Genomic DNA, 57,671 nt, shown 5'->3' with positions numbered 1-57,671 from the left:
AGGTGAGGGAAAAGGCCCCGTCTGAAACGGTGCAGGTGCGGCAGCCCATGTGGGAGGAGTTCTCCTGGGGCATGAGGTACGGCTCAAACATGCTGTCCACAGTCTGGGCATACACACCCAGCCGCGTGGCCTGGCGCTTGTCCACATAGCTTTCCGTAGGCCCATAGCCGAAATATTCCGCAAAGCCAAAGTCCTTTGGCAAAAACAGGCGCAGGCCGAACCGGGGCAGGTAAGGGAACCGGGCGTCCCGCTGGCAGTGCAGCTCGCAGTCAATGCGGCCCTGGGCGTCAATGTGCCACTGGGCGGTAATGTCCAGGAACTTGGCGATGGAAACCGCGGCAATCCCCAGCCGGCAGGTGAGCACTGCCCCGCCGCTTTCGCCCCGGCTGGCCTCCACGCTGTATACCTTTACAGTGGGCCTGTCATAGCCAACAGCCGTCCACTGCTTGTCTATATACTGATCGTTGTCCGTAGGCGCCCGGTATACGTTCCAGCCCATAGGCCGGGTAAGCAGGTTCCTGTTCTTGCAGGCCATGGAGGAGAAAAGCCCTGTCCGCTTGTCAAATTCATACCGGAAGCTGTCCCCGGCGATAACGAGGGAGCAAGGCCCCTCCTCTATGCGCACTTCCCCCTGGGCGGGAGCGTCCAGGAAGAAAGGCTCCTCGCTGAGGATAAGCTGGTCAAAGCCCAGCTCGTGGCCCGCCTCATAGAAGTCCCCGCCGTCCTTTGCCAGGTAGAAGAAGGTAAGGGCCACAATGCCCCCCTCCGGGATATCCAGCCCCGGGATTTCCACCTCCGCCTCCTCGTGGGGCGGGATGGAGGGCAGGCTAAGCGCCCCGGTCTGCAGCACTTCCCCGTCCTGGGCAAGCTCATACCGGAGGGAAACCGCCTCCCCCGCGTCGGTAAAGTCCAGGAAGTTGTGGAAAACAAAGGCGTTCCCGCCCTTCTCCGCCTGCCTGGCCCGCAGGGGGCGGATTACGTTTTTATATTCCAGCAGCCCTGTGTGGGGCGCCCGGTAGGGATATACCAGGCCGTCCATGCAGAAGTTCCCGTCGTGGGGGAACTCCCCGAAGTCCCCGCCATAGCGGTAAATGGGCTTGTTGTCCGGGGTCTGGCCCCCATACACGGCGTGGTCGCACCACTCCCACACAAAGCCCCCGCAGAAGCCGGGATACCGCATAATCTGCTGCTGGTAGTCCTCCCCGTCCCCAGGGCCGTTGCCCATGGCGTGGATATACTCGCACTGGACAAAGGGCATACGCCTGCCCTGGAGGTTTTCGTCCAGTCCGCCGCCGCCGAAATAGGCGTCCACCTCCTGCACGGAGGCATACATCCGGCTGTACAGATCCAGCATGGAGAAATCCGGGGTGCGGGCCTTATGGTAGGTGAGGAAGTTTTCATAGTGGAGCAGGCGGGAGGGGTCGTATGCCTTCACCCATTTCCCCGCGTCCTCAAAGTTCTCCCCCCAGCCGCTTTCGTTGCCCAAAGACCAGATGACAGCCGCCGCGTTGTTCTTGTCCCGGATGACACACCGCTGCACTCGGTCTAAAATCGCCAGGGAGAACTGGGGATCATCAGCCAAGTCCGCATAGGCCTCGTCCCCGTCCACAAAGCCCAGCCCGCCGTATTTCTCCGCAGAGCCATGGCTCTCAATGTCTGCCTCGGCAATTACATAGAACCCAAAGCGGGAGCAGAGCTGCAAAAACCAGGGTGCGTTGGGATAGTGGCTGGTGCGGATGGCGTTGATGTTATGCTGTTTCATCAGGGCCAGATCCCGGAGGGCCTGCTCCCGGCTGATGGTGTAGCCTGTCACCGGGTCGCTGTCGTGGCGGTTCACCCCTCGGAACTTAATGGGCACGCCGTTTAAGAGCACCACTCCGTCCTGCACCTCAATTTTCCGCAGGCCCACCTGCTGGGCAATATACTCTTCCCGGGTGTTCAGCACCAGGGTATACTGGACAGGGCTTTCCGCGTTCCACAGCGCCGGGTTTTCCACCAAAAAGGTGAACTTCTCCCGCTCCGGCCCGGCTGTGGCCAAAAGGCTCCCCTGGGGGCTGTAAAGGGAGGCGAACACCTCCGCGTCCCCCATGGTTTCCAGCTCTACGGAAAGGGCGGCCTCTTTAAAATCCTCTGAGAAGCTTTCTTTTACAAAGTAGTCCCACAAAAAGCTTTGGGGCCTTGCCAACAGGTACACGTCCCGGAAAATGCCGCTCATGCGCAGCTTGTCCTGATCCTCCAGATAGCTGCCGTCGCACCACTGCAGGACCAGCACCGCAATTTCATTGTCCCCGGGCTGCAAAAGCCCTGTCACCTCAAATTCCGAGGTGCAGTGGGAAACCTGGCTGTAGCCCGCGAACTCCCCGTTCACCCACAGGTAGAAGCAGGAGTCTACCCCCTCAAAGTTTAAAAACCACCGGGCGGAAAGGCTCTCCCCGGAGATTTCCACATGGCGCACATACAGCCCGCAGGGGTTTTCCTCCGGCACTGTAGGGGGATCCACCGGGAAGGGATAGCGGATGTTAGTGTACATATGCCGGCCCCATCCCTGGTTCTGCCAGCAGGAGGGCACCGGGATGGCGTCCATGTCCGCCTCGTCAAAGCCCAGCTCCCCCTGGGGAGAGACAGCCTCTGAAAAGCTTTCGTAATACTGGAAGGCCCATTCCCCGTTTAAGGAGAACATCCTGCCGGACTGCTCCCCCAGGGCCTCCTTTTCAGAGGCGCAGGGCAGGTAATAGCTGCGGTTTGGCATGGCGCCCACATGGAGAAGCTGTGGGTTTTCGTGAAATTGCATCCAGGGCTGGCTCATAAAAAATCACCATGTGATACAGGCTGCGCACAGCCGTATCGTTCCTTTCTGTTATGTATGGGATGTGCCCTTCCTGAAAGGGCGGGAGGCCGTCTGGAAATTTGACTTTCCCGCCTGAAAGGGATATACTGGTACAAATAAGCTTACACTGAAAATTCCATGCCGTCAAGCCCTAGAGTCTGTCTTAAAACTCCGAAAAACCGTCTTTTTGTCCAGTGACAAGCGGTTTCTGTGTTAAAAATCCTCGAAATACGAAAGTATCTCTTGCGGTTTTCGCCTTGAAACCGCCCGCCCTGAACAAAAATACTGGCATTTCTCCGGTTTTAAAACAGACTCTAAAAAGAACAAGAGCGCCCGGCCTTTTTACACAGCGGGTTTCCCGGCTGTTTTCAGCCAGGCGCTTCCCTGCAAAACGAAAGGAACGCAACGCCGCCTATGGGAATTGAAATCATTGTATCCATCACCTTTGCCGCCCTGCTGGTATACCAGGGCGGCAGGCGCCAAAAGGAAGCCGCGCTGGACAGGTTCGCCCTCTGGGGCGGGCTTCTGCTTTTTTCCGCCTTTTTGCTGCGCCTGCTGCTGGGATATTACACCCAGGGCTACCAGACAGATATCGACACCTTTAAAAGCTGGGGCCGCATTTTAAACGAGGTGGGCTTTAAGCGGCTGTACCAGCAGGATATTTACCTGGACTATCCCCCGGGCTACCTGTATGTGCTGGGGCTGCTGGACAGGATAAGGCTGCTTCTGGGCCTGCCGGAGGCAAGCGGGGGCTACACCCTTCTGATGAAAACCCCGGCCATTTTCGCGGATCTCCTCTGCGGCTGGGCCTTGCTGCGGCTGGGCCGCCCCCGGATAGGGGACAGGGCCGCCCTTTTTGTAAGCGGGGCCTATCTGTTCTGCCCTGCTGTGCTGGTAAACTCTGCCCAGTGGGGCCAGGTGGATTCCTTCTGCACCGCCCTGCTGCTAGGCTCTGTGCTGCTGCTTTATAAGGAGAAATATCCCCTCTCCGGCCTTATCTACGGCCTTGCCGTTATCTGCAAGCCCCAGATGCTGATTTTCGCCCCCCTGTACCTGTTCTTTGCCCTCAAGCGCAGGCGCTGGGCGGGATTAGGGCTGGGGATTGCCTGCGCCCTCTTTGCCATCCTTTTGTGCTCCCTGCCTTTTACCAAGGGCTTCAACTTCCTCTGGCTCATTGAAAAATACCGGGCCACCCTGGAGTATTATGACTACTACTCCTTAAACGCCTACAACTTCTGGGCGCTTATTGGCAAACACTGGCAGTATCTTCCCGGCCCCGGCCTGCATAAAACCCTTTTGACCCTTGCCGCCCCTGTCCTGGCCACCGCCTGCTGCGGGGCTGTTATATTCCTTTCCCGGCGGAAGGACTGCCTTTTCATCTGCCCTTCTGTGCTCATGGCCGTAATGTACCTGTTCGGCGTGAAAATGCACGAGCGGTATCTGTTCCCCATGTTCCTGTTTTTGCTGCTGGCCTTTATCGCCGTAGGGGACAAGCGCCTGCTGTGGGCCTATGGCCTTGCCTGCGGCATCAATTACCTGAACGTGGCCCATGTGCTGTGGATTTTCCACTATCTGGGAAACAATTACGATCCCAACCACTGGACAGTGCAGGTGCAGTCCTTTTTGCAGGCAGGCACCCTGGGATACTTTTTCTATGTGGCATATTCTGTCTATATCCGGGGGAAAATCTGCCCGCCCCAAAGGGAACGCGCCGCCGGCAAGCCTTGGGTTTTCCCCAAGGGCGCAAAAATGTGCCGGGCCGACTGGCTGTGCATGGCCCTTGTCACCCTGTGCTATGCGGGGACAGCCTTCTGGAACCTGGGAGGGCATACGGCTGCCATAAGCCCCTGGACGCCTCTTGAAGGGGAGCAGGCTGTGCTGGAAGCCCAGGGGGAGGCCGACGCCCTCCACTACTGCGCGGGCATAGCCCCGGACGTCCAGGGCTATGCCGCCCGGGTGGGAACCCAGGTGCAGGTGGAGGTGAGCGGGGACGGGCAGGCCTGGACAGACTGCGGCACTTTGCCGGAATGCTATGTGTTTGCCTGGCAGCAGTTCTCTTTGCCGGAAAAGGCCCGGTATGTGCGCCTTACAGCCCCGGACAGCTTTACCGCCATCAATGAAATCGGCCTTTCTGACGGAAGCGGCCTTTTGCCTCTCACAGCCCAAGGCCCCGGGGCTGAAAAGCTTGTGGACGAGCAGGGGGCTGTGCCCCTTTCCACCACCTATGAAAACTCTGCCTATTTCGATGAAATCTACCATGCCCGCACAGCCTATGAACACCTTCAGGGCCTGGAGCCATATGAAAACACCCATCCGCCTTTAGGCAAATACATCATTGCCCTGGGCATCTCCCTTTTTGGCATGAACCCCTTTGGCTGGCGCTTTATGGGGACGCTGTTCGGGGTTTTGATGCTGCCAGTGTTCTACTATCTGGCAAAGCAGCTTTTGGGCAAAACCTGGCTGTGCGCCATGGGAACCTTCCTCTTTGCCTTTGACTTCATGCACTTCACCCAAACCCGCATTGCCACCATCGACACCTATGCCGTATTTTTCCTGCTGCTGATGTATAGCTGCATGTGGGCTTTCCTCCGCCAGGACATCCTCCGGGACGGCTGGAGGCGGCTGCTTCCCCCCCTGGCCCTTTCCGGGCTTTTCACGGGACTGGGCATTGCCTCCAAGTGGACATGCGCTTACGGCGCTGTGGGCCTTGCGGTGCTGTACTTTTGGAAGCTGTGGATACAGCTAAGGGAGGAAAAGCAGGCAGGCCGGGACATGCGCCCCGCCCTTATAAAGGCTGGGAAGCTGTGCGGCTGGTGCTGCCTGTTCTTTGTCCTCATCCCCTTTGTCCTGTATTTCTGCGCCTTCCTGCCCATGACCACCCTGCCCCACAACGCAGGCAATATCTGGGGGAGTTTCTGGAACTACCAGACGAACATGTTTCACTATCATGCCCAATTGCAGGCAGAGCACTATTTCGCCTCCCCCTGGTACGAATGGCCTGTTGACCTGCGGCCCATCTGGTATTTTGCCGGCGGCGGGGAAGGGGCCTACAGCACCATTTCCGCCATGGGCAGCCCCCTGCTCTGGTGGGCGGGGCTGCTGGCCTTGCCGGGAGCGGCAGTCCTGCTTTTGCGGGACAGGCGGGCAAACTGCGCCCTGCTGCTAGCAGGCTACCTTTCCGTATACCTGCCCTGGGTGCTGGTGCCCCGGCTCACCTTCATCTACCATTATTTCACTGCTGTGCCCTTCCTGGTGCTGGCCCTGCTGGCAGCAGTGGGACGCTGGGAGGAAACGCCCCTTTTCTCCCGCAGCATCCGCCTGGGCGCAGGCCGGGAGGGCGCTCCCGCGGCGGAACTGCCTCTTGTCCCAGCTTTCCTGTTTGTGTTCTGCGCCGGCTGCCTGGGCCTGTTCCTTTTATATTATCCCATCATCTCCGGCGCTCCCACCACGCGGGCCTTTGCCGACGCCTTAGAGCTTCTGCCAGACTGGCATTTTGCCTAGGGCGGTTAAAAGGCAAGGCGCATTTCCGCTTCGTTCAGCGGTGATGCTGTTATCAGCAGATGGCAAAACTGTTTTGCTGTCTTTTTATTGCATGTTTATATAGCTGTATATAATTTCTTTAACAAATTTAGGTTTTAGGAGACAAAAAGCATGAGGAAAATTACTTTGTTTATTGCCATGAGCCTTGATGGATACATTGCTGACAGCAAGGGCGGCGTTGATTGGCTCAAAGGGCAGAGCAGCAACGATGAGGATATGGATGCCTACTCTGAATTTGCAAAGACTATTGATACAATTTTAATGGGGTGGAATACTTAATCATCAAATTGTTACAGAGCTTTCGCCTGAAGCGTGGGTGTATAAAAATTTTACAACTTATGTTATTACGCATAATAAGCAGGCTTCTTCTGCAAAAATACAGTTTGTAAACAGGGATCCTGTTGATTTGGCGAAAAGCCTAAAAGAAAAAACGGAAAAGATATATGGATATGTGGCGGAGCCAATCTTATCCAACAGTTAGTAAATGAGGATGTAATTGACCGTTATTATATTACCGTAATTCCCACGCTTTTAGGCGCCGGCATTCGGCTTTTGGGAAATACAAAACAGGAGATTCCTCTAAGATTAATTCATGCGCAGTCATATAATGGCATGACGGATTTAATCTATACACGGAGATAAATTTATATTTACAAAAAAGAAAGATTAATGCCCGTATGCAAGTGCGGTTCTGCACAAAAACAGTGGGATGCCAGATTACTCTGACATCCCACTGTTTTTTCAAAAGCCTTTGGCTTTACAGCATTTTTTCTTAGCCGAAGTACCGCTCCAGCAGGCCCTTGAATGCCTTGCCGTGGCGGGCCTCGTCCCGGGCCATCTCGTGAACGGTGTCGTGGATAGCGTCCAGGCCCAGCTCCTTGGCCTTCTTGGCGATGGCCATCTTGCCAGCGGTAGCGCCGTTCTCAGCGTCTACGCGCATCTGGAGGTTCTTCTTGGTAGAGTCGGTGACCACCTCGCCCAGCAGCTCGGCAAACTTGGCGGCATGCTCTGCCTCTTCATAGGCGGCCTTTTCCCAATACAGGCCGATTTCGGGATAGCCTTCGCGATGGGCTACACGGGCCATGGCCAGATACATGCCAACCTCTGTGCACTCGCCCTGGAAGTTTTCCCGCAGGCCCTGCAGGACTTCTTCATCTACGCCCTTGGCTACGCCCACCACATGCTCGGCAGCCCAGGTCATCTCGCCAGCCTGCTCGGTGAACTTCTCAGCGGCGGCGCCGCAGACAGGGCACTTCTCCGGGGCGGAATCCCCCTCGTGTACATAGCCGCAGATCTGGCAAACAAACTTCTTCATGTCAGTTTCCTCCTGTTTTTCACAATGATAAATTTTTATAAAAAGCGTTGCCGCCTTTTGCCTGATACAATATAGTTTAGGCTGTTTTCCCCTTTTTTACACACCCAGGGCATAATCCCCGCAAGGTGATGCTGGCGCTTTCCACCTGGCAGCCGGCCCGCTGGGAAACCACCTCAAACAGCTCTTTTTCAAAGGGCACCTCGAAAATATCCACCACGCTTCCGCACTGGCGGCATACCAGGTGGGCATGGGGGCTGGTGTCCCCGTCAAAACGCTCGTAACCGTCAATAACCCCCAGGCTGATAGCCTGCCCTGTCTCGCAAAAGCGGTTCAGGTTGCGGTACACTGTGCCCAGGCTCAAATCGGGATATTGGGGCTTCAGCCGCTGATACACCCAGTCTGCCGTAGGGTGGCACTTCGTGCCCTGCAGCGCTTCCAAAATAGCCGCCCGCTTGCGGCTGAAATGCTCTTTGCGTTCCATAAACACCTGCCTTCTTGCCAGTAAACACGCCTGATCTTCTTATATTCTACAGACAGTATAACACAGAATTTTCCATTTGTAAAGTAGGAACCATTCTTATTTTTTGTTTTTTCGCAGCCACTACAGGCAATAGCCAAACTCCCTGTCCAGCCAGGCAAGGCATAAATCCACCCACCGGGCGTTATGCCTGTCCAGGCTGCCCACCTCCTGGGTGCACACAGACATGCCATGGGGGCCGCTGGGGAACACGTGGGCCTCAAAAGGGATTTTTTCCCGGCTTAAAGCCGCCATCATGGCAATGGTGTTTTCCACCGGCACCACGTCGTCCTCCGCTGTGTGCCACAAAAAGGCCGGGCAGGCGTGGGGGCCAACATGCCTGTCTAAGGAGAAATAGTCATACCCCGGCTCCCCCTGCTTATGCCCGCTGACGTTCTCCGTAGATTCCACATGGGCAAAGCGGCCTGCCAGCACCACCGGATAGCACAAAATCATGGCGTCCGGGCGGTTGCTGCCGTCCTGGAAATCATAGCGCCGCAAAAGCTCCGGATCCTTCCACATGGTGCCCAAAGAGCCTGCCAGATGCCCGCCGGCGGAAAAGCCGCACACCGCAATGTGTCCGGGATCCACCCGCCACTGGGCGCTGTTAGCCCGCAGCAGGGAAACGGTCTTGGAGGCTTCCGCCAAAGGCAGGAAGTTCCGGGCCTTTTCCGGGCCTGTGGAATAATGGAGCACGAAAACCTGATAGCCGCGGCCGAAAAAAGCCATGGCCACAGGCTCGTCCTCCCGCTGGGAGCAGAAGCGGTATCCGCCCCCAGGGCACACCACCACAGCGGGGAAAATTTCCCGGCGCTTTCCCATCTCCATAATGGGCGTGTGCAGATAGGCTGTCACCTCCCCGTCCGTTTCCGGGAAGGGCTTAAAAGTAAGAATTTGCATAAAAACGCTCCTTTCCGCGCTTGCGCCCGGCCCCTCCATGGGGTATACTTGAAAGAAAACAAAGCGGAGGGATTTTGTTATGGGGCCTTATGAATACATTGTGGAAATCATTGCGGGGGATTATGCCACCCTGCTGCGCACCGATCTGCCCGCCCCCGGGGAGCCTATGCCCATTGCCGTGGCCCTGCTGCCAGAGGGCACAGACATCGGCACCCGGCTGCACTGGGAAAATTTCGCCTATACAATTGTAGATTAGGATAGCGCCAGGCTGTCATAGGCCTGGCCTTCTAACGTTTTCCAGGTGAAAACGCCCTTTTCCAGTGTCATATATCCCCGGGCGCTGCCCTCCTTGGGCAGGGAAACCGATCCCGGGTTTACATACCACCAGCCGTCCCGCCCTGTCTTGGCAGGCACGTGGGTGTGCCCGTGAAGCAGCACATCCCCGCTCCCCAGGGAGGGCGGGTTTTCCAGGTTGTGGTGATGGCCGTGGGCGGCGAACACCAGATGCCCCGCCGCTTCCAGCAGGCAGAAGTCCGCCAGCACCGGGAACTCCAGCACCATCTGATCCACCTCTGCCTCGCAGTTGCCCCGCACGCAGAAAAGCTTTTCCTTTGCCCCGTTAAGCAGGGCGATCACTTTTTGGGGGTCATATCCCTCCGGCAGGCTGTTCCGGGGTCCATGGTAGAGCAGATCCCCCAAAAGCAGCAGCCTGTCTGCCTTTTCCATCCGGAAGGCCTCCAGCATCTGCCCGCAGAACCCTGCCGCCCCGTGTATGTCTGAAGCTATCATCCATTTCATTTTGCCCGCACCCCTTTCCAGAGCATATTTTTCTTCCTCCATTGTAGCGATCTCCAGGGGAAATGTCAAATGAAATCGGCCCGGGCTGGCAGGATTTGCAAAATGGAAAGGAAACGTGTATAATACTCCTATCCATTCCCATGATAATTTTTGACGGGGCCTTTCCCCTGAAGGAGGCAGTATGCCTGCAATCAGTGTAATCGTACCAGTATATAATGTAGAAGCTTATGTGGAGAAGTGCCTGCGCTCTGTGCTGGGCCAGACCTTCCGGGATTTTGAAATAGTGGCGGTGGATGACGGATCCAGAGACAAGAGCGGGGAAATCTGCCAGCGCCTTGCCCGGGAGGACGGACGGATACGGGTTGTCCGCCAGGAAAACCAGGGCCTGGGCGGGGCCAGGAACACCGGCATCCGGGAGGCAAAGGGCCAGTGGCTCCTCTTTCCTGACAGTGATGACTGGCTGGAGCCGGAAGCCCTGGAGCGCGCCTATAACGCCGCCCAAAAGCATGACGCGGACATGGCAGTGTTTGCCTTCCAGACTGTGAACGAAGGGGGCCAGGTGCTGGGTACCTTCCGGGAAAGCCTGCCCTTTGATACGCCCCTTGTGCCGGAAGATCAGCGGGACATGCTCTTTGCCGCCCCCTGCGCCTGGAACAAGCTGTACAGGGCGGAGCTGTTCCAGAAAACCGGCGTGCTGTATCCCCCCCGGGTGTGGTATGAGGACGTGCGCACCACCCCCAAGCTGATGGCCGCCTGCCGCCAGGTGGTATTTATCGACTATGTGGGGTATAACTATCTGCAGCGGGCCGGCTCCATCATGTCCAGCATCAACCTGGAACGCAACGTGGAAATTGTGGAGGCCTTTGAGGACTTGCTGGGATATTTCCGGGCGCAAGGGCTTTTCCCCCGGTATCAGGAGGAGCTGTGCTACCTCACCCTGTTCCACGTATACCTGACCGCCTCTGTGCGGGTGGCAAGGCTTGATACAAAAAGCCCCCTTTTAGGGCGGTTCCGGGCTTATACGGAAAAGGCTTTCCCAGGCTTTCGCCAAAGCGCTTATCTCCGGCGGCTGACAAAAAAGCAGCGCCTGCTGCTGGCCCTGGTGGAAAAACGGCTGTACGGGCTTGTCCGCCTGCTGTTTCAAATCAAGGGATAGGGGGGGCGCCATATGAGCCTGCGAGAAAAATGGCGGGGCCGCGCCCGCCACGGCCTGCTGGAAAACACCATTATGCTGTATATCCTCCAGTTCTCCACCATGGCCCTGGGCTTTTTCACCCAGGGGTTCCAGACCCGGGTGCTGGGCATGGAGAAGGTGGGGGCCTTGGGCGCGGCGGCCTATGCCACGAATTTTTTCCAGATGTTTATCGACTTCGGCTTCATCCTCTCCGCCACAGCGAAAATTTCCCAGCACAGGGAGGACAGGGCCTATCTTTCCCGGGTGCTCACCTGCGTGGTGGCGGCAAAGTCCCTGTTCATGGTTTTGTCCTTTGGGGTGCTGCTGGCCTTTATCGCCCCCAGCCTCACCGGGGAGGGCGAGCTGATGGTATATGTGTTCTACCTGCTCTCCGTGTGCATGGGATCCTTCCTGCCAGACTTTATGTACCGGGGCCTGGAGCAGATGTCCGCCGTTACGGTGCGGGCGGTTTCCATCAAGATATTTGCCACCATCATGATTTTCCTGTTCATCCGGGAGCCGGCGGACTACTATAAAGTGCCCCTGTTTACAGCCCTTGGAAACGGAGGCGCCCTGGCCTTTGTATACTGGCACCTGTTCACCCGGGTGAAGGTGGGCTTTACAAAGGTAAGGCCCGGGGAAATCTGGGCGGAGGTAAAGGAATCCTCCCAGTTTTTCCTCTCCAAGGTGGCAGGCTCTGTCAACTCCAGCTTAAACGGCGTGCTTTTAAAGGCTGTTGCCGGGGACGCGGTAACAGGCCTTTACACCAACGCGGACAAGGTTATCACTGTGGCCCGCTCCGGCATGTCCCCCATTGCGGACAGCCTTTACCCCCACATGATGAAGAACCGGAATTTTAGCATTGTGAAAAAAGCCCTGCTCTTTGTATACCCGGTCATTTTAGCCGGGTGCGCCGTAGTGTTCATTTTTGCGGAGCCTCTGCTGGTGCTGTGGCTTGGCCCGGAGGGCAGGGGCGTGGCCCCGCCCCTGCGGATGCTGATGCCGGTGGCGGTGTTCTGTTTCCCCAATTACGTGCTGGGATATCCCACCTTAGGGGCTATGGGGCTTACAAAGTATGCCAACATCTCTGTGGTGTTCGGCACAGCGGTTTTCCTGCTGGGCATTGCCGCCGCGTGGCTTACCCACAGCATAGGCCTGCTGGCTTTGTGCATGCTTTCCAGCGTGACGGAGTTTTCCATCCTGGCCTTCCGGGTGGCGGTTATCCTGCGAAACAGGAAGAAATTCCGGGCCAGCCCCAGGCAGCCGGAAAAATAAAGCGGAAAAGGAGAGATGGGCGTGGGCCTTTTAGGAAAAGCAAAACGCAACAGCCTCTGGCAGCTATACTCCCTGCTGCCAAAGGATCAGAACAAAGCCGTGTGCCAAAGCTTTTACGGGCGCGGCCTTTCCGACAGCCCCGGGGCCATTGCCCTGGAGCTGCTGCGCCGGGGCTGGAAGGTGTACTGGGTGGTAAAGGACATGTCCCAGAAGGACGCCCTGCCCGCAGGCATCATCCCTGTGGCCTGTGAAAGCCCGGAAGCCATCTACCACCTGTGTACAGCCGGGGTGTGGGTGGACTGCTGCCGCAAGTGGGCTTACACCCAGAAGCGTGGGGCCACCTGCTATGTCCAAACCTGGCATGGCTTCCCCTTAAAGCGCATTGAAAAGGACGCTATAGACGCCCTGCCGGCAGATTATATCAGGGCGGCGAAAAAGGATTCCGCCATGGCGGACGTGTTCCTGTCAAACAGCCGCTTCCTGACGGAAATATACCGCCGGGCCTTCTGGTTTGCAGGGGAAATTTTAGAATACGGCTTCCCCCGCAACGACCTGCTGTTTGGAAAGCATCCGGAAGTGGCGGAAAAGGTGCGGGAGGCCTTGGGAATCCCTTCTGGGAAGCGGCTGGCCCTGTATGCCCCCACCTTCCGCAAGGATAACGGCCTTTCCGCCTACGACATGGACTATGCCCGGTGCGCAAAGGCCCTGGGGCAGCGCTTTGGCGGGGAATGGCTGCTTTTGGCAAAGCTTCACCCCAATATAGCGGCCCGGGCCGGGGAGCTGCGCCTGGATCCCCAGGTGGTGCGAAACGCCTCGGATTACCCGGACATCCAGGAGCTGTACGTGGCCTGCGAGGCCCTGTTCACAGATTACTCCTCTGTGATGTTCGATTATATGAACACCCAAAAGCCCTGTTTCCTCTATGTAAACGACATTGCCGCCTATAAGGACGACCGGAACTTCTATTTTGACCTGGACAGGCTCCCCTATCCCCGGGCAGAGGACAATGACGCCCTGGAGCAGGCTGTGCTGGGCTTTGACGAAGCCTTCCAGGCCCAGGCCCTGGAGCGTTTCCAGGCGGAGTTTGGCATAACGGAAACAGGCCGGGCAGCAGGCCATACGGCAGACTTCCTGGAAGCAAGGCGGGCAAAGCTGGGTATAGTAAACACACTTGAAAATCGGTAGATACCGGTTTTCAAGCTGGACGGTTATGCCGCTTGGTTCAAAAGAGGTATACCTCTTTTGAACTGTGTTAACTATAAAAAATAAACAGAAAGGAACGGTACCGGGCAAAGGGGCAGGGCTTCCACCTTTTTGCGGGATTTTTGGTATCGCATGGCGACTTTTTTATGAAACGCATTATCACTTATGGCACCTTCGATCTTTTACATTACGGGCACATCAACCTGCTGCGCAGGGCCAAGGAACTGGGGGACTATCTGATAGTGGCCCTGTCCACAGATGAGTTTAACTGGAACGAAAAGCAGAAGAAATGCTATTTCTCCTATGAAAAACGCAAGCAGCTCCTGGAGGCCATCCGCTATGTGGATCTGGTTATCCCGGAGGAAAACTGGGAGCAGAAAAAGACAGACGTAAAGGAATACCACATTGACACCTTTGTTATGGGGGACGACTGGGAAGGGAAGTTTGACTTTCTGAAAGAGCAGTGCCAGGTGGTTTACCTGTCCCGCACCCCGGAAATCTCCACCACCCAGATAAAGAAGGATTTAAACCGGTAACGGCTTTGGCAGGAATCCGCATATAGTGTAAAAAAATGGAAACTGCACAAGCGGTAGAGCTTTCGGGAAGAATAGGAAGGTAGGTTTTGCTTTTTTCGCCCTGTTCTGCTATAATGGGGGCAAAGCGCGGCGGTTTCCGCCAATTTTTCCCCGCTGCCGGATGGAGTTTTTGCCATGCATACAATTAAAAAATTAAAGCGTTCCATTGTGTTTATATTAAAGCTGGCCCTGTTTGCCGCCCTGTTCGGCATTTTCTTCGGGATTTTCGGCATCCATAACCCCTGGCTCTGGAACCTCTCCCGCACCACAGGCGTCACCATGGTCACGTTTATTGTGCTGGGCATTGCGCTGATGTCCGTGTACGGCGGCTATGCCGTAGGCGCCCAGAAATCAAAGCCCATTGTCCACTCCATGGCCCTGGCCACCATTATCACAGACCTGGTCACCCACCTGCAGTTGTCCATTATGAACACCAGCCAGTTTAACAACGATCATTTCGTCTATGAGACGCCCCATCTGCTGCTTTTGGTGATGGTGCTGCAGGTAATTGTCATTGTTTTCTTCTCTTATTTTGGCAATTTCATTTATTTTTCCCTGGAGCCGCCAGAGCGCTGCTGCGTGATATCCTCCTCCCGGGAGAGCCTGGGCAGCATTATCCCCAAGATAAAGCGCTTTAAGAAGCAGTATAACATTACGGAAACAGTGCGGTACGACTCCCCTAAGGTGCTGGACGTGATAGCCCGCAACGACACGGTGTTCCTTTACGATGTGCCCACCCGGGAGCGCACCAGCCTTATCGACTTCTGCTATCAGACCCAGAAGAACATCTATTACAACTTCGAGATGATCGACGTGGTAAGCCAGGGGGCCAAATACGTCACCCTGGACGACAAGTCCCTGGTGATGCACATGGCAAAGGACTTAACCATGGAGCAGCGCATTATAAAGCGCCTGATGGACATTTCCATCTCCCTGTTCGCCCTGGTGCTTACCAGCCCCATTATGCTGGTCTGCGCCGTTGCCATCAAGGCTGAGGACGGGGGCAAGGTGTTTTACAAGCAGAAGCGCCTGACAAAATACGGGCGGGTGTTCCAGGTGTACAAGTTCCGCACCATGAAAGAGGAAAACTCCATCCACAAATCTGTGACGGAAAACGACGACCGCATTACAAAGGTAGGCAACATCCTGCGGAAATTCCGCATAGACGAGCTGCCCCAGATGCTGAACATCTTAAAGGGGGACATGACTGTGGTAGGCCCCCGGCCGGAAATGCTGGAGAACGTGGAGAAATACACCAGCGACCTGCCGGAATTTTCCTACCGCCTGCGGATGAAGGCAGGGCTTACAGGCCTTGCCCAAATCTCCGGCAAGTATAACACCTCCCCCAAGGACAAGCTTGTTATGGACTTGATGTATATTGAAAACTACAGCATCTGGCAGGATTTGAAGCTGATTTTCCAGACTATCACGGTGTTCCTCAAGGCCTCTGAAAGCACGGAAGCCTTTGGCAGGGAAAACCTGTACGACTTTGACGAAGAGAAGGAATAGCGTTACAGTGTAAGGGAGGTTTGGCCCATGGAAGAATATTTCCGCCGGGTATTCCCCGGCTCCGCAGAGGAGTTCTGCCAAAAGGCGGAGTCCGCCATGGAAAGCGGCAGGCGCATGTTCGTTGTAACGGCAAACCCGGAAATCTTGATGGCAGCGGGCCGGGACGAAAAGGCCCGGGAGCTGCTGCTGTCTGCGGACGCGGAGATTGTGCCCGACGGCATCAGCGTGGTGAAGGCCATGGGAATGCTGGGCCTGCCCGTTACCGAGCGGATAACCGGGGTGGACTTGGCAGACAAGCTGCTGCACAGCGCGGGCCGTTCCGGCAAAAGCGTGTACCTTTTGGGCGCCAAGGAGGAAGTGGTGTCCACCCTGGCCAAAAACCTGAAAGCCCACTATCCTGCCATGACCCTCCATTACCATAACGGCTATGACGGGGACAAGGACTCCATCATGAAGGAAATTGCCATTCTCTCCCCGGACCTGGTGCTGGTGGGCCTGGGCGTGCCGGCCCAGGAGTTTCTCATCCACCGCCATCTGCAGGATTTTACAAAGGGCGTGCTTATGGGGGTAGGGGGATCTTTCGACGTGCTCAGCGGCATGAAGCGCCGGGCGCCCGCCCTTTTTGTCAAGACCAATACGGAATGGCTGTACCGTATTTTGCGGGAGCCTTCCCGCTTAAAGCGCTTCTGGCGATCCAACGTGAAATTCCTGGGCGAAGTGCGCAAGGCAGCTAGGAAGTAATGCAAGAAGGCCCCCTTTTTGGCGGGCCTTTTTACACTTGGGGCGGCGGGCGGTTTTGCAGGATTTCTCCGGACAGCTTGCATTTTGGTGATTATAATTCACTATATAAATGTGAACAAATTGTTAAATTACAAAATTATTCACACTAAACCTGTGGTTTTGTAAACGGTTTGTCATCTTTGTAACCAAGTTGTCATTTAGGCCCGCCATACCCGGAGAAGATGTGTTCCGAGAGCGTCTCGGGCACGCGAAGGAGTGTGCAGCCGCAAATTTTGCGGCGAAAAATTCCCGCATACGCTGCCCGCGTCTCGGATCCAACGTCACGTTGGTGCGTCTTGGATGCAGCGTCACGTTGCCCGCATCTCAGACGCAGCGTTACGCTTGCGGGAGCGCCCCGGACACACGATAATAAGCGTAAGCGCGGAATCGCATTCCGCAGCGAAAGATTTCTGCTTACGCTGCCCACGTCTTGGGCCAGGTGTCACACCTGTAAGGGATTTGTAAAAAAATTGTAGACATTAAATTGAGAAAGCTTGCGTATACTGTAGGAAGGATTGAATGCTATGAAAAAAATCCGTGTACTGTCTGTGTTCGGCACCCGGCCGGAAACCATAAAAATGGCGCCCCTGGTGAAAGAACTGCAAAAACGGGAGGGAATTGAAAGCCTTGTGTGCGTTACCGCCCAGCACAGGCAGATGCTGGATCAGGTGCTGCGGGCCTTTGCCATCCGCCCTGACTTTGACCTGGACATTATGCGCCAGGGCCAGACGCTCTCCGACATCACCGCCCGGGTGTTAAAAGGGCTGGAAAGCGTGCTCCAGGAGGCAAACCCCCACATAGTCTTGGTGCACGGGGATACCACCACCACCTTTGCCGGGGCCTTGGCAGCCTATTACGCCCAGATTGCAGTGGGCCATGTGGAAGCGGGCCTGCGCACAGGGGACAAGTATTCCCCCTTCCCGGAGGAGATGAACCGGCAGTTTGTGGGGTGCATGGCAGACCTGCATTTTGCCCCTACAGAATTAAGCCGCCAGAACCTTCTGCGGGAGGGAAAGAGGCCGGAAACCATTGTGGTGACAGGCAACACCGCTATAGACGCACTCTCCACCACTGTGCGGCAGGACTACACCGACGAGCTGCTGGAATGGGCCGCAGGCTCCCGGCTTATTGTGCTTACAGCCCACCGCAGGGAAAACCTGGGGGAACCTATGCACCGCATGTTCCGGGCTATCCGGCGGATTATCGAGGAGTTCCCGGATGTGAAGATGGTATATCCTGTGCATTTGAACCCCCTGGTGCAGAAGGCGGCGGAGGAAGAGCTGGGGGGCTGTAACCGGGTGCGGCTCATTGCGCCCCTGGAAGTGGTGGAATTTCACAACCTGCTGGCGCGCTCTGCCTTAATCCTGACGGACAGCGGCGGCATCCAGGAGGAAGCCCCCTCCCTGGGCAAGCCGGTTATCGTCCTGCGGGACACCACCGAGCGCCCGGAGGGCATTGCGGCTGGCACCTTGAAGCTGGCTGGCACAGGGGAAGAAACCATTTATGCCCTTATCCGGGAACTGCTTACAGACGAAAAAGAGTATGCCCGCATGGCCCATGCCAGCAACCCCTACGGGGACGGGCAGGCAAGCCGCCGCATTGCGGACGCCATTATAGATTATTTTAAGAAGGAGCGGCAGGACTGAAGGCCTCGCAGCAATTGCGGCTTTTTCAAAAGGCGCTGCGGGGCGCGGTCAGGCAACCGCGCGAAAAGGACAAGGAAGATATGGCACTGAAACTGAGGAATGACAAGAGCACAGCCCTGCCCCGGGAAGGGCGGCAGGGAGAGTTTATCGAAAAAAGCCAGTGGGGCATTGAGCTGGCCGTCAGCCGGTGGCACCTGCTGATGGCCGGCCTGCTGCTGACGGCAGCGGGGGCCTTTTTCCTGCTGGAAAAATTCCAGGCAGAGGGGGAGCAGCCGACAGAGCAGGTACATATGTATGGCTGGTATGCCGCTGTATACCTTCTGCTCACCCTGCTGGGAGCGGCCCTCTGCCTCCTGGAGTTCCGCATCCCCCACCTGGCCCGAAGGGCTTTTGGCTGGATACTGCTGGCGCTGGCTCCCCTGGGCACCTTCTACGCAGTGGATTTAATAAACGGCACCCGTATCCTCACCTTCCCCCTGCGCAAAGCCTTTGCAAACTATTTATGCTATCTGATGGTCTTTGCCGCCCTATACGCCCTGTGCCGCCGGGTGTGGATCACCATTTTCGCCGGGGGCGCGGCCTTCCTCACCTTTGGCATTGCCAATTATTTTGTGGTGCAGTTCCGGGGCCAGCCCATTCTGCCCTGGGATCTCCAGTCTGTGGGCACCGCTATGGCGGTTTCCGGGGGCTATGAATACACCCCCACCCAGCAGATGGCCCTGGCGGCTATGGCTTTTTTGTGCTTCACTGTGTTCAGCTCCAAAACCGGGCCGCAGGGACGGGGCACAGCCACCCGGCGGTTCCGCATGGGAGAGCGCCTTACGGCGGTGTGCATGTCCATCGGCCTGTTTTTCCTGCTGTTCCCCGCCAACATCCTTTCCAGCATGGGCATTTCTGTGTGGGCCTGGAACCAGAAGGTGAGTTCAGAGCTGACAGGCATTGTGGCAGGCTTTTTCGCAAACGTCCAGTTTGTGATGGTGGAAAAGCCGGAAGGCTATTCCACCCAGGCCGTGAAAGCCCTGGGAGAAGAGCTTTCAGAAAAGGAAAGCCCCCAAATACTGGGCAGCCCGGAAAAACTGCCTACCATCATTGCCATTATGAACGAGTCCATGACAGATTTCTCCCGGGTGGGCGGCATGTCCTTCACCCCGGACAACCTGCCCTTTATCCACTCCCTGGAAGCCTCGGGCCAGATTGTATGGGGCACAGCTTATTCCTCTGTATACGGGGGCAACACCTGCAACAGCGAGTATGAGTTCCTCACCGGCAACACCACAGCTTTCCTGCCTGTCAGCAGCAAGCCCTATCAGCAGTATATCGACCACGAGCAGGCGGGCCTGCCCAGCATCCTGAAAAGCTATGGCTACCGCTGCCTGGCGGTACACCCGGGCAGGCGTTCTGCCTGGCAGCGGGACGAGGCCTATCCCTATCTAGGCTTTGACGAGTTTATAGACGCCTCTGTTTTTGACGTGCCCCGGCGCTATGAGCATGGCCTGACCAGCGACCGTTCCTGTTATGATCAAGTGATATATGAATATGAAAACCGAGGAGACAGCCCTTTGTTCCTCTTTAATGTGACCATCCAGAACCACGGCGGCTATGAGGACGAGGAGTATGAAACCACTGTACAGCTTACAGACTATCCCGGGAAGTTCCCCCAGGCAGAGCAGTACCTGAGCCTGACGAAAAAATCGGACACAGCGCTGGAATTTCTGCTGGACTATTTTGCCAGGCAGCCAGATCCGGTTGTGGTGGTGTTCTTTGGGGATCACTGGCCCAACCTGGAGCCAGGATTTGTGCAGGAGCTGCTGGGGACAGACGATGATGCTGTCAACATCGAGACCATGATGCGCAAATACCAGGTGCCTTTCTTCATCTGGGCAAATTACCCCCTGGAAGGGGAAGAAATAGAGAGCATCAGCCTGAATTACCTTTCCGGTCTCTTGCTGCGGGCGGCGGGCTTAGAGGGCACAGCCTATACGAAATTTTTGGAAGAGCTTCGGCAAACCCTGCCGGTAATAACGGCAGTGGGGATGATAGACAAGGAGGGGGAAGTTTACAAAAACGAGGGGGGAACCCCTTACGACAGCCTTCTGAACGAGTATGCCATGCTCCAGTATAACCACGCCTTTGAGGATGAAGGCCGCCAGGACAGGCTCTTTGAGGTAGAGAGCCGCTGAATATAGTAAACGCAGTTCAAAAGAGGCATTCTGCCTCTTTTGGACCAGGCGGTAAAGCCGTCTGGCTTGAAAACCGGGTTGTACCGATTTTCAAGTGCGTTTACTATAAACCACGCCCAGCGGCTTGGCACGCAGCCTTGCGCACCGAATTTAATCAGCGCTTCCATAAAAAGAATCCCGCGCCTGCTGGCGCGGGATCTCTTTTTATGCTTTTACAGTTCAACTTCTACGCCGCCCACGTCCCGGACAGAGAGCACATGGCAGGCGCCTTCCCCGAACACCTTCTCCATGCCCTCCCGGTAGGCGTCCAGCAGATCTAAGGGCACATAGGCCTGCATGGTGCCCGCAAAGCCGCCCCCGTGTACACGGCAGGCCCCCCTGCCCTGCAGCAGGGATTCTGCCACAGCCAGCGCCAGGGTGATGCCCTGCTCCGCCGGGGCGGAGCTTGCGAACACGTTTTGCAGGCGCATGAGGGAAGAGCGCCCGGAATCCCGCACCATCCGGAGGAAGCCCTCAAAGTCCCCCTGCTCCAGGGCCTTGGCTTCCGCTGCCGCCAGGCGGTCGTCATCAAAGAAATGCATGGCCCGCAGCACGGCCCTGTCCCCGGCGGCGGCGCGCAGGGCCTTTATGTTCTGATAAAATTCTTTTTCGTCCACATCCCGCAAAAATTCCCTGCCGAAAAAGGCCGCGGCCTTCTTCATCTCCGCCGGGATGGCGGCATATTCATCGGTGAGGTCTGCATGGTTGCCGCCGGTGTCCACCACGCAAAGGGCATAGTCGTAAGCCGCCAAATCCAGCTCCCGCTTTTCGATAACAGGCTTTTGTGGATTGTGAAAGTCCATAGCCGTCACCCCGCCCACAGAGCTTGCCATCTGGTCTAAAAGCCCGCAGGGCTTGCCAAAATACACATTTTCCGCATACTGGGCTATCATGGCGGCTGTCACCGGATCGATTTCTCCCCCATTAAACAGGCAGCTCACCACCGTCACCACCAAAATTTCAAAGGCCGCGGAACTGGAAAGGCCAGAGCCTTTCAGCACCCGGGTCTTGGTAAAGCAGTCGAAGCCGCCAATTTCATAGCCCAGCTCCTTGCACCGGGCGCAGATGCCCCGGATAAGGGAGCGGGAACCATAGTCCGACTGGTTGGGGGCAAGGCTAGTAATGTCCACCTCGTCCACCCGGTCATATTCCACCGATTTCAGCCGGATAACCTCCAGGCCGTTAGGCTTTGCCATGCCCACCACGTCCAGGTTGATGGCAGCGGCCAGCACCCTGCCATGGTTGTGGTCAGTGTGGTTGCCGCCGATCTCCGTGCGGCCCGGGGCGCTGAAAAAGCGCGCCTCCTGGGAATCGCCGAAGAAGGTTTCAAACCCCGCCCGAATCTCCTCATACCGGGCCTTTTCCTGTTCCCAGTCCGCCCCATATAAATGCTTCACGCTTGCTTTCATAGATATGCCGCCTTTCTTTAACATTTCGCATTCCCGCTAAGGTCATAGACAAATTACGATTATTGGGCAGCCGTCCACCAGTGAATGGCTGCCCGCTTTGGATATTTTAACGGATGGTTTGATGAAGCCGCTTTCAGCAGCACCAATCTGAAAAGGGGAGGGAAAAACAGATGCGCCCCTGTTTTCCCTGCCTCAGGCGCCGAACAGCTTTTTTGCCCTCTCCATGTGCCCGATAATCTTCACCCCAAAGGGGCACCTTTCCTCGCAGGCGCCGCAGGCAATGCAGTCCCCCGCTTTGGCAGAAAGGGCGGCATAATGCTCCCGCACTGTCTCTGGCACCATGCCCTGGGCCGCGCACAAATCGGCAAATTTGTTTACGGCGGCAATGTCAATGCCTGCGGTGCAGGGGGCGCAGTGCCCGCAGTACATGCATTTGTCTGTAAAGGGGTGGGCCGGACAGCCGCTGAGCAGCCCGGCATAGTCCTTTTCCTTCTCCGGCGCTTCGCTGTAGGCCGCGGCCTGCAGAAGCTCCTCCACGCTTTGCGCGCCGCAGAGCACGGTGGCCACCCCGGGGCGGGTCAGGCAGTAGTGCAGGCACTGGATAACCGTCATGGCCGCGCCAAAGGGGGATTCCCCGGCCTTAAGCAGCGCGCCGCCGCCATAGGGCTTCATGACGGTAAGGGCCACGCCCTGGCTTTCGCACAGGCTGTAAAGCTCCAGGCGATCCGGATCTGTGGAGGACAGCGCGTCCGGGGCCTCATAGGTGGACTTTTCAAAAAGGACGTTTACATCCTCGCTGGGGGGCAGGATGTCGTAAGCCGGGTTGACGCTGAACATGATAACGTCTATAAAGCCGGTTTTGGCCGCCGGTATGGCTATCCGGGGATTGTGGGTGCTCATGCCCAGGTGCCGGATTTTCCCCAGGGCCTTCTGCTCCTTGGCAAACTGGATGACTTCCCCGGAAAACACCTCATCAAAATCCTTCTGCTCGTCCACATAGTGAACCATGCCCACGTCAATGTAGCCTGTGTCCAGCCGGTCCATTAAATCCGCGAAGGCAGCTTTTACCTCCCCCATGTCCCGGGTGCGTTTATACTGCCCGTCAATCCAGGCAGAGCACAGGTGGGCCTGGAGGATGAACTTGTCCCGGCGGCCCTGCATGGCCCTGCCAAAAGAGCTGCGGATGTATGGCTCGGGGTTATAAAGGTCAAAGTAATTGACGCCGGCCTTTAGGGCGGCGTTTATCAGCTCCTGGGCAAAAGCGTCGTCCTGGTTGACAAAGGCCTCGCTGCCCAGCCCGATTTCACTGACAGAAAGGCCTGTGCGGCCTAAAATCCTGTTTTTCATATGGCTTCCTCCTATTCGGTTCCTGCCTTTACTATAGTGGAAACTGGATGAAAACGCAAGGGGGGAATCCGGGATTTCTTTGTGAATTTTTCGCGGGCGGCTTTACCGCCCTGCCCTTCCCCCGCAGGCTTCCACCAGCGCTTCATGGGCCGCCGCCATCACCCCCAGCAGCACAAGCAGGTAGAAGGGGAACAGCGCCGGGGACAAATGATCTGCCAGCACGCCGAAGAAGGGCGGCATCAGGCAGGCGCCCCCATACATGGAGGGCCAGGCCGCCCCCAGAAGGGAATCGGGCAGGCCCAGGCTGATAAAAGCCACATAAATAATGCTGAGCAGAAGCGAAGCCATAAAACAGCCTCCTTTAAAAATGGGTTTGTTTTCCCATTATAGCAGTGTCTTTTCGGGAAATCCAGACAGAATCGAGGAAAAAATATAAGAATCCTGCAAAAATGCCGGAAAAGAAAGCCGGAAGCAAAGCTTCCGGCCTTCTGGGTTTCCTTATTTATGGTACAGCCTGTTGGTCTGGTAAGTCGGCTCGCAGGTCAGGTTCACCCCCAGCTTGCGGAAGACGGTTTCATCCACATGGGAGAGGATAACCGAAGCGTGGGCCTCGCACCCGCGAAGCTTTTTAAGCTGCCGCATGGCAAGCTCTGCTGTGGGGTTGGTGGCGGCGCAGATGGACAGGGCGATTAAAATCTCGTCTGTGTGCAGCCGGGGGTTGCGGCTGTCCAGGTGCTGGGTTTTCAGCTTCTGGATAGGCTCAATGATAATGGGGGAAATCAGGTGGATGTTCTTCTGAATGCCTCCCAGCTCCTTCAGGGCATTTAAGAGGGCGGCGGCAGCAGCCCCCAGCAGGGGCGTGGTTTTGCCTGTAACCACCCGGCCGTCCGGCAGGCTGATGGCGGCGGCAGGCATACCGGTTTCCCCGGCCCGGGCCATGCAGGCGGTAACCACAGGCCTGTCCTCCGGCTTAATACCGGCCCGGTTCATCAGCAGCTCGATTTTATACACCACTTCCCCGTCCCCGGTGCCTTGGCGCTTATCGCACCGGGCGCTGTAATAGCGGCGGATGATTTCCTGCAGGGAGGCCTCGCAGCAGGCCCCATCGTCTATAATGCAGTTTCCCGCCATATTCACCCCCATGTCCGTAGGGGACTTATAGGGGGACTCCCCGGCAATCTTCTCGAAGATGGCGTTCAGCACCGGGAACACCTCAATATCCCGGTTGTAGTTGACGGCGGTTTCGCCGTAAGCCTCCAGGTGGAAGGGGTCTATCATGTTCACGTCGTTGAGATCGGCGGTGGCGGCCTCATAAGCCAGGTTCACAGGATGGGTCAGGGGCAGGTTCCAGATGGGGAAGGTTTCAAACTTCGCATACCCAGCCTTAATGCCCCGGCGGTGCTCATGGTATAGCTGGCTTAAGCAGGTGGCCATTTTCCCGCTGCCAGGGCCGGGGGCGGTTACCACCACCAGGGAGCGGCTTGTCTCCACATATTCATTTTTCCCAAAGCCCTCCCCGCTTACAATCAGCGGGATATTGGAGGGATAGCCTGGGATGGTGTAGTGCCGGTACACCTTCACCCCCAGCCCCTCCAGCCGGCTTTGGAAGGCCTGGGCGCCGGGCTGGGCGGCATACTGGGCCAGCACCACGCTGCCCACATACAGGCCGATTTCCCGGAAGGCGTCGATAAGCCGGAGCACGTCCAAATCGTAGGTGATGCCCAAATCCCCCCGCACCTTGTTTTTCTCAATGTCAGAGGCGTTTATCACAATGACAATCTCCGCCTGATCCTTCAGCTCCAGGAGCATGTTGATTTTGCTGTCCGGCTTAAAGCCCGGCAGCACCCGGGAAGCGTGGTAGTCGTCAAAAAGCTTTCCCCCAAACTCCAGGTACAGCTTCCCTCCAAAGCGTTCGATGCGATCCCGGATATGCTGGGACTGCGTTTGCAGGTATCTGTCGTTGTCAAACCCCGTTTTCATCCTCATTACTGCCCCTTTCTCCACTGTTTGCCTGCCGCTTTACACCTTTTTTGCCGGCAACAAAAAAACCAACCCCCTGCCTGGCGGGCGGGGGCCTTTTACCGTTTGTTCTCAGTTGCCTTGCAATAGTATACCACATTCCGGGCCGCCGCGCAAGATGGGCAGGCCCTGGTTTGGGCAGCTTTTTGTGGGCATTTCACAACGCGCCCCGGGGGGAAATTTATCACTTTTCACACGTTGACTTTTTTCCCGCAATTCACTATAATTGTTAGGATACGAATTTTTTGAGAGTGGGAAAACCCAAAAACGTTTTGGAAAGGATGATGTGCATGGCAGGAAAATTGTCATCTATGTTCGGCGCGCAGGATATGACCCAGGGCAGCCCGGTGGGCAATCTTGTGAAATTTTCAGTGCCGCTGCTTATCGGCAACCTGGCCCAGCAGCTTTACAGCACAGTGGACTCCATTGTGGTGGGAAATTATGTAGGCGACGGGGCTTTGGCGGCAGTGGGGGCCAGCGGCCCTATTTTAAACCTGCTGCTGGTGCTTTTTATGGGCATTTCCGTAGGCGCCAGCATTATGGTGTCCCAGTATTACGGCGCCGGGGAGCGGGACAACCTTTCCGAAACCGTAGGCACCACCATCACAGCCACCCTGGTTTCCTCCATTTTTATCATGGTGCTGGGGCCGCTGATCACCCGGCCTGTAATGGCCCTGCTGGACACCCCGGCGGATATCTATGAGATGTCCTGCACCTATCTGGTGATTCTGTTCGCGGGCATCATCGGCTGCGCCTACTATAACATTATTTCCGGCATTCTCCGGGGCCTGGGGGATTCCATCATGCCCCTTATTTTCCTCATTGTGGCCTGCGTGCTCAACATCATACTGGACATCTGGTTTGTGGCAGGCTTCCAGATGGGGGTTGCCGGCGTTGCCTGGGCCACCATTATCGCCCAGGCGGTTTCCGGGGCACTGTGCCTGTGGCGGCTGATGCGCATGAAGGACGTGCTTACCGTAAACCTCCACACCCTGCGTCCCAAGGGGCTTTTTGTGAAAAAGCTGGTGCAGCTTGGCCTGCCCAGCGGCCTGACCCAGGCCATTTTCTCCTTTGCCATGATTATTATCCAGTCCCTGACCAACTCCTTCGGCACCGCCGTTATCGCCGCCAATACGGTGGTGATGCGCGTGGACGGCTTTGCCATGATGCCAAACTTCACCTTTGGCACCGCCATGACTACATACACAGGGCAGAACATCGGCGCAAACCGGGTAGACCGGGTGGAGGAGGGCACCAAGGGCGGCCTGAAGGTGGGCCTTGCGGTGTCTGTCATCCTGGTGGGGCTTATCCTGCTTTTTGGCAAGTACCTGATGGAGATGTTCACGTCCACGCCTGAGGTCATTGATCTGGGCCAGCAGATGCTGCGCACTCTGGCTGTGGGCTATGTGGCCATGGCTGTCACCCAGATTCTCTCCGGCGTTATGCGCGGGGCAGGCGACACCATGACCCCCATGTGGATTTCCATCATCACCACCGTTATCGTCCGGGTGCCCATCGCCTACGGCCTGGAGTTCCTCACCCGGCCCGAGGGCGGCGCTATGGGTTCCGGCGCGCCCACGCCCCTGTTCTTCTCCCTGCTGCTGTCCTGGGTTATCGGCGCGGTGCTGACAGCTATTGCCTATAAGATGGGCAAATGGAAGAAAAAGTCTATTATCAACACGGAAAAGGAATAAGAAACATAAAAAAGAAGACACAGGCCTAAAAAGCCTGCGCCTTCTTTTTTATTGTTGTTTTGTCAAGGGCTTTTTGCTATACTTTTTTAGGGTAAGGCTCCATGCCCCCCGAATCTTTACGAAATCTTTACCCTTTTCTTTACCGCTGTCTTTACCTTTTGGGTGTACAATAGGGGCACCATACTAAAGGAGGTACGCATGATGGAATATGTATTGACAGCCCAGGGGCTTTCCAAACAGTATAAGCATTTCAAGGCCCTGGATAATTTCTCCCTCCATGTGCCCAAAGGCTCCATATACGGCTTTGTAGGCAAAAACGGCGCGGGGAAAACCACCCTCATCCGCCTGGTCTGCGGCCTGCAGCGGCCCACTGGGGGCAGCTATACCCTGTACGGCCTGCAAAACGGTGCAAAGGACATCACCATGGCCCGCAGGCGCATGGGCGCGGTGGTGGAAACCCCCTCCATCTACCTGCACCTGACAGCGGAGGAAAACCTAAAAGAGCAGCACCTGGTGCTGGGCAGGCCGGACTTCGACCGCATACCAGAGCTTTTAGAGCTGGTGGGCTTAGGGGACACAGGCAGGAAAAAGGCCCGGAATTTCTCCTTAGGCATGCGCCAGCGGCTGGGCATAGCCGTGGCTTTAGCCGGGGATCCGGATTTCCTCGTCCTGGACGAACCCACCAACGGCCTTGACCCCCAGGGCATCATCGAAATGCGGGAGCTGATCCTGCGCCTGAACCGGGAGCGGCAGATTACCGTCCTCATCTCCAGCCACATTCTCGACGAGCTTTCCCGCCTTGCCACCCACTATGGGTTTATCGACCAGGGCCGGATGGTAAAGGAAATCAGCGCCGAAGACCTGGAGGCTGCCTGCCGCAAATGCACCCGCCTCACTGTCAGCGACACAAAGGCCCTATCGAGGGTGCTGGACAGCATGGTGCTGAAATACAGCATTGTAAACGACAGCGTGGCAGACGTGTACGACCCCTTGAACATCACCCAGCTTATCAAGGCCCTGGACCAGGAGGGCTGCCAGGTGCTCTCCATGCAGGAGCGGGACGAATCTTTGGAAAGCTATTTCATCAATCTGGTAGGAGGTGCCCACCATGAATAAACTGGTATTCGCGGGCTTTGCCCGGTTAAAAAAGGATTTGGCCTTTTGGGTGTGCTTTTGGGGCATGGCGGCGCTGGGCGTCTATCTTCCGGTGGCACAATATTTTGACAGCCTGCGCTATAACACGGTTTTCGCGCCGGATGACCTTGTCTTTAATTATACGCCGTTTATCTGCATCGCGGCGGCGGTGTTCATCAGCCTGTACCTGGGCATAGACTACAGCGACGGCACCATCCGCAACAAAATGATGGTGGGCCGCACCCGCAATGAGATCTATATGTCCAACTGGGTGGTGTGCGTCATAGGGACTTTGCTTTTGTGCCTGGCTTTTGCCGTACCCGCCACAGTAATCTCCCTCTTCCTGCTGGGCGCCGCGAAAGCGCCCGCCATGGCCTTTTTGACGACCGCGCTTCTCAGCATATTGGTGGCCGTCGCGGTCACGTCCATTTACGTGCTGGTGAGTATGCTGTGCCCCAATAAAGCTGTCGCGTCCACCATATGCCTCATCATCCCCATGGTGCTGTTTGTCGCCGCTACTGTGATAAACGGCGCTTTAATGGAGCCGCCCACGAATGAGGGCATGGTGACGTTTACAGAAAACGGTATGGAGATAGCCGATGACAGCGTCCCCAACCCCGCCTACCTGACCGGTATAAAGCGGGCCGTCTATGAGTTCCTCAACGACTTCCTGCCTGTAAACCAGGCGATACAGTGCGCGGGCATGGGAATCACAAACCCTTTGCGCTTTGCATTGTGTGATTTGGGGATAAGCCTTGCCAGTATTTTTGCGGGCCTGGGGCTGTTTGCCAGAAAAGACCTAAAGTGAGGGCAACGTAACGTTGCATCTTCGACGCGGGGAAACGGGTGGCGAGTTTGCGCTGCGGCACGTTGTGCCGCGCTTATGCAGGCAAACGCGAACACTGTTGGTGTTGTGCGTGTCAAACGCGCCCCACATAGGGGCAATTTTGCGGCAAGGGGATGACCTGCTATGGGAAATATTTTACGTGCCTGGGCACGAAGCATCTGCCGGGACTGGCTCTTCTGGGCGGAGACGGCCTTCGCGGCCTGGGGCGGGGGGTTTATGGTCCTGAACGGCGTGGAGGCCTGCCGCGAAAAGAACGCTGCTTTTCCCTGGGACTCCGGGGCCTTCAACTGCCTGATGATAGCCAGTATCGTGCTGCCGGTGTTCTGCTCCATCACCCTGGGCCGGGAGTACGGCTGCGGCGGCATGCGCAATAAAACGGCCGTGGGGCACGGGCGGGGCAGGGTCTATTTTTCCGCGCTGCTTGTCAGCTTTATGGCGGCGCTGTGGTTTGCGGGGGTATACCTGCTGTGCTATCTGGGGCTTTTCCTGGCCCTTGCACCGGAGGCGGAGATGAGCCGGGAGCCGGGGTACCTGCTGGCCCTGGCTGTGTGCTCCCTGATAGTGCTGCTGGCGCTGGCGGCGTTTTTTACGGCCCTTGCCATGCTGATACAGAGCCAGGCCTGGGGCGTGACCATAGGCCTGGCGGCAGGCTTCCTCTTTGTGATAGCGGGGTGGTTTGTAAGCCTCCTTCTCCACACGCCGGAATTTTTACCCCTGTACGCCTCAGGGACGGACAACCTGTCCCTGCCCACCGGGGAGATGACCATTAACCCGGCCTGCCCCCAGGGCGCGTATCGGTCGGCGCTGGAATTTTTCTACAATTACACCCTGGGCGGCATGGTGTTCCAGTGCTCCTCCCTGGACGCAGGAAAGCCCTGGCTCATCATCCTGAACGCTGGGGTGACAGGGGCGCTTGCCACCCTGGCAGGCGTCCGGGGCTTTTACCGGAAAGACCTGCGCTGACCCAGCGGGGGCAAAACAACAAAAAGCAAAACCACACCCACACCGGGCGCCGGGCGCAAAAGCCCCGGCCAGCATCGGTGTGGGTGCGGTAAGTTTTTAGGTCAAGCCTTTTTCCAAAAAGGCTTGTGAGGTTTGGAGCAAAGCTCCAAGGTCTTAGGAGGTAGGAAGAATGGCAGGATGGATATTGGCGGCTGTGCTGGGGTGCGTGGCGGCAGGGCTGGGAATCAAGGTGCGGCTGATGCGCAAGGCCGCCCGGGAGCTGGTGCAGGGCCTGAAAGAGCGCAAAGACATGGAAACAAACACCCTGGTGGACATTTCCAGCCGGGACAAGGCCATGCGGAAGCTGGCGGCGGCGCTGAACCGGGATCTTGCGCTGCTGCGGGAAAAACGGCGGCAGTACCAGCAGGGGGACTTGGAGCTGAAAGAAGCCGTCACCAATATCTCCCACGACCTGCGCACCCCCCTCACCGCCATCCGGGGCTACCTGGAACTGCTGGAGCGGGAGGAAAGCCCGGCCCTTGCCAGGAAATACCTGGGCCTTATCGCGGGCCGGGTGGAAGCCATGAGCCGCCTCACAGAAGAGCTGTTCCGTTATTCCATGGTGGCGGCAGAGCCTGTGCGCCTTCAGCCCGTCGATTTTTCCCGGGCGCTGGAGGAAAGCCTGGTGTCCTTTTACGGGGCCTTCCAGGGGCGGGGCATTGCGCCGGAAATCAGCCTGCCGGAAGGGCCGGTGCCCCGGCAGCTTGACGGGGAGGCCCTTAGCCGGGTGCTCTCCAATATCCTCTCCAATGCCCTGAAATACAGCGGCGGGGATCTAAAAGCGGCCCTCACCAAAGACGGCAGGGCCACTTTTGAAAATTCCGCGCCAGGGCTGAACCCGGTGTCCGCCGCCCGGCTTTTCGACCGCTTTTACACAGTGGAAACCGGGCGGGATTCCACTGGCCTGGGGCTTTCCATCGCCAAGCTTCTCACCGAGCGCATGGGCGGTGCCATCACCGCCTCCTGGGAAAAGGGCAGGCTGCGCATTGAGCTGTCCTTCCCGGAATAAGATTACATCACCCGTACAGTGAACCGCCGCTCTGTTTTCTCCCCGGGGGAAAGGGTAATCATGCCCTTTTTCCCTGTAAACTCGTCCCCCTCTGTGGTGAGGGTGGCGCAGCCCGTCCAAGGCTCCAAGCATACGTAAGGCCCGTCGTTCTGGGCAGACCACACCCCCAGCATGGGGAACCCGGCAAAGTCCATCTCAATGCCCTTCCCTGTTTTCTTGTTCACAATTGCCGCCTTATGGGAGTTAAGGCCGGAAAACACCAAAGCATCCCGGTAAAACAGGTTGTGCCGCAGGGGGATCTCCCTGCCCTCCAGGGCAAAGCCCGGGGTTTCATAGTCCAGCAGCCCGGTGTCCATCCGGACAGTGGGGCACTGCTGGCTTTCCTCCTGCTCAAACCGGAGGACGTAGTCCTCAAATTCCGCCCCGTCCTCCAAAGGAAGGTTAAAGCCCGGGTGCCCGCCAATGGCAAAGGGCAGCGGCTCCTTCCCGGTGTTCTCCACAGTAAAGGCAGTGGCATAGCCCTCCTCTGTCAAAGCATATTCCACCGTCAGCGCGAAGCTGAAGGGATATGCTTTTTTTGTGTCCCCGTCATCCTGAAGCCGGAGGAAGATGTCCCCCTCCCCCCGTCTCACCAAATCAAATTCCTTGTGCTTGGCAAAGCCGTGTCGGGTCATTTCAAACCAGGCGTCCTTGATTTTCACCCGGTTATCCCGCAAGGCCCCCACAATAGGGAACAGCACAGGGGCATGCTCCCGCCAGTAGGCCGGATCCCCTGTCCACAAAAGCTCCCGGCCCTGCGCGTCCTCCAGGGAGATAATCTGCGCCCCCAGGGTGTCCACCTTTGCTGTAAACTTGTCATTCTTAATGGTAAATATCATAAAAAGCCGCCATGCGGTACAGGATTCCCCGCACCGTTCCTTTCTCTATATTTTTCAAACAGGCTCTTAGAACCTGTATTCATAATCGAAATTGCCGGATGAGCGGGAATTTTTGAAGCCAATCAAGGCAAATGTTCGCAGCAAGGCTGTCGCCTTGCAAGAAAATTTAACATAGAGTGGCTTCAAAAAGGCCGCTTAGACGGTGGTTATAGGTTGTGAATACAGGCTCTTAAACCGCCTTTCCCTTCCTGGCCCCCTCCACAATCTCCCGGGAGCGCCTGCAAAGCTGGGTAATTTCCTCCCACCTGCCGTTTTCAATCAGCTCCGCCGTCACCATGTAAGAGCCGCCGCAGGCGCAGATGCAGGGGCAGGCGCTGTAGGCCTCCAGATTCCCCAGGGAAATGCCCCCGGTGGGCATCACCTTAAACTGGGGGAAGGGGGCGCTCATGGCCTTAATTTTCGCCAGGCCCCCAGACTGCTCCGCCGGGAAAAACTTAATCACCTCCAGGCCGAATTTCAAAGCGGCATGGTAGTCCGTGGGGGTGGTGCAGCCGGGATAGATGGGCACGCCCTTTTCCTTTGCATAGGCCACCAGCTCCGGGTCAAAGCCAGGGGTGACGATAAACTGCCCCCCAGCCGCCAGGGCCTTGTCAATATGCCCTGTTGTGGTCACTGTGCCAGCCCCCACCAGCATGTCCGGGCAGGCCTCCTTCATCAGGCGGATGGCTCTTTCAGCCCCGGCCGCCCGGAAGGTCACCTCCGCCACAGCCACGCCTCCCGCGCACAATGCCTTTGCCAGGGGGACCGCGTCTCGCTCCGGGTTTGTAAGCTTAATCACCGGCACAATGCCGATAGCGGCAATCTGTTCATTTATTCTATGCATAGCTTTCCCCTCCTTTTCGTTACTCCCCAAATGAAAGGTACGCGCCCTTCATGGGAGATTCTGCCAGCTCTGAGAACAGGCGCAGCACCCCGGACTGGTATTTCGCAGGCTTCGGCGCCCAGTGCTTTTTGCGCTCTGCCAATATTTCCTCCATCTCCTCCGGGGTTTTGCGCTCCCCCTTCACCCCCACAATGGCGAGGATGCGCTTCTCCACGTCCAGCTCAATCAAGTCCCCTTCCTCCACCAGGGCAATAGGCCCGCCGGCCTGGGCTTCAGGGCTGCAGTGGCCGATAACAGGCCCGGTAGAGGCCCCGGAGAACCGCCCGTCCGTAATCAGGGCAATGCTGCGGCCCAGTTCCTTGTCAGAGGAAATGGCCTCGGAGGTGTAGAACATCTCCGGCATACCGGAGCCTTTCGGCCCCTCATAGCGGATAAACACCGCGTCCCCGGGCTTCACCCGGCGGTGCAGCACCGCGTCAATGCATTCTTCCTCGCTGTCAAAGGGGCGGGCGTTTAAAACGGCGGAGAACATCTCCTTGGGGCAGGCGGTATGCTTGATAACCGCGCCCTCCGGGGCCAGGTTCCCCTTTAAAATGGCAATAGAGCCGTCACAGCCCAGGGCTTTGCCGTAGGGCCGGATAACATCTTCCTTCTGTATGCTGATGCCGTATTTCCGGTTGGCCTCCTCCAGCCATTTCTGGCAGCGCTCATAAAAGCCGTCCCGCTTCAGATCCTCCAGGTTCTCCCCCAGGGTTTTCCCTGTAACCGTCATGGCGTCCAGGTGCAGATGGCCCTTAATCTCCTCCATAATGGCGGGCACGCCGCCGGCATAGTAGAAGAACTCGGCGGGCCAGCGCCCGGCGGGCCGCACGTCCAGCAGGTATCTCGCCCCCCGGTGAAGCCTGTCAAAGGTATCCCCTGTAATGGTGAGGCCATATTCATGGGCTATAGCCGGCAGGTGCAGCAGGCAGTTGGTAGAGCCGGAAATGGCGGCATGGACCAAAATGGCGTTTTCAAAGCTGTCCATGGTCACAATGTCCCGGGGCCGCATGTTTTCCGAGCAGGCCAGCTTCACAGCCAAGGCCCCTGCCCGCCGGGCATATTCCAGCAGGTCGGGGCTTGTGGCAGGCAGCAGGGCGCTGCCCGGCAGGGACAGCCCCAGGGCCTCCGCCATAATCTGCATGGTAGAGGCTGTGCCGATAAAGGAGCAGGCCCCGCAGCTTGGGCAGGCGTTCTCCTTGGCCCAGTTAAACTTCGCCTCGTCAATTTCCCCCCGCTGGTACATAGCGCTGTACATGCCAAGCTGCTCCAGGGTCAGAAGCTCCGGACCTGCCGCCATGGCGCCTCCCGCCACCACCACAGAGGGGATGTTCACCCGGGCCATGCCCATCAGGTTCCCGGGCATTCCCTTGTCGCAGCTTGCCAGGTACACCCCGGCGTCAAAGGGGGTGGCGTTTGCCTGTATCTCAATCATGTTGGCAATCATCTCGCGGCTGCAAAGGGAGAAGTTTATGCCGTCAGTGCCCTGGCTTTCCCCGTCGCAGATGTCCGTGCAGAAGTACCGGGCACCATAGCCCCCCGCGGCGGCGACACCCTCCCGCACAGCCTCCACCAGCTTGTCCAGGTGGCCAGAGCCTGGGTGGCTGTCCCCAAAGGTGCTCTCCACAAAAATCTGGGGCTTGGGGAGATCCTCCGGCTTCCAGCCGGTGCCCAGCCGGAGGGGATCCAGCTCCGGGGCAAGGGTGCGCATTTTCTGGCTTATCAGCATGGCAATCGTCCTTTCCAGGTATGGTTTCTAAATAGAAAATTTCCTCTTATCAGGATACCATGGCATTTCCCACAATACAATTGTTTATTCTGCCAGTTTATTCCCGCTCCGCTTTGTGCAACCAGCCAAATGTTTGCTGGGAAATACAGGGAGGATTGTAAAAAATCTTGGAAGAATGCGTTCAGGTATTGAAATGTATACTAAAAAGGTGTATATTAAACCCAGGCGGGCACACTATCCTTGCTTCATCGGGTTCCCGCCCACTTTTCAGGAAAGGATGATTTTTCATGGGCAGAAAGGTATACGCGGACAACGCCGCTACCACTGCTGTTTCCCCGCAGGTTCTGGAGGCGATGCTTCCGTTTTATAAAGAAGTTTACGGCAACCCCTCCAGCCTGTACGGGCTGGGGCAGGAGGCCAAGGCAAAGCTGGAACAGGCCCGGGAGACAGTAGCCAAATGCCTGGGCGCAAAGCCCAACGAGATTTTCTTCACAAGCTGCGGCACAGAAAGCGACAACTGGGCCATCAAAGGCTGCGCAAAGGCCCAGCTTAAAAAACATGGCAAAAACCACATCATCACCTCCGCCTTTGAGCACCACGCGGTGCTGCACACCTGCCAGGCTTTGGAAAAGGAGGGCTTTGCCGTCACCTACCTGCCTGTGCACAAGGACGGCCTGGTGCGCCCGGAGGAGGTGGAGGCCGCCATAACGGACAAAACGGCCCTTGTTACCATTATGTACGCCAATAACGAAATCGGCACCATCCAGCCCATCCCGGAAATCGGGGAGATCTGCCAGAAGCATGGGGTGCCCTTCCACACAGACGCGGTGCAGGCTGTGGGCAACGTCCACATCGACGTAAAGGCCCAGCACATTGACATGCTGTCCTTAAGCGGGCACAAGCTCCATGGGCCTAAGGGCGTGGGGGCGCTGTATGTCCGGCTGGGCACGCAGCTTCAGAACCTGCTGGACGGCGGCGCCCAGGAGCGTGGCAAGCGGGGCGGCACAGAAAACGTGGCAGAAATCGCGGGCCTTGCCGCCGCTATGGAGGAGGCCTGCTCCACCATAGACCAGCGCATTGCCCGGCTTACCCCCATGCGGGACAAGCTCATCGACGGGCTTTTGAAAATAGAGCGCAGCCGCTTAAACGGCCACCGGGAGCACCGGCTCCCCGGCAACGTCCACTTCTGCTTCCAGGGGGTGGAGGGGGAATCCCTGCTGCTGATGCTGGACATGCAGGGGGTGTCCGCCTCCTCCGGCTCTGCCTGCACCAGCGGATCCTTAGACCCCAGCCATGTGCTTTTAGCCATCGGCCTGCCTCACGGGGTGGCCCACGGATCCCTGCGGCTAAGCTTTGGGGACTACAACACCATGGAGGATGTTGACTATCTCCTGGAGGTCATCCCCCCCATCATCCAGCGCCTGCGGGCCATGTCCCCCTTGTGGGACTCCATCCAGAAGGGGCAGGTCAGCTATGACGAATATATGTAGGTGATACGATGAAACGCATGAACCCAAGACGCGCACGTGCGCTTCTGCGGGGGCTGGCCTTCCTGGCCACACTGGCCTCCTCCGGCATCGGCATCATGTTCATAACTATGGCAGGGGGAATGCCCCCCTTGCTCCGGATCCTCTTCCTGATACCCATCCTCAGCGCCCCGGTGCTGGTGGGGCTGCTGGTGTGGCAGGCAGTGCGGCCTGGGAACAAAACCCAGGCAAACCGCGTGGCCCTGCGGGAAGCCGCCCCAGCTCCCCGGGACGGGCTGGTGGAAGAGGACAGAACCATCGTGATGATAAAGCAGAAGCGCTTCCGGAGATATTAAGAAGCCGTTTCTGGTGAACCTGTTCTTCCAGGGGCGCAGGGAATTTCAAAGAGAAATAAAGCTTTCCAGAAAAATACGGAAAATCGAAAAGAAAGGATGACCTCATATGGCATACAGTGCAAAGGTAATGGAGCATTTCTCCAATCCCCGCAACGTGGGGGAAATGAAGGAATACAGCGGGGTGGGCGAGGTTGGCAACCCCAAATGCGGGGACATTATGCGCATGTATATCAAGGTGGAGGGGAACACCATCACAGACGTTTCCTTTATGACCTTCGGGTGCGGCGCGGCCATTGCCACCAGCAGCATGGCAACAGAGATGATCAAGGGCAAAACCATTGACCAGGCCTTAAAGCTTACCAACAAGGCCGTTATGGAGGCTTTAGACGGCCTGCCCCCGGTAAAGGTACACTGCTCCGTATTGGCAGAGCAGGCCATCAAGGCAGCTGTGGCAGACTATTACACCCGCCAGGGCATTGATCCCCTGCCCATTGTGGGGGAACTGACCGAGTGTGACCACTGCGCCTGCGACGCGTAACGCTGCCGGAACGAATCATGGCCTGAACCACTTCCCGGTTCAGGCCATTTTTGCGGATGCGCTTCAACTCTCCCCGCCTCCTGCTTTGGGGGCGGGAGGCAAATCGCCGGAGCCGCCCATCATCCTGGTCAGCTCCTCAATGCGCTCTAAGGGGAAGGGGGGGCAGGCCAACGGCTTTAAGGCAATGGACATCAGCTTCATGGGGTTGTCGTCTGCCAGCACCCGGTTGGAGCTGAGGGCGCCGCACCGTTTGCAGCGGTGGACAATGGCCCACTCGCCGTTATGGCGCACCCATACGGCAACCGGCTCCATCACTCCCCCGCAGTCAGACGCCCTGTCCCCAGGCTCTATGTCCACATGGAGGCTGGAGAGGCAGTTGGGGCAGTGGTTGCGGTGATCGCTGCCCGCCCCGGCAGGCACCACCTCCCGCCCGCAGACCTTGCAGATGAAGGTTTCATCGCAGGCATGGGTTTTGTAAAAGCCTTTTTCATATTGGCGGCGTTTGTTTTCCCGGTTCATGTATACACGCTCCCGCTTTGTTTTGATTCAGTATAGCACAGCGCGGGAGGGATTGCAATGAAAAACAATTGCTTTTTCCTGCCGTTTGCGTTATGATGGATGAAGCAATTTATTTTAGGGTCAAACCCTTTTAAAAAAGGGGTTTGTGGGTTCTGGGGGCGAACCATGAGCCGGCCGAGCCGGCAGACGGGACAGCGTCCCCAGGATCTCAAAAGGAGGAGAAAAACCATGACAAACATCCCAGAAGTAAAAATCGGCGTGGTCGCCGTATCCCGGGACTGCTTCCCGGAATCCCTGTCCGTAAACCGCCGCAAGGCCCTGATAAGCGCCTTTGCCGCCAAATACGGCGCGGAAGCGCCCAGCGTCTATGAGTGCCCTGTCTGCATTGTGGAAAGCGAAATCCACATGGTGCAGGCCCTGGAGGACGTCAAAAAAGCCGGGTGCAACGCCTTGGTGGTATACTTGGGGAACTTCGGCCCGGAAATTTCCGAGACGCTTTTAGCCAAGCACTTCGACGGCCCCGCCATGTTCATTGCCGCCGCGGAAGAAAGCGGCGACGACCTGGTGGGCGGCCGGGGCGACGCCTACTGCGGCATGCTCAATGCCAGCTATAACTTAAAGCTCCGGGAAATCAAAGCCTACATCCCGGAAAACCCCGTAGGGGACGCGCAGGACTGTGCCGACCGCATCCACGAGTTCTTCCCCATTGCCCGGGCGCTGATAGGGCTTCAGAACCTGAAAATCATCAGCTTTGGCCCCCGGCCCTTAAACTTCCTGGCCTGCAACGCGCCTATCAAGCGGCTGTACGACCTGGGCGTGGAGATTGAGGAAAACTCAGAGCTAGATTTGTTCGAGGCCTTCCACAAGCACGCGGGGGACAAGCGCGTTCCGGCGATTGCCAAAGAGATGGCGGAGGAGCTGGGCGAGGGCAACAAGAAGCCGGAAATCCTCGAAAAGCTGGCCCAGTATGAAATCACCCTGCTGGACTGGGTGGAGGAACATAAGGGATACCGGAAATACGTGGCCCTCACCAGCAAATGCTGGCCCGCCTTCCAGACCCAGTTCGGCTTTGTGCCCTGCTATGTAAACTCCCGGCTGACAGGCCGGGGCATCCCTGTCTCCTGCGAGGTGGACATCTGGGGCACCCTCAGCGAGTTCATCGGCGCCTGCGTCTCCAGCGACATTGTCACCCTGCTGGACATCAACAACACAGTGCCCAAGGATATGTATAAGTCCGACATTGAGGGCAAGTTCCCCTATAGCCTCACAGATACCTTCATGGGCTTCCATTGCGGCAACACCTGCTCGAAAAAGCTGTGCAAGCCCACCATGAAGTACCAGATGATCATGGCCCGCAGCCTGCCTGAGGAGGTCACCCAGGGCACCCTGGAAGGGGACATCCAGCCTGGCGATATCACTTTCTTCCGGCTGCAAAGCACAGCAGACTGCATCCTCCGCGCTTACGTGGCCCAGGGCGAGGTGCTGCCTGTGCCCACACGCTCCTTTGGCGGCGTAGGCGTGTTTGCCATCCCGGAAATGGGCCGGTTCTACCGCCACGTGCTCATTGAGAAGAATTACCCCCACCACGGGGCCGTAGCCTTCGGCCACTATGGCAAGGCCCTTTTCGAGGTGTTCAAGTTCCTGGGCGTGGAGGACATTGGATTTAACCAGCCCAAGGGGATGCTCTATAAGAGCGAAAACCCCTTCTGTTAAGGCCCCTCAGGAGGAAAAATATGCGTGCAAAGCCTTTGCCAAAGGGCGGGACTATCGGCGTCTGCTCCCCCAGCCACATCCCCCTTTATGAAGCCGGGCCAGGGCAGGAAATCCCCTGGAGCCGGGAGTATAAGCACATTATCGGGGAGATGGAAAAAGAGGGCTTCCAGGTGGTGCAGGCAGATAACCTCTACAAAAACACCTGGGGATATCTGGCCTCCGACACAGAGCGGGCCGCGGATCTGAACCAGCTTGCCGGGAACCGGGATGTGGACTACATCCTTTTCGGCGGGGGCGAGGGCAGCCCGGAGCTTCTCCCCTACCTGCACTTTGATTTGTTCCGGGAAAACCCCAAGCGCCTGTGCAGCTACAGCGACGGCACCACCCTGCTAAACGCGGTTTGGGCCATGACGGGCCTGGAAACCTACTATGGCCAGGATCCCACCATGTTCACAGGCTGGACAGCGTATAACCGCCGCCACTTTGAGGGCCACATCCTCAGCGGCAGCATGACAGAGCACGAGAAAAATTCCCCCTGGCTTTCCTTAAGCCCCGGCGCGGGGGAAGGAGTGCTCTGCGGCGGATACACCATGAATTTTGCCCTTTTGCTGGGGACAGACTATTTCCCTGTAGACCTTGCGCAGCCCCACATCCTCTTTCTGGAGGATCACGAGATGTTCGGGGATGAAGCCCACGTCAGCTCCATGCTGGCCTGTATCGAGCAAAGCCCCTTTATGAAAACGGTGACAGGCCTTATCTTCGGGAACTTTGCAGACCACCCCTGCCCCCATCTCTATGCCCGTTTAAAGCTTTTGGGCCAGCGCCATCACATCCCCGTTGTCTATTGCGACGACTTCGGCCATGGGGAAAACCACGCCATCCTGCCCATCGGCAGGCCCGCCCGGCTGGACGGGGAAGCGCTGTCCCTCTGCTATTTTTAGAAGACCGCCCTTTTGACAGGTAGAACCATATTTAGGGCAGCACCGCCAGGTTTATGGCTGCGCATTTTTGCGCACGCTGGCAGAATGATATGCCGCTTTAGAATGCCTGGGCATTGCCCTCAGAAAAACAAAAGGAGAGAAGCAATATGAGCGAAAATCTTGAAAACTGCACACACGACTGTTCCACCTGCGGGGAAAACTGCCCCAGCAGGGAAGGCCCCCAAAGCTTTCTGGAAAAGACCAACGATTTAAGCCACGTAAAGAAGGTCATCGGCGTGGTCAGCGGCAAGGGCGGCGTGGGCAAGTCCCTGGTAACCTCCCTGCTTGCCACCACCCTGCGCCGCCGGGAGCTGTCCGTAGGCGTTCTGGACGCGGACATCACCGGGCCTTCCATCCCCAAGTGCTTTGGCTTAAAGGGCAAGTGCATGGCAGACGAAAACGGCATGTACCCCATGGACACCAAAACCGGCGTAAAGGTCATGAGCATCAACCTGCTGCTGGATGAGGAAACCACTCCCGTTGTCTGGCGCGGCCCGGTGATTGCCGGGGCCATCAAGCAGTTCTGGACAGACGTGGTGTGGGGCGACGTGGACTATATGTTTGTGGACATGCCCCCCGGCACCGGGGACGCCCCCCTCACTGTGTTCCAAAGCCTGCCCCTGGACGGCATCATCATCGTCACCTCCCCCCAGGAACTGGTGTCCATGATCGTCTCCAAGGCTGTGGAAATGGCAAAAATGATGAATGTGCCTGTGCTGGGCCTGGTGGAGAACATGAGCTATGTCCAGTGCCCGGACTGCGGCAAGCCCTTCTCTGTGTTCGGGGAGAGCCACATTGACGAGGTAGCCGCCAAGTATGATTTAAAGGTGCTGGGCAAGCTGCCCCTGGATCCCAAGCTGGCCTCAGCCTGCGACCAGGGCGCTATCGAGCTGTTTGAGGGCGCCTGGCTGGACAGCGCGGCAGATCTGGTGGAAAGCCTGTAAAAAACGAAAAGCGTCCCCTCCCACAGGACCGGGGCGCCAGAAAAAGGAACGCCAGCCCTTAAAAAAGCTGGCGTTCCTTTTCTTTTACAGGCGCGAAAACAGCAGTTCAAAAAAGCTGCTGCTTCTTTGAACTGCGTTCGCTATAAGCAGGCAGGGAGGGCAGTCAGGCCGTTAGCCCAGCCGGTAGATTTTCACCCCGTAAGGCGGCAGCTCAATGCAGCCGTTTAACTCCCGCTTCTCCCCGCTCAGCAGCTCCACAGCCGGGCCATGATGGCCGCAGTTCACATTGAATCCGCTGCCCTCGGCATTGACGGCCACCAGCACTGTCTCCTCCTGGCAGGCGCGCCGGATGACCCACTGCTTGTTGAGAAGCGTCTCGTTCTTAAAATCCCCATAGCACAAAGCAGGGCTTTCCGCCTTCACTTTGCCCAGCTTGGATAAAAATTCCGTCAGGTCATTTTCCACCGGGGCGTCAAAACAGGGCCGCAGGGCAGGATCCCCGTCCTTTTTGTCCCCTTCCGCGCCCCACTCGCTGCCATAATACAGGCAGGGAATGCCCGGCATCCCGTACAAAGCGGCGTACAGGGGCTTAATCTGGTTTTTGTCCGTTAAAATGCTGTGAATGCGGCTCACATCGTGGTTGTCCGCAAAGCACACCAGATGCTCCCCCTTGTAGAGCGTCCAGCCCTCAGGGCCAAACTGCCGGTTCAGGGAATGGGCAATCTCAAACATGTTCAGGGAGTTGAAGGCAGAGTAAAGGCCCTTATAGCACTCGTAATTTGTCACGCTGTCCAGCATCTCCGGGTTCATAATCCGCCGGTAGTCCCCGTGGATCATCTCCCCCAGCAGGAAGAAATCGGGCCGCCTTTCCCGGCAGTATCCATGGAGCCTGCGCATGAAATTCTGGTCCACCATATAGGCCACATCCAGCCGCAGGCCGTCAATGCCAAATTCCTCCATCCAGCCCCCCACGCAGGACAGCAGGTGCTCCACCACCTGGGGGTTCTGCAGGTTCAGCTTTACCAGCTCGAAGTGCCCTTCCCAGCCCTCATACCACAGGCCGTCGTTATAGCCGGAGTTCCCGCCGAAATTGATGTGGAACCAGTCCTTGTAAGGGGAGCGCTCCCGGTTTTTCAGCACGTCCTGGAAGGCCCAGAAGCCCCGGCCCACGTGGTTGAACACCCCGTCCAGCACCACCCGGATGCCCGCTTCATGGAGGGCCTGGCACACCTCTTTGAAATCCTCGTTTGTGCCCAGGCGGCAGTCGATTTTCCGGTAATCCCGGGTGTCATAGCCATGGGAGTCCGATTCAAACACCGGGGAGAAATACACCGCCCCCACGTTCAGCTTCTGCAAATGGGGCACCCAGTCCTTCACCTTACCAATGCGGCTCACCGGTTTGCCGTCGTTCTCATAGGGCGCGCCGCAGAAGCCCATGGGGTAAATCTGGTAAAACACGGTTTCGTTCTGCCATCCGGGCTTGTTCTCGATTTTCTTGTGTACCACCGGCTTACTGTCCATCTTCTTTTCCTCCTGTACGCGGGCGCTGGGCGCAGGAGAGCCTTGCTTTGCAGAAGGCGAACCCGCGCTTTCCTCCGCTTCCCCGGCATCCCGCCCAGGCTCGCCTGTTTTAAGGGCAGGCTCGCCTGGGCCTCTGCCCTCCTCCGGCGCGGGAGCCTTTTCAGGCTCTTTTACAGCCTCTTCCTCTGGCTCTGCCGGCGCTTCCTCCGCAGGCCGCAGGGTGTACAGGCCGTCCCCTCCGCAGATAATGGCACTGCTGAAAAAGACCTCCATGGCCTTCACCATGTGGGCCAGATCCTCCGCCCCTGCCGTCTCACAGGGGGAGTGCATGGCAAGCTGCGCCAGGCCGATGTCCACTGTGGGCACAGATATGTGGGAGCCGGAAATGTTCCCCAGGGTTCCTCCGGCAGGGATGGAGGAGTGGTTGTAATATTCCTGCACAGGCACCTGCGCGTCTGCGCACAGCTTTTTAAACACCCCGGCGGAAACAGGATCTGTGGCATAGCGCACCCCATGCTTTACCACCACGCCTCCGTTTAAATAGCACCGGTTGGTGGGGTCGGACTTCTCCGGGCTGCCAGGGTGCACGGCGTGGGCGTTGTCTGCGGAAACCATAAAGCTGGAGGACAGGGCCAGAAGCTTTTCCTCCTCCGTTTTTCCCGCCGCCAGGCAGATACGGCTGATAAGCCCGGAAAGCAGGTCAGAGTCTGCTCCCTGGCGGGTCTGGCTGCCTGTCTCCTCGTTGTCGAAAATGGCGCACACCAGGCAGTTTTCCCCGTTTTCCGCCTGCAAAAAGCCCTGCAGGGAGGAGAAGGCGCACTCTAAATCGTCCAGCCGGGGGGCGCAGATAAACTCTCCCCCTGCCCCAAAAACAGTCCCGCCGGCCCGGTTGTACAGATACAGATCATGGGACAGGATATCCTCTTTCTGCACCCCTGCCGCTTCCGCCGCCAGGGCCAGCACATCTGCCTCCCTGCCCCCTAAAAGGGGCAGGGTGTCCTTCTGGGCATCCAGCTTCTGGCCCTTATTCACCTCCCGGTTCAGGTGGATGGCCAGGCTGGGAATCAGCAGCAGCGCCCGGGGAATATCGGTCAGGACGGTTTTCACCCCGCCTTCTGTGCGCACTGTCAGCCGCCCCGCCACAGAGAGGGTCCTGTCGGCCCACAGGTGCAGGGTGGTGACGCCGTAAACCTCGGTGTTCAGCTTGGTATAGCGGCCTTCCACCTCCATTTCCGGGGCGGCTTTCACCCGGAAGCAGGGGGAATCGCTGTGGGAGGCGGCAATGGAAAAGCCCCGAAAGCCCCTGCCGGGATACCGGAAGGCCAGCAGGGAGGTAAGCCCCCTGGTGACGTAATACTTCCCGCCGGGGGACAAGGCCCAGGGCTGGGATTCCCGCAGCTCTGCGAACCCTGCCTCCTCCAGCATGGCCCGGGCGGCCTGCACGGCGTGGGCGGAGGTGGGGCTTTTGCCGATAAAGCTGAAAAGTTCAGGGATATAGGTTTTCATAGCGAATTACCATGCGATACAGGATATGTTAAAGATTCTAAATTCTTATCTTGTATCGTTCCTTTCTTTATCTATTTTCTACAAAAATAAACTGTGAACAAACTGTTAAAAATGGTAAAACAGAGGGGGTTTTGGGTAAAAAACGGCGTTCTGTAACCCATTTGTTACCAGGAAAGCGGCGGAAAATTTCCTGCCCGCGCACATTTGCCGGGGCGGGGCTGATGGGGCTGGTGAAAATTTTATGCGGTTCCCGCTTCCGGGCGCACAGGGTTTTACCGCTCCAGTTCCCGCCCCTCCCAAGCGCCCCGCAAGGCCGCCGCCATCTGCGCCGCCTGGAGGGAGGGGGCCACGTCGTGTACCCGGATGAAATCCGCGCCCCCTAAAAGGGCGGCGGTGTGGGCCGCCAGGGTTGCGGGCAGGCGCTTTTCAAAGGGCGGGCTGCCGCAGGGCTGGCCTGTCACCCGCTTGCGGGAGGCCGCCATCAGGCAGGCCGCCCCAGGGACGCGGGTTTTGCCCACCTGGGCGATGAGGCTGAGGTTTTCCTCATAGGTTTTCCCAAAGCCAACGCCGGGGTCAAAGCACAGGCGCTCTTTCGGGACGCCCAGGCGCTCTGCCGCCCTGAGGCGTTCCAGGAAAAAGCCCTTTACATGGGCGAGGATGTCCGGCACGCCGCCTGTGGGGCACATGACCACGCAGCCGCAGCCGGAATCTGCCACAGCCCGGAGCATTTCCTCCGGGAAGCCGGAAACATCGTTAATGATATGCGCCCCCAGGGCCAGGGCCTTTTTTGCCACCCAGGGGTAAAAGGTGTCGATGGACAGGGGCACATGGGTTTTTTCCAGAATGGCGGGCAGCACCGCTTCCAGCCGCTCCCACTCCTCCTCCTGGGAGATGGGGGTGTATCCCGGCCGGGTGGACTGGCCCCCAATATCCAGCACGTCCGCCCCCTCCGCCTCCATTTCCATGGCCCGGGTTAGGGCGGCGGCAGGGTCGAGATAGCGCCCGCCGTCGGAGAAGGAATCGGGGGTTATATTGAGGATGCCCATAATATAGGGCCGGGTGAGGGGGAAGCTGTGGCCCCGGGCTGTGAAAACGCCTGTCATAAGCCCCTCCCAATCTGCATTTCCTGCCGCCAAAGGGGCGGCGGGCCGTCATCCCCCCAGTATTCATCCAGTTGGAGGATTTTTCCATTTTGCATTTTAAAAAAAGACACCGCGTGGAAGGAAAGGGATTTGTCCCGGGCATACACGCGGGTGGCTGTTACCAGCGTGTCCCCCAGCTCCTCCGCGCGCTCTACCTGGCATACCCACTCCCCGGGATATTCGCAGTTGGCCTGCAAAAACTCCTGTACGGAAAAGCTTTCGTTTGTGCAGTGCCAGTTGATCCGGACGCTTTCCCAGAACCAGGCGGCAAGGGCCTTCCTGTCCTGGCTGGCAATGTCCTGCCAGTATCTTTCTATGTCAAAGCCGCGCGTTTCCATGCCAGCCCTCCTTTTATTTCCCGCCCAGCAGGGACATGACTTCGGCCCGGGTTTTGGCGTCTGACCGCATACAGCCCCTAAGGGCGGAGGTCTGGGTCATGGCCCCGGCGGCCCGGGCGCCCCGCATGGTCATGCACAGGTGCTCGGCCCGGATGAACACCGCCACCCCCAAAGGCTCCATGTGCGCATAGAGGAAATCGGCTATCTGCCCGGTGAGCCGCTCCTGCACCTGGGGCCTGCGGGCAAAGCAGTCCACTATCCGGGCGAATTTGGAAAGGCCGATAATCTTCCCGTCCTTGGGGATATAGGCGATGTCCGCCCGCCCGATAAAGGGCAGCAGGTGGTGCTCGCATACGGAATACAGGGGGATGTCCTGCACCAGCACCAGCTCCCCATGCCGCCCGCCTTCGTGGAACAGCTTCAAATGCGCCGCGGGATCCGCCCCCAGGCCGGAGAAAATCTCCTCGTACATCCGGGCCACCCTGGCGGGGGTTTCCCGCAGGCCTTCCCGCTGGGGGTCTTCCCCCACTGCCTCCAGGATTTCCCGCACAGCCCGTTCAATCCGTTCCCTGTCCATTGGCACGCCCCCTTTTCTATCTTCTTTTATTATAGAGCAAACCACTCTCCAGGTCAAGGCGGGGCGTGGGGAGTAATCCATTGCAAAGAGTTTATGCCGACAGTGTAAGGTCGTGGGGTTCCACCCCACACCCCGCAAACCCTTTTGAGAAAAGGGTTTGATCCTAAAACTAATTTCCTGTATTTTGATTTTCTTTATTAAACTTTACGTTTTAGACATTCTCGGGGTGTGGAGATGGGCAGATAAGGGGGAAACGGCACAGCCCCACGCCATGCCGTTTCCCAGAATTGCTGTAAAATTGTGTTTGGTTCTAAGAAGTTGTACCGATAGGAGTGGCCCTATTGGTACGGCTTCTAAATCCCCAGAAGGCCGGGCACTGCGTCCTTCATCTTCTGGATGACTGCCTCGCTGCCCTCGCGGGTTGCGCCCTTGCCGGAAAGGTAAATCTTGATTTTCGGCTCGGTGCCGGAGGGGCGCACAATCAGCTTGCAGCCGTCCTCCAGGCGGTATTCCAGAACGTTGGACTTGGGCAGGTCGATGGCGCCTTCCTTGTCCCCATAGGACTGGGAGGCCTGGTAATCGCTGCGGCCCGCAACCTTTGTGCCGGCGATTTCGGCGGGGGGCGCGCTGCGCAGGCGGTCCATAATGCCGTTCATGGTCTTCATGCCGTCCTCGCCCTCAAAGCCGAAGTTCATCAGGTCGTTCTTATAATAACCGTATTTTTCATACAGGGCGTTCATGGCGTCTACCAGGGTCATGCCCTTGCCCTTATAATAGGAGGCCATTTCGCAGATGAGCATGCTGCCGTCTACGGCATCCTTGTCCCGGACATAGCCGCCGGACAGGTAGCCATAGCTTTCCTCAAAGCCTAAGAGGTAGCTGTTGGCATTGCCTTCCTTCTCCTCCAGCTCGGCAATGATGTCGCCGATATACTTAAAGCCTGTGAGGCACCGGCGCAGCTCTATGCCGTACTCTTTGGCAATGGGGTCTACCATGTCGGTGCTGACGATGGTGGTGACAGCCACAGGATGGGCGGGAAGCTTCCCCTGCTCCTTCTTCACCCGGGCGATGAAGTCTAAGAGCATAATGCCCACTTCGTTCCCCGTCATCAGCACATACTCGCCTTTCTGGTTTACGGCAATGCCTACCCGGTCGCAGTCCGGGTCTGTGGCCAGGAGCAGGTCGGGCTGCACCTTTTCGCACAGCTCCAGGCCCTTTTGCAGGGCTTCCCGGATTTCAGGGTTGGGGTAGGGGCAGGTGGGGAAGTTGCCGTCAGGCTCGCTTTGCTCGGGCACAATGGTGATATCCTTTACGCCGATTTTGTCAAGGATCCGGGTGACGCACATTTTGCCCGAGCCGTTTAAGGGGGTGTAAACCAGCTTCAGGTTGCTGGCGTCCCCGATAAGGCTTTCCTTATACACGTCGTTGATAAAGGCTTCCACTGTCTCCTCACCGATATACTCGATGAGGCCCTTGTCTAAGCCCTCCTGGAAATCTATCTTCTTTACGCCTGCGAAGATGTCCAGGGAATTGATTTCATTCATAATGCCGTCTGCCATGTCCGCTGTGACCTGGCAGCCGTCAGAGCCATATGCCTTGTAGCCGTTGTACTTGGCGGGGTTATGGCTGGCGGTGACGCAGATGCCCGCGTCGCACTTTAAATGCCTCACTGCATAGGAAAGGGCGGGGGTGGGCATAAGCTGGGGATAGAGATAGGCCTTAATGCCGTTTGCCGCCAGCACTGCCGCGGACTGCTGGGCAAAAGCCACGCCTTTGTTGCGGCTGTCGTGGGCGATGGCCACGCTTTGGGGCTTGCCGTCAGCGTGCTTTAAAAGGTAATTTGCCATGCCTTGGGTGGCCTTGCGCACAGTGTACACGTTCATGCGGTTGGTGCCCGCGCCTAAAACGCCCCGCAGGCCCCCTGTGCCGAACTCCAGATCCCGGTAGAACCGGTCGTTGATTTCCTCGGGCTTATCCTTCACGGACAAAAGCTCCTCCGTCAAGTCCTTGTCGTCCAGCTCCTGCTGGAGCCATCTCTCATATTCAGACATGTTTTCTCGTCCCTTTCTTGCCTTTGCAGCCGCCCGGATGCGCAGGGCAATCTGCTAAAGTTTCTACTATTAAGATTACCATTTTTTGTATTGCTTGTCAACTCGAAATACAGGGCTTGTTGGAAAAAACCCAGGCGCGTGCTTTGGCCTGCCAGGCTTTTTCCCTGCAAAAGAGGCATGGTTCTGCCGGAAGCGCGCTTTTCCCCTCCTTTGCGGGAAACGGGGAAATGTTCAGGAAAGTGTCTGCCCGCCGTCACATGATTTTCACAAAGGCGGGGGATAATAGAACCACAGCAAGAGGAAAGCCAAAAACATGCATCTGCAAACAGCATCCATAATACAATTCTTTGAAAGGAGCATTGGTTTATGTATTCCCCTTATGACGATCAAAATAAAAACAATCTTTCGGAAGCCGCCTCTGAGGCAGGGCAGGAAAAGAGCCAGGGCGCTTCCCCGCCTGCTGCCGGCTATGGCACAGGCAGCTATCCCTATACAGCCCAGACAGGGGGCCAGGGGTATTACTCCCAGCCCCCCCAGCAGCCCCGGCCCGCCCAGTATACCTGGGGGACAGCCCAGCAGCCCGGCGGCTTTTATCAGGGAGGCGGACAGCCCCCCAAGCCCCCTAAAGAGAAAAAGCGGGGCGGGAAATTCGGCCTGAAGCTTTTAGCGGCAGTGCTGTGCTGCGCGGTGGTTTCCCTTGGCTCTGTAGGCGTTTTCGCGGCCCTGATCCAAAACGGGGTGGTGGCGGTGCAAAGCCCGGAGGGGGCGGAGTCTACAGCGGCTTTTACCTTATATAAGCTGGAGGGCGCGGGCAAAAACACCACCCCAACCGCCACAGCAGGGGAAATGACCTCCCAGGAGGTGGCCCAGAAGCTGATTCCCTCTGTGGTGTGCGTGCAGAACTACCAGATAAGCCAGCAGAGCATTATGTTCGGCGGCATTGAGTATGCCCCTGCCGAGGGCGGGGAGGTTTCCCCCGCCGGGGAAGGCTCTGGCATTATCTTCTCCAAGGACGGGTACATTGTCACAAACCAGCATGTGATAGACGGGGCTACCAAAATCAAGGTGGTGACCCATGACGGCATGTCTTACGAGGCAGAGCTTATCGGCGAGGACACCCAGACCGACCTGGCTGTGCTGAAGATTGAGGCGGATCAGGAGCTGACCCCGGCGGAGTTTGGCTCTTCCGAGGACCTGCAGGTGACGGACACGGTGATGGCTATCGGCAACCCCGGAGGCATCCAGTTTAATTCCAGCGTGACCATGGGCTATGTGTCCGCTTTGAACCGGCAGATTACAAACGGCGACACAGGCTTTACCCTGAACTGCATCCAGACCGACGCGGCTATCAACCCCGGCAACTCCGGCGGCGCGCTGGTGGACATGAAAGGCCATGTGGTGGGCATCAATTCCTCTAAGATTGTGGCGACAGGCTATGAAGGGCTTGGGTTTGCCATTCCTTCCGACACAGTGCAGCCTATTGTGTCCGACCTGATTGAATATGGTTATGTGAAGGACAGGGCGGCTTTGGGCATTTCTGTCCGCTATATAGACAAGATGAACGCCATGTGGTACGGCCTGACTCCCGGCTGCCATGTATACGAACTCCTTACGGAAAACGCCAGCAAGTCCGGCTTGCAGCAGGGGGACGTGATTACTGCCATTGACGACACCCAGATTACCTCCGGCACTACGGTTTCTGCTTTCCTGGCCACCAAGAAGCCCGGGGAAACGGTGACCCTGACAGTGGACAGGGCTATGACGGGGGAGTCCGGGCTGCAGATTGAGCTGGTTTTGTCAGAAAACTCCGGCGTGTCCGCCAAGCGCCAGGAAAACTAAGCGTACAAGTTTCTTTTTCATAAATCTCCTTTTTCAAGCGGGGCGCCCCATGCAGAGATGCATGGGGCGTTTTGCTATGGCTCTCCTGCCGGGAGGCGCGTCAAAATATGACAAATTTCGTGACGAAGTTTCACGAAAAGGCAGCGTTTTCCAAAACCGGAGGTGCCCCTCCTGGAATTTTGCCTCCGCAAGATATAATATTCTTCTACAATAATTATCTATTTAGGAGGTTCAAATGCACACAAACACATTATTTACGAGAAAATTTTTAAGTGGCCAGATACGCAGCCTGCGCCTTGCCCGCCGGGCCACCAAGCAGGCTATGTCGGAGATACTCCACATGGACGTCCGGTCTTACTCTGATTTGGAAAAGGGGAAATACTGCCCCTCCGGCCCGTCCCTGCTGCTGTTTTTGAAGTATGCGGGCGGCCCCGCGGCTTTAGATCTCATCCACACCTTTTACGAGGCTGTGCAGCCGGAAAAGCCGGCCCGCAGGCAGGCCCTCAGCCTGCCGGAGCTGCGGAACCGGATAAAGGACTGGCTGGACGGCGGGAATGTCCCGGAAAGCCTGTTTGAGCATCCCCTGGCAAATTTTGACATAGCGGAGACAAGGGGGAAGGTGATAAACCGGGTTTACTATGCTGTCCCCCGGTATTCCCCTGTCCGCCGCCATCTGGACTGCTTCGTTTTCTATGAGGAGAACACCTTCCAAAAGGACGACGCGGGGGACTTGGTGCTTTCCAGCTCCCGGTTCTATTCCCAGAAGGGGTGATGGGCGGGCCGGACAACCAGGAAGGCCCCGCCTCCTTTCCCAGAGGCGGGGCCTTCTGCGCGGGGGTATGCCTGTTTTACCGGGCGTTCATCCACACCAGCATTTCCCCGGCGCCCCGGTTGTTCCACAGGAAATAGGGCACCAGGGTGAGGGAGGCGGGACGGGTGGGGGCCGGCGCCGGGGCGTACAGGGCGTTTGCGGGCCACTTTTCCCAATCTATCTGGGAGCCTGCCGCTTTTACCACTGTGACGCCGCCGAAAAGGGGGCTTGTTTCTAAAACGGGGGGCTGGGAGAGATCGGCGGTGAAGCTGTTTAACAGGGGGCCGTTGTCCGCTTCCTCGGCGCAGTATACCAACGGCCCCCGCTGGACGCAGGCTTTGCCGCAGTCCTCCAGCACCTGGGGGTTTGCCTGGAGGTATTGGGCCTTCATGTCAAAGGACAGGGTGTACGCGTCCCCGTCCTGGGGGCACAGCCGGGCATACCCCTGGGAGAGGGTGAAGCTTACGGGAGCGCCTGCCTTTGTGATGCGGAAATTTTCCCCATAGCCGGGCACGCGGAGGTACACCTCTACCCCGGCGGGGCCGCTGTAGGTTATCTCCGCTTTGCCCTCCCAGGGCATGGAGGAAACGCACCGCAGCCGGGCCTTGCCCTGTTCTGTTTCAAACTCCCCGGTGTTGCCGATATACAGGTGCTGGTAAATGGCGTCCCCTTTCCGGGTGTAGATATAGCCCCCCAGGCCGCAGAGGGTGCGGGTGATGTTGGGCGGGCAGCAGGCGCAGCCAAACCATTTCACCCTGTCTGGTTCTACGTCCTGGTGATCCCGGCGGAACCGGGCCACCTCCGGCTTTACCAGCAGGGGGTTCACGTAAAAATAGTGCTCCCCGTCCTGGGAGATGCCGCTGAGCACGTTGTTGTAAAGGGCGCGCTCCATAATGGCGGCATACTCCTCCTTTGGCTCCAGCCGCAGCATCCGCAGCGCCCACATGGCAAGGCCGATGGCGGCGCAGGTTTCCGTATAGCAGGTGTCGTTGGGCAGGTCGTAGTCGATGGTGAAGCACTCCCCCTCCCCCTGGGAGCCTACGCCGCCGGTGACGTACATCCGCCGCCTTGTCACGTTTTCCCACAGCTTTTCCAGGGCGGCCTTCAGGGTGGGATCCCCTGTTTCCAGGGCCGCGTCCGCCGCCCCTGTGAAGAAATACATGGCCCGCACCGCGTGGCCCTCGGCGGTTTCCTGCTCCCGGATCCTGGCGTGGGCCTGGTGGTAGGACGCCTGGAACCACCTGTTTTTGCTGGCGTTTTGGAAGCCTGGCTCCTCTAAGAAGCCGGGCTTTGCGCCCCGGTTTTCAATAAAATACAGGGCCAATTCCTTATACGCCTCCTGGCCTGTGGCCCGGTATGCCTTCATCAGGGCCAGCTCGATTTCCTCGTGGCCGGGGTAGGAGGAAATCTGCCCCTCCCCTTCCCCGAACACCTGGCGGATAAGGTTCACCGTTTTTTCCATCACCGTTAAAAGCCTGCTGCCCGTCACCTGGAACAGGGCCACAGCGGCTTCCAGCATGTGGCCCGCGCAGTACAGCTCGTGGCCATGGGCAATGTCCCGCCAGCGCTCCTCCGGCTTTTCTAGGATGAAATAGGTGTCCAGATACCCGTCCGGCTGCTGGGCCTTTTCAATGACGCTTACAACCTCCTCCAAGGCGGCCCGGATTTCCGGGCTGTCTTTATACAGCAGGCTGTAGGCCGCCGCCTCTATCCACTTGGCAAGGTCGCTGTCCTGGAACCGGAAGCCCCCGAATTCCCCTTCCGCCAGCCCCGCGCAGATTTTGAAATTCATTACCGCGTGGCTGGGCACTGCCCCAGGCTCCTGGTCGTTGAGCACCCGCCACTGGTAGGGCACCGCCTTTTCCACGGCGTTGCCTATCCGCCCGTTCCAGAAGCTGTCGTCCACCTTTACGTCTTTTATGCTGATTTCCCGCTTTGGCGCCATGCTCTTGTCCTCCTTTGTTTTTTTGATGTTCTGCTCTTTTCGCCTGTTACACGGCCGAGGCCCCGGAAAATGCCCGGAGGGTCCGGCTATAGTTGCGGATCAGCACCTCTTCTACGGCGCCGCGCTTGCGGGCGTTGGCGTTGATGGCGCGCTTGGCCTTGACAACGGTGACGTCATATGCCTGGTACAGCTCCCGGATGAAATCTGTGGCGGAATTGGAAAGCATGAACTTGACGCCGCGCTTTGTCAGCCCGTCGCAGGCCTCCTTCAGCCGGATCTGCTCCGCCCTGCCAAAGCCGCCCTGGTTATACCCGGTGAAATTGGCTGTGCCGGAAAGGGGATCGTAAGGGGGATCCAGGTAAACAAAGGCGCCTTTCCCTACCCGCTCCAGGGTTTGGGAAAAGTCTTCGCTGCAAAAGGTGATGCTGCTGGCGGAAAAATACTGGCTTACGGCCCGCAGGACAGGCTCGTTTACAATATTGGGGTTTTTATAGTGCCCAAAGGGGGTGTTGAACTCCCCGGAGGAGTTTACCCGGAACAGGCCGTTGAAGCAGGTTTTGTTTAAATAAAGCAGGCGGGAGGCCTTCTCCACCCGGGACAGGGCGCTGTATGCCTTCTTGTCCCTGTCCATGTCCCGCATCATGTAATAGTAGTCCGCTGTATTTTCATGGGTTTGCAGGGACGAAATTAAAGCGTCCACATCGTCCCGGATGGTTTCATACACCAGCATTAAATCCTGGTTTAAATCATTTACAACCGCCTTTTTGGGCTGGATGGAAAAAAAGACCGCCCCGCCGCCTAAAAAAGGCTCGCAGTAAGAGGAAATCCGCTTGGGAAGCAGCGGCGTGATGGACTCCATTAGCTGGCGCTTGCCGCCTGCCCATTTTACAAAAGGAACTGCCCGTTTATCTTTAGCCATTGCGCGCACCACCTCTTTTATGCAGAATACTATACCATAATTTGCCCGGACATGCAAGCCGGGGGGGGATGGGGAGTGTCCAAAGTGAGGAGTTTATAGAAAGAAATTCATCAATTTGGATAAGTGGTTTTAGGCTCAAACATTCCCGCAGGGAATGTTTACCCTTCTTTTCAAAAGGGTTTGCAGGGTGTGGGGCGAAAATCGCCAGTGGCGATTGCCATGAGCTGACCGAGCCGGGGAAGGTTCCCAGTGGGGACCGTTCTGACCCGACCGAGTCGGCAGACGAGACCAGGAGAGAGGAGTCCCATGGTCATGCGCCGACAGCACAAAATGCGTGTTTGGACACTCTCTTTTTCCCTCCCCGTCTTGCTTTTTAGGCCCGGGAGGGATATAATACATAGTGACGGCGGGCTTCCGGGAAAAGGGGCCTGCTGGGAATGTATTGAAAAGGAGCGTATGCAGTATGGCAAAAATTATCGGCAGGCCCGCCCTGCCCAACATGCCCTGGCAGGACAAGCCCGCAGGGTACGAAAAGCCTGTGTGGCGGTATGACGCAAACCCCATCATCAAACGGGACGCCATCCCCACCTCCAACAGCATCTTCAATTCCGCCGTGGTGGTCTTTGGCGATGCTTACGCAGGCGTGTTCCGGTGCGACAACCGGGGCGTGGAGATGGACATCTTCGCCGGGTTCTCCAAGGACGGCGTACACTGGGACATCAACCATGAGCCCATTGTCTTTGAAGGGGAGAAGGACGTTATCCGCAAGGAGTACCGGTATGATCCCCGGGTGTGCTTCATTGAGGACAGGTATTATATCACCTGGTGCAACGGCTATCATGGCCCCACCATCGGCGTGGGCTACACCTACGACTTCAAAACCTTCTACCAGCTTGAGAACGCATTCCTGCCCTATAACCGCAACGGCGTACTGTTCCCCCGGAAAATCGGCGGGAATTTCGCCATGGTCAGCCGTCCCAGCGACACAGGCCACACGCCTTTCGGGGACATTTTCTACAGCGAATCCCCTGACCTGTGCTATTGGGGCAAGCACCGCTTCCTCTTTGGCACAGCAAACGGCTGGCAGTCCAAAAAGGTCGGCCCCGGGCCTACCCCCATTGAGACGGACGAGGGCTGGCTGATGATTTACCATGGCGTGCTCAATTCCTGCAATGGTTTTGTGTACCGCTTTGGCGTGGCCCTCCTGGACATTGACCGCCCCTGGATTGTGAAGGAACGGGGCAGCTTCTATGTGTTCGGGCCTGAGGTGGACTACGAGCTGACCGGGGACGTGCCCAACGTCACCTTCCCCTGCGCCACCCTGACGGATCCGGAAACCGGGCGCATCACCATCTATTATGGCGCCGCCGATACGGTTACGGGCCTTGCCTTCACTACAGTGGACGAGCTGCTCTCCTATATGCGCCAGTATCCTATGGACGTGGGCGACCAGGAGAACAAATAAAACCTGCGGGCGCAGCAGAAAGCGTTCCGAAATAAGCAAGAGCGGCCTGCGTAAAAACGGGCTATGAACGAAGCCCTCCTGTGCAGATGCCCGTCCGCACAGGGGGCTTTTTGTATGCCCAAAGGGGAAGCCCCATAGAAGAAGGGCCTTCCTCTCTCCCCTGGAGATTCCTAGCCAAATGTCAAGAGTAAATTACAAAAAAGTTCAATAAATTTTCCCAACTTATAAAAAACGGGGGGTCCGACGCACTCGGAACCCCCGTTTTTGTGCAAAAAGGCAACAGGAAATCAAACCGGGCGTTTTTCACGCTTCCGGCCTCTCTCTTTGTCTGTTCAATTTCCCGTCGGCTATGTTATGTACTGCTCGAAAAGCATTTGCGGCGTTGCCCAGCCCAATATCCGCCGCGGGTAGTTCGCCAGCCACTCTTCCACTTCTGCAACCTCCGCCGCGGTCACTTCGTCAAAGCTTGTCCCCTTTGGAAAGAAACGCCGAATAATACGGTTCATATTCTCATTGCTCCCCCTTTCGTATGCAGAATACGGGTGGCAATAATAAATCTTTGTGCGGGGCTTCCGCGCCCGCTTTGACCTCTCCATTCCGGCGCAATCTTGAAATTCGCTTCCATTGTCAACGGTTATTGACCTGAACACTTGTCGGAACCCTGCGCCCATCCTCCGCTCTATACGGTCAAGCCCCCTCACGACACTTTCCATTGTGTGATCGGGAACGCGAAAAATCACGGGGTAACGGGTCAGCCGCTCTGTCAGCACTACCAGCGCGGCCTTGCTCCCCTTACAACCTATAATGCTATCCATTTCCCAATTTCCGAAAGTTTCGCGGTCCGCTACTTCCTGCGGGCGTTCCTCTATGGTGTCCCCCTTTGCGGGCCGCGCCCGTTTCTGTCTGTCCCTGTCCTCTGGCTTCCTGTGGTCCCCCTTATACAAAAGGTGTTCCGCTGTTACATTCAAGAAAATATCGCCCCGATAAATCCAGTTATAAAGGGTCGTTTCGCAAATATGGGTGTCAAACTTCATTCCGTCAATCGCAATTTGTGCCAAAGCCGCGCCGGGGGACCGTTTTTTTCAATGATCTGTTCTTCTATGTACTCCGCAAAAGCAAAATCTTTTCCCAGCTTTATGTCCAGCCCCTTTGCCCGCAAATGTTCCTGATACTTCCGTTCCGTAACGTCCGCGCAATAGCGCGACACGGGTTCCAGTTCGCTTGTAAGCTGTTCGCACATTCCCCGCGCAATTTCATTGTATACGGTTTTCAGGCAAACGCCCAAAGCTTCCGCAATTTTCGGTTTCGGCGTTTTTATCTTTAGCATACGTTCAAGGGAAAGCCGATCTTCCCACTTCAAATGCTGATTCCCTTTGTAATTCATAGGCCCTCCATGCAGGAAAACCCGCCCAAGCCATAAGCAAGGGCGGGTTTCGTTTTCGCTATTCTCTATTATTCCTCGTTCGCCTGTTGTGCCGCCGCGTCAAGCGTCGTTTCTATCCATTCATTCAACGACTTTCCCGCCGCTTGTGCCGCGGCAAGATACGTCGCTTTTTTCCCTTTTTTCACATAAGGGTAAAGACGATCATAGTTCGCCGCGTTCCATTTGTTTTTTGCGCGGGTGTTGCTTGCGTATTTCTTTTTTTCCATGCTTGCCCCTCCTTTCTGCTTCCTTTGAGATTATAGCACTTTTCAAATACTCACGCAAGTATGAATATTGCACAATCTCACGCGAGTATCTTTGTGCAATTTTGCGTGTTGGCTTTTCATACTCACGCGAGTATAATAATAGACAGAAAGAGGGAAACACAAGCCGCCCACCCGCCGGGGCGTTTAAGAATACGGCGGGGGCTAACCTTACGGGCCGACACGAAAAGGGGGCCGACACGGTAAAAGGTAACGTCAACATTTCGTTTAATATATGGAGGTAATCACATGAACAAGTTTGAAATCGGCAAGGAATACTTTTCCCGTAGTATTTGCAACCACGATTGCGTTTTCACCATCAAAATCACCAAGCGCACCGCTAAAACGGTTTCTTATGAATATATGGGTGAATCCCGGCGTTCCAAGATTCGGGTTGACGATTCCGGCGAATATATCCAGCCTGATCGGTACAGTATGGCCCCTGTTTTTCGGGCTTCCCGTGAAATTCAAGCAGAGGAAGCACCCGCCGTCGTGGAGAAACCCGCCGCCCCCGCGCCCGTTGCAGGGGACGCGGCCCCCTCTAAAATCGTGACGATCTCCCAGCCCGCCGACGACGGCACAGTTATTGTCATGCTGGGTCAGCGCGTCGAATGCGTGTGCGGGGCTTGCTATCCCGTTCAGGGCGGAACGGTCGTCGGATTCTGCGACGAACCCGCCGGACGCTTCACCCGCGGCGGCGTTTTCGCCTTGATTCGCTGGGACGAACGCCCCGGCAAGCCCGAACGGATCCGCCTGTCAGATATACACCGCCGGGGCTGGCGGTCTGCGGGCGGTTCCCCTCTGGGCGTGTTCGTCTGCTGATACTTCACCGGGGGCGGCGGAAGCCGCCCCCCTCTATCAATTATCAATGGAGGTTTTATAAAATGTGGATTGATTGCTATACACTCCCAAAGAATCAGGGTATTCGTTGCGAACATTGCGGCACGTATATTCGGAACATCTTTGTCTTTCATTTTGACAACGGTTTTTCCCTGAAATGCGGGGTCGATTGCATTAGATAGTGTCTACACAAGGTAGAGGAATTGTGATAGAATGGAAGCATCAAAAAAAGACAGGAGAGGAAAAG

General features: G+C 57.2%; 47 protein-coding genes and 2 pseudogenes (1 of these 49 running past the window's edge). 26 read left to right on the top strand and 23 right to left on the bottom strand.

The features are described from left to right. Positions 1–2,791 carry the 5' portion of a glycoside hydrolase family 2 TIM barrel-domain containing protein gene (locus D1841_RS02330; protein WP_160641811.1) on the bottom strand. It extends 224 nt beyond the left edge of the window, so the window shows 2,791 of its 3,015 coding nt (coding positions 1–2,791); the start codon lies at positions 2,789–2,791; its stop codon lies off the left edge, out of view. Between the two features lie 450 nt (positions 2,792–3,241). Between D1841_RS02330 and D1841_RS02325 the strand changes: the two genes are divergently transcribed. Together D1841_RS02325 and D1841_RS02320 are read left to right on the top strand one after the other, a co-directional pair. Next, complete coding sequence (locus D1841_RS02325) at positions 3,242–6,328, top strand: phospholipid carrier-dependent glycosyltransferase (protein ID WP_161879874.1); 3,087 nt, start codon at positions 3,242–3,244, stop codon at positions 6,326–6,328. Between the two features lie 150 nt (positions 6,329–6,478). Continuing rightward, positions 6,479–7,009 (top strand): annotated as a pseudogene (locus D1841_RS02320) (dihydrofolate reductase family protein). A 130-nt stretch (positions 7,010–7,139) separates the two neighbouring features. On the opposite strand, the gene D1841_RS02315 reads toward D1841_RS02320, so the two are convergent. The 3 genes from D1841_RS02315 to D1841_RS02305 all read right to left on the bottom strand — a co-directional run bounded on the left by D1841_RS02315 (position 7,140) and on the right by D1841_RS02305 (position 9,099). Continuing rightward, on the bottom strand, positions 7,140–7,682 hold the full coding sequence (locus tag D1841_RS02315; RefSeq protein WP_160641790.1) for an NADH peroxidase: 543 nt from the start codon (positions 7,680–7,682) through the stop codon (positions 7,140–7,142). Positions 7,683–7,758: 76 nt separating this feature from the next. After that, positions 7,759–8,163 (bottom strand): transcriptional repressor, encoded by a 405-nt coding sequence (locus D1841_RS02310; RefSeq protein ID WP_160641789.1) that lies wholly within the window; start codon positions 8,161–8,163, stop codon positions 7,759–7,761. A 120-nt stretch (positions 8,164–8,283) separates the two neighbouring features. After that, entirely contained in the window at positions 8,284–9,099 is an 816-nt protein-coding gene (locus D1841_RS02305; RefSeq protein WP_160641788.1) for an alpha/beta hydrolase, read from the bottom strand. 79 nt (positions 9,100–9,178) lie between these two features. Between D1841_RS02305 and D1841_RS02300 the strand changes: the two genes are divergently transcribed. Next, positions 9,179–9,355, top strand: a complete 177-nt coding sequence (locus D1841_RS02300) for a hypothetical protein (RefSeq protein WP_166554218.1) — start codon at positions 9,179–9,181, stop codon at positions 9,353–9,355. On the opposite strand, the gene yfcE is transcribed toward D1841_RS02300, so the two are convergent. Further along, a complete protein-coding gene (gene yfcE / locus D1841_RS02295) occupies positions 9,352–9,897 on the bottom strand; it encodes a phosphodiesterase (RefSeq protein WP_160641787.1) in 546 nt (181 codons plus the stop codon). The genes D1841_RS02300 and yfcE overlap by 4 nt on opposite strands. 181 nt (positions 9,898–10,078) lie before the next feature. Between yfcE and D1841_RS02290 the strand changes: the two genes are divergently transcribed. From D1841_RS02290 to D1841_RS02255, 8 genes are all read left to right on the top strand, one after another. Continuing rightward, entirely contained in the window at positions 10,079–11,053 is a 975-nt protein-coding gene (locus D1841_RS02290) for a glycosyltransferase family 2 protein (protein WP_160641786.1), read from the top strand. A gap of 12 nt (positions 11,054–11,065) precedes the next feature. Then, positions 11,066–12,346: an oligosaccharide flippase family protein gene (locus D1841_RS02285; RefSeq protein WP_160641785.1), complete on the top strand. Its 1,281-nt coding sequence runs from the start codon at positions 11,066–11,068 to the stop codon at positions 12,344–12,346. Positions 12,347–12,367: 21 nt separating this feature from the next. Beyond that, a complete protein-coding gene (locus tag D1841_RS02280) occupies positions 12,368–13,531 on the top strand; it encodes a CDP-glycerol glycerophosphotransferase family protein (protein WP_160641784.1) in 1,164 nt (387 codons plus the stop codon). A 164-nt stretch (positions 13,532–13,695) separates the two neighbouring features. Next, complete coding sequence (gene tagD, locus D1841_RS02275) at positions 13,696–14,085, top strand: glycerol-3-phosphate cytidylyltransferase (RefSeq protein WP_160641783.1); 390 nt, start codon at positions 13,696–13,698, stop codon at positions 14,083–14,085. A 174-nt stretch (positions 14,086–14,259) separates the two neighbouring features. Continuing rightward, positions 14,260–15,633 carry an exopolysaccharide biosynthesis polyprenyl glycosylphosphotransferase gene (locus tag D1841_RS02270; RefSeq protein ID WP_160641782.1) on the top strand — a complete coding sequence of 458 codons (1,374 nt, stop codon included), beginning with the start codon at positions 14,260–14,262 and terminating at the stop codon, positions 15,631–15,633. A gap of 27 nt (positions 15,634–15,660) precedes the next feature. Continuing rightward, a complete protein-coding gene (locus tag D1841_RS02265) occupies positions 15,661–16,374 on the top strand; it encodes a WecB/TagA/CpsF family glycosyltransferase (protein ID WP_160641781.1) in 714 nt (237 codons plus the stop codon). A gap of 563 nt (positions 16,375–16,937) precedes the next feature. After that, a complete protein-coding gene (gene wecB / locus D1841_RS02260) occupies positions 16,938–18,059 on the top strand; it encodes a non-hydrolyzing UDP-N-acetylglucosamine 2-epimerase (RefSeq protein WP_160641780.1) in 1,122 nt (373 codons plus the stop codon). Between the two features lie 80 nt (positions 18,060–18,139). After that, positions 18,140–20,239, top strand: coding sequence for an LTA synthase family protein (locus D1841_RS02255; protein ID WP_160641779.1), 2,100 nt, complete (start codon positions 18,140–18,142; stop codon positions 20,237–20,239). 212 nt (positions 20,240–20,451) lie between these two features. Here D1841_RS02255 and D1841_RS02250 read toward each other — a convergent pair whose 3' ends face one another. The 4 genes and pseudogenes from D1841_RS02250 to D1841_RS02235 all read right to left on the bottom strand — a co-directional run bounded on the left by D1841_RS02250 (position 20,452) and on the right by D1841_RS02235 (position 25,014). Further along, positions 20,452–21,687, bottom strand: a complete 1,236-nt coding sequence (locus D1841_RS02250) for a galactokinase family protein (RefSeq protein ID WP_160641778.1) — start codon at positions 21,685–21,687, stop codon at positions 20,452–20,454. Positions 21,688–21,879: 192 nt separating this feature from the next. Then, positions 21,880–23,034 carry an aldo/keto reductase gene (locus D1841_RS02245; protein ID WP_160641777.1) on the bottom strand — a complete coding sequence of 385 codons (1,155 nt, stop codon included), beginning with the start codon at positions 23,032–23,034 and terminating at the stop codon, positions 21,880–21,882. Between the two features lie 219 nt (positions 23,035–23,253). Continuing rightward, positions 23,254–23,382, bottom strand: a pseudogene (locus tag D1841_RS19700) (MFS transporter); the annotation flags it as partial. A 150-nt stretch (positions 23,383–23,532) separates the two neighbouring features. Further along, complete coding sequence (locus tag D1841_RS02235) at positions 23,533–25,014, bottom strand: DUF1846 domain-containing protein (RefSeq protein ID WP_160641793.1); 1,482 nt, start codon at positions 25,012–25,014, stop codon at positions 23,533–23,535. Between the two features lie 329 nt (positions 25,015–25,343). On the opposite strand from D1841_RS02235, the gene D1841_RS02230 reads away from it, so the two are divergent. The 5 genes from D1841_RS02230 to D1841_RS02210 all read left to right on the top strand — a co-directional run bounded on the left by D1841_RS02230 (position 25,344) and on the right by D1841_RS02210 (position 30,739). Beyond that, positions 25,344–26,747 (top strand): MATE family efflux transporter, encoded by a 1,404-nt coding sequence (locus D1841_RS02230; protein WP_160641776.1) that lies wholly within the window; start codon positions 25,344–25,346, stop codon positions 26,745–26,747. Between the two features lie 201 nt (positions 26,748–26,948). Further along, a complete protein-coding gene (locus D1841_RS02225) occupies positions 26,949–27,863 on the top strand; it encodes an ATP-binding cassette domain-containing protein (protein WP_160641792.1) in 915 nt (304 codons plus the stop codon). Then, positions 27,856–28,689, top strand: coding sequence for an ABC transporter permease subunit (locus tag D1841_RS02220; RefSeq protein WP_160641775.1), 834 nt, complete (start codon positions 27,856–27,858; stop codon positions 28,687–28,689). The genes D1841_RS02225 and D1841_RS02220 overlap by 8 nt, the downstream gene beginning before the upstream one ends. Positions 28,690–28,851: 162 nt before the next feature. Further along, complete coding sequence (locus D1841_RS02215) at positions 28,852–29,691, top strand: hypothetical protein (protein WP_160641774.1); 840 nt, start codon at positions 28,852–28,854, stop codon at positions 29,689–29,691. A 169-nt stretch (positions 29,692–29,860) separates the two neighbouring features. Beyond that, entirely contained in the window at positions 29,861–30,739 is an 879-nt protein-coding gene (locus D1841_RS02210; RefSeq protein ID WP_160641773.1) for a sensor histidine kinase KdpD, read from the top strand. A gap of 2 nt (positions 30,740–30,741) precedes the next feature. On the opposite strand, the gene D1841_RS02205 is transcribed toward D1841_RS02210, so the two are convergent. From D1841_RS02205 to ilvD, 3 genes are all read right to left on the bottom strand, one after another. Next, a complete protein-coding gene (locus D1841_RS02205) occupies positions 30,742–31,617 on the bottom strand; it encodes an aldose 1-epimerase family protein (protein WP_160641772.1) in 876 nt (291 codons plus the stop codon). A gap of 229 nt (positions 31,618–31,846) precedes the next feature. After that, on the bottom strand, positions 31,847–32,500 hold the full coding sequence (gene eda / locus D1841_RS02200; protein WP_160641770.1) for a bifunctional 4-hydroxy-2-oxoglutarate aldolase/2-dehydro-3-deoxy-phosphogluconate aldolase: 654 nt from the start codon (positions 32,498–32,500) through the stop codon (positions 31,847–31,849). Between the two features lie 19 nt (positions 32,501–32,519). Further along, positions 32,520–34,265, bottom strand: a complete 1,746-nt coding sequence (ilvD, locus tag D1841_RS02195) for a dihydroxy-acid dehydratase (RefSeq protein WP_347563932.1) — start codon at positions 34,263–34,265, stop codon at positions 32,520–32,522. 290 nt (positions 34,266–34,555) lie between these two features. On the opposite strand from ilvD, the gene nifS reads away from it, so the two are divergent. From nifS to nifU, 3 genes are all read left to right on the top strand, one after another. Then, positions 34,556–35,758: a cysteine desulfurase NifS gene (nifS, locus tag D1841_RS02190; protein WP_160641768.1), complete on the top strand. Its 1,203-nt coding sequence runs from the start codon at positions 34,556–34,558 to the stop codon at positions 35,756–35,758. Positions 35,759–35,775: 17 nt separating this feature from the next. Continuing rightward, positions 35,776–36,090 carry a hypothetical protein gene (locus D1841_RS02185; RefSeq protein ID WP_160641767.1) on the top strand — a complete coding sequence of 105 codons (315 nt, stop codon included), beginning with the start codon at positions 35,776–35,778 and terminating at the stop codon, positions 36,088–36,090. Between the two features lie 106 nt (positions 36,091–36,196). Next, positions 36,197–36,628: a Fe-S cluster assembly scaffold protein NifU gene (gene nifU / locus D1841_RS02180; protein ID WP_160641766.1), complete on the top strand. Its 432-nt coding sequence runs from the start codon at positions 36,197–36,199 to the stop codon at positions 36,626–36,628. A 63-nt stretch (positions 36,629–36,691) separates the two neighbouring features. On the opposite strand, the gene D1841_RS02175 is transcribed toward nifU, so the two are convergent. Next, positions 36,692–37,147: an RNHCP domain-containing protein gene (locus D1841_RS02175; protein WP_160641765.1), complete on the bottom strand. Its 456-nt coding sequence runs from the start codon at positions 37,145–37,147 to the stop codon at positions 36,692–36,694. Between the two features lie 228 nt (positions 37,148–37,375). Between D1841_RS02175 and D1841_RS02170 the strand changes: the two genes are divergently transcribed. From D1841_RS02170 to D1841_RS02160, 3 genes are all read left to right on the top strand, one after another. Continuing rightward, positions 37,376–38,860 carry an L-fucose/L-arabinose isomerase family protein gene (locus tag D1841_RS02170; protein ID WP_160641764.1) on the top strand — a complete coding sequence of 495 codons (1,485 nt, stop codon included), beginning with the start codon at positions 37,376–37,378 and terminating at the stop codon, positions 38,858–38,860. Between the two features lie 20 nt (positions 38,861–38,880). After that, on the top strand, positions 38,881–39,801 hold the full coding sequence (locus tag D1841_RS02165) for an LD-carboxypeptidase (RefSeq protein ID WP_160641763.1): 921 nt from the start codon (positions 38,881–38,883) through the stop codon (positions 39,799–39,801). Positions 39,802–39,947: 146 nt separating this feature from the next. Next, a complete protein-coding gene (locus D1841_RS02160) occupies positions 39,948–40,784 on the top strand; it encodes an Mrp/NBP35 family ATP-binding protein (protein ID WP_160641762.1) in 837 nt (278 codons plus the stop codon). 171 nt (positions 40,785–40,955) lie between these two features. Here D1841_RS02160 and D1841_RS19695 read toward each other — a convergent pair whose 3' ends face one another. From D1841_RS19695 to D1841_RS02130, 5 genes are all read right to left on the bottom strand, one after another. Then, positions 40,956–43,811: a M18 family aminopeptidase gene (locus tag D1841_RS19695; protein WP_347563931.1), complete on the bottom strand. Its 2,856-nt coding sequence runs from the start codon at positions 43,809–43,811 to the stop codon at positions 40,956–40,958. 272 nt (positions 43,812–44,083) lie between these two features. After that, positions 44,084–44,914 (bottom strand): dihydropteroate synthase, encoded by an 831-nt coding sequence (folP, locus tag D1841_RS02145; protein WP_160641761.1) that lies wholly within the window; start codon positions 44,912–44,914, stop codon positions 44,084–44,086. Then, the gene (locus tag D1841_RS02140; RefSeq protein WP_160641760.1) at positions 44,911–45,291 is read right to left on the bottom strand and encodes a nuclear transport factor 2 family protein; all 381 of its coding nucleotides are present in this window, start codon (positions 45,289–45,291) and stop codon (positions 44,911–44,913) included. Before D1841_RS02140 ends, folP begins: the two co-directional genes overlap by 4 nt. Before the next feature lie 13 nt (positions 45,292–45,304). Continuing rightward, the gene (folE, locus tag D1841_RS02135; RefSeq protein ID WP_160641759.1) at positions 45,305–45,868 is read right to left on the bottom strand and encodes a GTP cyclohydrolase I FolE; all 564 of its coding nucleotides are present in this window, start codon (positions 45,866–45,868) and stop codon (positions 45,305–45,307) included. A gap of 353 nt (positions 45,869–46,221) precedes the next feature. After that, entirely contained in the window at positions 46,222–47,919 is a 1,698-nt protein-coding gene (locus D1841_RS02130; RefSeq protein ID WP_160641758.1) for a phospho-sugar mutase, read from the bottom strand. Positions 47,920–48,285: 366 nt separating this feature from the next. On the opposite strand from D1841_RS02130, the gene D1841_RS02125 reads away from it, so the two are divergent. Continuing rightward, complete coding sequence (locus D1841_RS02125) at positions 48,286–49,758, top strand: S1C family serine protease (RefSeq protein WP_160641757.1); 1,473 nt, start codon at positions 48,286–48,288, stop codon at positions 49,756–49,758. Positions 49,759–49,993: 235 nt separating this feature from the next. Further along, positions 49,994–50,530, top strand: a complete 537-nt coding sequence (locus D1841_RS02120; protein WP_160641756.1) for a helix-turn-helix transcriptional regulator — start codon at positions 49,994–49,996, stop codon at positions 50,528–50,530. A 76-nt stretch (positions 50,531–50,606) separates the two neighbouring features. Here D1841_RS02120 and D1841_RS02115 read toward each other — a convergent pair whose 3' ends face one another. Both D1841_RS02115 and D1841_RS02110 read right to left on the bottom strand, forming a co-directional pair. After that, a complete protein-coding gene (locus tag D1841_RS02115) occupies positions 50,607–52,514 on the bottom strand; it encodes a glycoside hydrolase family 127 protein (RefSeq protein WP_160641755.1) in 1,908 nt (635 codons plus the stop codon). A 46-nt stretch (positions 52,515–52,560) separates the two neighbouring features. Next, positions 52,561–53,433 (bottom strand): DNA adenine methylase, encoded by an 873-nt coding sequence (locus D1841_RS02110; RefSeq protein WP_160641754.1) that lies wholly within the window; start codon positions 53,431–53,433, stop codon positions 52,561–52,563. Positions 53,434–53,896: 463 nt separating this feature from the next. Here D1841_RS02110 and D1841_RS02105 point away from each other — a divergent pair, with 463 nt between their 5' ends. Then, on the top strand, positions 53,897–54,898 hold the full coding sequence (locus tag D1841_RS02105) for a glycoside hydrolase family 130 protein (RefSeq protein WP_160641753.1): 1,002 nt from the start codon (positions 53,897–53,899) through the stop codon (positions 54,896–54,898). A 347-nt stretch (positions 54,899–55,245) separates the two neighbouring features. Here the strand turns inward: D1841_RS02105 and D1841_RS02100 are convergent, their stop codons facing one another. The 3 genes from D1841_RS02100 to D1841_RS02090 form a co-directional block, all read right to left on the bottom strand. Next, on the bottom strand, positions 55,246–55,932 hold the full coding sequence (locus D1841_RS02100) for an IS30 family transposase (protein ID WP_160641752.1): 687 nt from the start codon (positions 55,930–55,932) through the stop codon (positions 55,246–55,248). Beyond that, positions 55,929–56,282 carry a helix-turn-helix domain-containing protein gene (locus D1841_RS02095; protein WP_166554217.1) on the bottom strand — a complete coding sequence of 118 codons (354 nt, stop codon included), beginning with the start codon at positions 56,280–56,282 and terminating at the stop codon, positions 55,929–55,931. Before D1841_RS02095 ends, D1841_RS02100 begins: the two co-directional genes overlap by 4 nt. 68 nt (positions 56,283–56,350) lie before the next feature. Further along, entirely contained in the window at positions 56,351–56,548 is a 198-nt protein-coding gene (locus D1841_RS02090) for a hypothetical protein (protein ID WP_160641750.1), read from the bottom strand. A gap of 285 nt (positions 56,549–56,833) precedes the next feature. Here D1841_RS02090 and D1841_RS02085 point away from each other — a divergent pair, with 285 nt between their 5' ends. Continuing rightward, positions 56,834–57,406, top strand: a complete 573-nt coding sequence (locus D1841_RS02085) for a hypothetical protein (protein WP_160641749.1) — start codon at positions 56,834–56,836, stop codon at positions 57,404–57,406. Positions 57,407–57,671: the final 265 nt, after the last annotated feature.

Origin of the sequence: Neglectibacter sp. X4, from assembly GCF_009917365.1 — a bacterium.
Taxonomy (GTDB): Bacteria; Bacillota; Clostridia; order Oscillospirales; family Acutalibacteraceae; genus Acutalibacter.
The sequence above is the reverse complement of the archived record's forward strand: the minus strand, read 5'-3'. Positions and strand labels throughout refer to the sequence as shown.

Bases quoted from the DNA above. Each gene is read 5' to 3' on its own strand.
- D1841_RS02325 (WP_161879874.1), top strand. From the start codon at position 3,242: ATGGGAATTGAAATCATTGTATCCATCACCTTTGCCGCCCTGCTGGTA.
- D1841_RS02315 (WP_160641790.1), bottom strand. From the start codon at position 7,682: ATGAAGAAGTTTGTTTGCCAGATCTGCGGCTATGTACACGAGGGGGAT.
- D1841_RS02310 (WP_160641789.1), bottom strand. From the start codon at position 8,163: ATGGAACGCAAAGAGCATTTCAGCCGCAAGCGGGCGGCTATTTTGGAA.
- D1841_RS02305 (WP_160641788.1), bottom strand. From the start codon at position 9,099: ATGCAAATTCTTACTTTTAAGCCCTTCCCGGAAACGGACGGGGAGGTG.
- D1841_RS02300 (WP_166554218.1), top strand. From the start codon at position 9,179: ATGGGGCCTTATGAATACATTGTGGAAATCATTGCGGGGGATTATGCC.
- yfcE (WP_160641787.1), bottom strand. From the start codon at position 9,897: ATGAAATGGATGATAGCTTCAGACATACACGGGGCGGCAGGGTTCTGC.
- D1841_RS02290 (WP_160641786.1), top strand. From the start codon at position 10,079: ATGCCTGCAATCAGTGTAATCGTACCAGTATATAATGTAGAAGCTTAT.
- D1841_RS02285 (WP_160641785.1), top strand. From the start codon at position 11,066: ATGAGCCTGCGAGAAAAATGGCGGGGCCGCGCCCGCCACGGCCTGCTG.
- tagD (WP_160641783.1), top strand. From the start codon at position 13,696: ATGAAACGCATTATCACTTATGGCACCTTCGATCTTTTACATTACGGG.
- D1841_RS02270 (WP_160641782.1), top strand. From the start codon at position 14,260: ATGCATACAATTAAAAAATTAAAGCGTTCCATTGTGTTTATATTAAAG.
- D1841_RS02265 (WP_160641781.1), top strand. From the start codon at position 15,661: ATGGAAGAATATTTCCGCCGGGTATTCCCCGGCTCCGCAGAGGAGTTC.
- wecB (WP_160641780.1), top strand. From the start codon at position 16,938: ATGAAAAAAATCCGTGTACTGTCTGTGTTCGGCACCCGGCCGGAAACC.
- D1841_RS02255 (WP_160641779.1), top strand. From the start codon at position 18,140: ATGGCACTGAAACTGAGGAATGACAAGAGCACAGCCCTGCCCCGGGAA.
- D1841_RS02250 (WP_160641778.1), bottom strand. From the start codon at position 21,687: ATGAAAGCAAGCGTGAAGCATTTATATGGGGCGGACTGGGAACAGGAA.
- D1841_RS02245 (WP_160641777.1), bottom strand. From the start codon at position 23,034: ATGAAAAACAGGATTTTAGGCCGCACAGGCCTTTCTGTCAGTGAAATC.
- D1841_RS02235 (WP_160641793.1), bottom strand. From the start codon at position 25,014: ATGAAAACGGGGTTTGACAACGACAGATACCTGCAAACGCAGTCCCAG.
- D1841_RS02230 (WP_160641776.1), top strand. From the start codon at position 25,344: ATGGCAGGAAAATTGTCATCTATGTTCGGCGCGCAGGATATGACCCAG.
- D1841_RS02225 (WP_160641792.1), top strand. From the start codon at position 26,949: ATGGAATATGTATTGACAGCCCAGGGGCTTTCCAAACAGTATAAGCAT.
- D1841_RS02220 (WP_160641775.1), top strand. From the start codon at position 27,856: ATGAATAAACTGGTATTCGCGGGCTTTGCCCGGTTAAAAAAGGATTTG.
- D1841_RS02215 (WP_160641774.1), top strand. From the start codon at position 28,852: ATGGGAAATATTTTACGTGCCTGGGCACGAAGCATCTGCCGGGACTGG.
- D1841_RS02210 (WP_160641773.1), top strand. From the start codon at position 29,861: ATGGCAGGATGGATATTGGCGGCTGTGCTGGGGTGCGTGGCGGCAGGG.
- D1841_RS02205 (WP_160641772.1), bottom strand. From the start codon at position 31,617: ATGATATTTACCATTAAGAATGACAAGTTTACAGCAAAGGTGGACACC.
- eda (WP_160641770.1), bottom strand. From the start codon at position 32,500: ATGCATAGAATAAATGAACAGATTGCCGCTATCGGCATTGTGCCGGTG.
- nifS (WP_160641768.1), top strand. From the start codon at position 34,556: ATGGGCAGAAAGGTATACGCGGACAACGCCGCTACCACTGCTGTTTCC.
- D1841_RS02185 (WP_160641767.1), top strand. From the start codon at position 35,776: ATGAACCCAAGACGCGCACGTGCGCTTCTGCGGGGGCTGGCCTTCCTG.
- nifU (WP_160641766.1), top strand. From the start codon at position 36,197: ATGGCATACAGTGCAAAGGTAATGGAGCATTTCTCCAATCCCCGCAAC.
- D1841_RS02175 (WP_160641765.1), bottom strand. From the start codon at position 37,147: ATGAACCGGGAAAACAAACGCCGCCAATATGAAAAAGGCTTTTACAAA.
- D1841_RS02170 (WP_160641764.1), top strand. From the start codon at position 37,376: ATGACAAACATCCCAGAAGTAAAAATCGGCGTGGTCGCCGTATCCCGG.
- D1841_RS02165 (WP_160641763.1), top strand. From the start codon at position 38,881: ATGCGTGCAAAGCCTTTGCCAAAGGGCGGGACTATCGGCGTCTGCTCC.
- D1841_RS02160 (WP_160641762.1), top strand. From the start codon at position 39,948: ATGAGCGAAAATCTTGAAAACTGCACACACGACTGTTCCACCTGCGGG.
- D1841_RS19695 (WP_347563931.1), bottom strand. From the start codon at position 43,811: ATGAAAACCTATATCCCTGAACTTTTCAGCTTTATCGGCAAAAGCCCC.
- folP (WP_160641761.1), bottom strand. From the start codon at position 44,914: ATGACAGGCGTTTTCACAGCCCGGGGCCACAGCTTCCCCCTCACCCGG.
- D1841_RS02140 (WP_160641760.1), bottom strand. From the start codon at position 45,291: ATGGAAACGCGCGGCTTTGACATAGAAAGATACTGGCAGGACATTGCC.
- folE (WP_160641759.1), bottom strand. From the start codon at position 45,868: ATGGACAGGGAACGGATTGAACGGGCTGTGCGGGAAATCCTGGAGGCA.
- D1841_RS02130 (WP_160641758.1), bottom strand. From the start codon at position 47,919: ATGTCTGAATATGAGAGATGGCTCCAGCAGGAGCTGGACGACAAGGAC.
- D1841_RS02125 (WP_160641757.1), top strand. From the start codon at position 48,286: ATGTATTCCCCTTATGACGATCAAAATAAAAACAATCTTTCGGAAGCC.
- D1841_RS02120 (WP_160641756.1), top strand. From the start codon at position 49,994: ATGCACACAAACACATTATTTACGAGAAAATTTTTAAGTGGCCAGATA.
- D1841_RS02115 (WP_160641755.1), bottom strand. From the start codon at position 52,514: ATGGCGCCAAAGCGGGAAATCAGCATAAAAGACGTAAAGGTGGACGAC.
- D1841_RS02110 (WP_160641754.1), bottom strand. From the start codon at position 53,433: ATGGCTAAAGATAAACGGGCAGTTCCTTTTGTAAAATGGGCAGGCGGC.
- D1841_RS02105 (WP_160641753.1), top strand. From the start codon at position 53,897: ATGGCAAAAATTATCGGCAGGCCCGCCCTGCCCAACATGCCCTGGCAG.
- D1841_RS02100 (WP_160641752.1), bottom strand. From the start codon at position 55,932: ATGAAGTTTGACACCCATATTTGCGAAACGACCCTTTATAACTGGATT.
- D1841_RS02095 (WP_166554217.1), bottom strand. From the start codon at position 56,282: ATGAATTACAAAGGGAATCAGCATTTGAAGTGGGAAGATCGGCTTTCC.
- D1841_RS02090 (WP_160641750.1), bottom strand. From the start codon at position 56,548: ATGGAAAAAAAGAAATACGCAAGCAACACCCGCGCAAAAAACAAATGG.
- D1841_RS02085 (WP_160641749.1), top strand. From the start codon at position 56,834: ATGAACAAGTTTGAAATCGGCAAGGAATACTTTTCCCGTAGTATTTGC.